The 55,754-nt window shown below is 69.2% G+C and carries 54 protein-coding genes and 1 pseudogene (2 of these 55 only partly in view); 26 read left to right on the forward strand and 29 right to left on the reverse strand.

What is annotated here, in order from left to right; all coding sequences use genetic code 11:
- The 8 genes from WT24_RS27910 to WT24_RS27945 form a co-directional block, all read right to left on the reverse strand.
- Positions 1–536 carry the beginning of an efflux RND transporter permease subunit gene (locus tag WT24_RS27910; protein WP_060036445.1) on the reverse strand. It extends 2,677 nt beyond the left edge of the window, so the window shows 536 of its 3,213 coding nt (coding positions 1–536); it begins with the start codon at positions 534–536; the stop codon falls past the left edge of the window.
- A gap of 128 nt (positions 537–664) precedes the next feature.
- Positions 665–2,134 (reverse strand): efflux RND transporter periplasmic adaptor subunit, encoded by a 1,470-nt coding sequence (locus tag WT24_RS27915; protein WP_060036446.1) that lies wholly within the window; start codon positions 2,132–2,134, stop codon positions 665–667.
- Between the two features lie 26 nt (positions 2,135–2,160).
- Positions 2,161–3,474, reverse strand: a complete 1,314-nt coding sequence (locus WT24_RS27920) for a TolC family protein (protein WP_059789305.1) — start codon at positions 3,472–3,474, stop codon at positions 2,161–2,163.
- A 244-nt stretch (positions 3,475–3,718) separates the two neighbouring features.
- Complete coding sequence (locus tag WT24_RS27925) at positions 3,719–4,909, reverse strand: phosphotransferase enzyme family protein (RefSeq protein ID WP_060036447.1); 1,191 nt, start codon at positions 4,907–4,909, stop codon at positions 3,719–3,721.
- Positions 4,910–4,945: 36 nt separating this feature from the next.
- A complete protein-coding gene (gene pnuC / locus WT24_RS27930) occupies positions 4,946–5,590 on the reverse strand; it encodes a nicotinamide riboside transporter PnuC (protein ID WP_059504185.1) in 645 nt (214 codons plus the stop codon).
- 59 nt (positions 5,591–5,649) lie between these two features.
- Positions 5,650–7,881, reverse strand: a complete 2,232-nt coding sequence (locus WT24_RS27935) for a TonB-dependent siderophore receptor (protein WP_060036448.1) — start codon at positions 7,879–7,881, stop codon at positions 5,650–5,652.
- Positions 7,882–8,639: 758 nt separating this feature from the next.
- Positions 8,640–10,682 carry a pyridoxamine 5'-phosphate oxidase family protein gene (locus WT24_RS27940; RefSeq protein ID WP_060036449.1) on the reverse strand — a complete coding sequence of 681 codons (2,043 nt, stop codon included), beginning with the start codon at positions 10,680–10,682 and terminating at the stop codon, positions 8,640–8,642.
- A 35-nt stretch (positions 10,683–10,717) separates the two neighbouring features.
- A complete protein-coding gene (locus WT24_RS27945; RefSeq protein ID WP_059789300.1) occupies positions 10,718–11,362 on the reverse strand; it encodes a glutathione S-transferase family protein in 645 nt (214 codons plus the stop codon).
- 126 nt (positions 11,363–11,488) lie between these two features.
- Between WT24_RS27945 and WT24_RS27950 the strand changes: the two genes are divergently transcribed.
- The gene (locus WT24_RS27950) at positions 11,489–12,442 is read left to right on the forward strand and encodes a LysR family transcriptional regulator (protein WP_060036450.1); all 954 of its coding nucleotides are present in this window, start codon (positions 11,489–11,491) and stop codon (positions 12,440–12,442) included.
- Positions 12,443–12,457: 15 nt separating this feature from the next.
- Here the strand turns inward: WT24_RS27950 and WT24_RS27955 are convergent, their stop codons facing one another.
- Together WT24_RS27955 and WT24_RS27960 are read right to left on the reverse strand one after the other, a co-directional pair.
- Positions 12,458–12,949 carry a hypothetical protein gene (locus tag WT24_RS27955; protein WP_257127357.1) on the reverse strand — a complete coding sequence of 164 codons (492 nt, stop codon included), beginning with the start codon at positions 12,947–12,949 and terminating at the stop codon, positions 12,458–12,460.
- 40 nt (positions 12,950–12,989) lie between these two features.
- Positions 12,990–13,646 carry a TetR/AcrR family transcriptional regulator gene (locus WT24_RS27960; RefSeq protein ID WP_060036451.1) on the reverse strand — a complete coding sequence of 219 codons (657 nt, stop codon included), beginning with the start codon at positions 13,644–13,646 and terminating at the stop codon, positions 12,990–12,992.
- 88 nt (positions 13,647–13,734) lie between these two features.
- Between WT24_RS27960 and WT24_RS27965 the strand changes: the two genes are divergently transcribed.
- From WT24_RS27965 to WT24_RS27975, 3 genes are read left to right on the forward strand one after another with little or no spacing between them, the layout of a single operon-like run.
- Positions 13,735–14,661: an SDR family oxidoreductase gene (locus WT24_RS27965; RefSeq protein WP_060036452.1), complete on the forward strand. Its 927-nt coding sequence runs from the start codon at positions 13,735–13,737 to the stop codon at positions 14,659–14,661.
- Positions 14,658–16,241 (forward strand): NAD(P)/FAD-dependent oxidoreductase, encoded by a 1,584-nt coding sequence (locus WT24_RS27970; RefSeq protein WP_060036453.1) that lies wholly within the window; start codon positions 14,658–14,660, stop codon positions 16,239–16,241. The genes WT24_RS27965 and WT24_RS27970 overlap by 4 nt, the downstream gene beginning before the upstream one ends.
- 7 nt (positions 16,242–16,248) lie before the next feature.
- Positions 16,249–17,232, forward strand: a complete 984-nt coding sequence (locus WT24_RS27975; protein WP_060036454.1) for an alpha/beta fold hydrolase — start codon at positions 16,249–16,251, stop codon at positions 17,230–17,232.
- Positions 17,233–17,288: 56 nt separating this feature from the next.
- Here WT24_RS27975 and WT24_RS27980 read toward each other — a convergent pair whose 3' ends face one another.
- Positions 17,289–17,687, reverse strand: coding sequence for a carboxymuconolactone decarboxylase family protein (locus WT24_RS27980; RefSeq protein ID WP_027782376.1), 399 nt, complete (start codon positions 17,685–17,687; stop codon positions 17,289–17,291).
- 362 nt (positions 17,688–18,049) lie between these two features.
- Here WT24_RS27980 and WT24_RS35500 point away from each other — a divergent pair, with 362 nt between their 5' ends.
- The 5 genes from WT24_RS35500 (at position 18,050) to WT24_RS28000 (ending at position 23,621) form a co-directional block, all read left to right on the forward strand.
- Positions 18,050–20,413 (forward strand): collagen-like triple helix repeat-containing protein, encoded by a 2,364-nt coding sequence (locus WT24_RS35500; protein ID WP_257127572.1) that lies wholly within the window; start codon positions 18,050–18,052, stop codon positions 20,411–20,413.
- Between the two features lie 127 nt (positions 20,414–20,540).
- A complete protein-coding gene (locus WT24_RS27990; RefSeq protein ID WP_059789294.1) occupies positions 20,541–21,824 on the forward strand; it encodes an isoprenylcysteine carboxylmethyltransferase family protein in 1,284 nt (427 codons plus the stop codon).
- A gap of 250 nt (positions 21,825–22,074) precedes the next feature.
- Positions 22,075–22,296, forward strand: coding sequence for a hypothetical protein (locus WT24_RS34715; protein ID WP_156441875.1), 222 nt, complete (start codon positions 22,075–22,077; stop codon positions 22,294–22,296).
- Positions 22,297–22,401: 105 nt separating this feature from the next.
- Positions 22,402–22,992 (forward strand): hypothetical protein, encoded by a 591-nt coding sequence (locus WT24_RS27995; RefSeq protein ID WP_059504211.1) that lies wholly within the window; start codon positions 22,402–22,404, stop codon positions 22,990–22,992.
- Positions 22,993–23,048: 56 nt separating this feature from the next.
- Positions 23,049–23,621, forward strand: coding sequence for an NADPH-dependent FMN reductase (locus tag WT24_RS28000; protein WP_060036456.1), 573 nt, complete (start codon positions 23,049–23,051; stop codon positions 23,619–23,621).
- Positions 23,622–23,654: 33 nt separating this feature from the next.
- Here WT24_RS28000 and WT24_RS28005 read toward each other — a convergent pair whose 3' ends face one another.
- From WT24_RS28005 to WT24_RS28025, 5 genes are all read right to left on the reverse strand, one after another.
- Entirely contained in the window at positions 23,655–24,281 is a 627-nt protein-coding gene (locus tag WT24_RS28005; RefSeq protein WP_060036457.1) for a DUF2894 domain-containing protein, read from the reverse strand.
- Positions 24,278–24,922 (reverse strand): OmpA family protein, encoded by a 645-nt coding sequence (locus tag WT24_RS28010; RefSeq protein WP_034205413.1) that lies wholly within the window; start codon positions 24,920–24,922, stop codon positions 24,278–24,280. The genes WT24_RS28005 and WT24_RS28010 overlap by 4 nt, the downstream gene beginning before the upstream one ends.
- Positions 24,923–24,925: 3 nt before the next feature.
- Positions 24,926–27,733 carry a DUF802 domain-containing protein gene (locus tag WT24_RS28015; RefSeq protein WP_060036458.1) on the reverse strand — a complete coding sequence of 936 codons (2,808 nt, stop codon included), beginning with the start codon at positions 27,731–27,733 and terminating at the stop codon, positions 24,926–24,928.
- A 10-nt stretch (positions 27,734–27,743) separates the two neighbouring features.
- Positions 27,744–28,538 (reverse strand): DUF3348 domain-containing protein, encoded by a 795-nt coding sequence (locus tag WT24_RS28020; RefSeq protein ID WP_059789288.1) that lies wholly within the window; start codon positions 28,536–28,538, stop codon positions 27,744–27,746.
- Positions 28,539–28,848: 310 nt separating this feature from the next.
- A complete protein-coding gene (locus WT24_RS28025; RefSeq protein WP_060036459.1) occupies positions 28,849–29,487 on the reverse strand; it encodes a LysE family translocator in 639 nt (212 codons plus the stop codon).
- A gap of 148 nt (positions 29,488–29,635) precedes the next feature.
- Here WT24_RS28025 and WT24_RS34720 point away from each other — a divergent pair, with 148 nt between their 5' ends.
- The 5 genes from WT24_RS34720 to WT24_RS28045 all read left to right on the forward strand — a co-directional run bounded on the left by WT24_RS34720 (position 29,636) and on the right by WT24_RS28045 (position 34,065).
- Positions 29,636–29,794 carry a hypothetical protein gene (locus WT24_RS34720; RefSeq protein WP_257127573.1) on the forward strand — a complete coding sequence of 53 codons (159 nt, stop codon included), beginning with the start codon at positions 29,636–29,638 and terminating at the stop codon, positions 29,792–29,794.
- A 46-nt stretch (positions 29,795–29,840) separates the two neighbouring features.
- Positions 29,841–30,419 (forward strand): hypothetical protein, encoded by a 579-nt coding sequence (locus tag WT24_RS28030; protein ID WP_060036460.1) that lies wholly within the window; start codon positions 29,841–29,843, stop codon positions 30,417–30,419.
- A 171-nt stretch (positions 30,420–30,590) separates the two neighbouring features.
- Positions 30,591–31,970, forward strand: a complete 1,380-nt coding sequence (locus tag WT24_RS28035; protein WP_060036461.1) for an FAD-containing oxidoreductase — start codon at positions 30,591–30,593, stop codon at positions 31,968–31,970.
- Positions 31,971–32,049: 79 nt separating this feature from the next.
- Positions 32,050–32,952, forward strand: a complete 903-nt coding sequence (locus tag WT24_RS28040; RefSeq protein WP_059789284.1) for a LysR family transcriptional regulator — start codon at positions 32,050–32,052, stop codon at positions 32,950–32,952.
- A 123-nt stretch (positions 32,953–33,075) separates the two neighbouring features.
- Positions 33,076–34,065: a zinc-dependent alcohol dehydrogenase family protein gene (locus WT24_RS28045; protein ID WP_060036462.1), complete on the forward strand. Its 990-nt coding sequence runs from the start codon at positions 33,076–33,078 to the stop codon at positions 34,063–34,065.
- A 33-nt stretch (positions 34,066–34,098) separates the two neighbouring features.
- On the opposite strand, the gene WT24_RS28050 is transcribed toward WT24_RS28045, so the two are convergent.
- Positions 34,099–34,992, reverse strand: a complete 894-nt coding sequence (locus WT24_RS28050) for an SDR family oxidoreductase (RefSeq protein WP_060036651.1) — start codon at positions 34,990–34,992, stop codon at positions 34,099–34,101.
- A gap of 95 nt (positions 34,993–35,087) precedes the next feature.
- On the opposite strand from WT24_RS28050, the gene WT24_RS28055 reads away from it, so the two are divergent.
- Positions 35,088–35,948: a helix-turn-helix transcriptional regulator gene (locus WT24_RS28055; protein ID WP_060036463.1), complete on the forward strand. Its 861-nt coding sequence runs from the start codon at positions 35,088–35,090 to the stop codon at positions 35,946–35,948.
- A 167-nt stretch (positions 35,949–36,115) separates the two neighbouring features.
- Here the strand turns inward: WT24_RS28055 and WT24_RS28060 are convergent, their stop codons facing one another.
- On the reverse strand, positions 36,116–36,499 hold the full coding sequence (locus WT24_RS28060; RefSeq protein ID WP_059504231.1) for a hypothetical protein: 384 nt from the start codon (positions 36,497–36,499) through the stop codon (positions 36,116–36,118).
- 309 nt (positions 36,500–36,808) lie between these two features.
- On the opposite strand from WT24_RS28060, the gene WT24_RS28065 reads away from it, so the two are divergent.
- From WT24_RS28065 to WT24_RS28075, 3 genes are all read left to right on the forward strand, one after another.
- Positions 36,809–37,552 carry an SDR family oxidoreductase gene (locus WT24_RS28065; RefSeq protein ID WP_060036464.1) on the forward strand — a complete coding sequence of 248 codons (744 nt, stop codon included), beginning with the start codon at positions 36,809–36,811 and terminating at the stop codon, positions 37,550–37,552.
- A 69-nt stretch (positions 37,553–37,621) separates the two neighbouring features.
- Positions 37,622–38,143 (forward strand): GNAT family N-acetyltransferase, encoded by a 522-nt coding sequence (locus WT24_RS28070; protein WP_059504235.1) that lies wholly within the window; start codon positions 37,622–37,624, stop codon positions 38,141–38,143.
- Between the two features lie 160 nt (positions 38,144–38,303).
- Positions 38,304–39,251 (forward strand): GlxA family transcriptional regulator, encoded by a 948-nt coding sequence (locus WT24_RS28075; protein WP_060036465.1) that lies wholly within the window; start codon positions 38,304–38,306, stop codon positions 39,249–39,251.
- A gap of 101 nt (positions 39,252–39,352) precedes the next feature.
- Here WT24_RS28075 and WT24_RS28080 read toward each other — a convergent pair whose 3' ends face one another.
- The 5 genes from WT24_RS28080 to WT24_RS28100 form a co-directional block, all read right to left on the reverse strand.
- Entirely contained in the window at positions 39,353–39,826 is a 474-nt protein-coding gene (locus tag WT24_RS28080) for an SgcJ/EcaC family oxidoreductase (RefSeq protein ID WP_060036466.1), read from the reverse strand.
- Between the two features lie 66 nt (positions 39,827–39,892).
- On the reverse strand, positions 39,893–40,747 hold the full coding sequence (locus WT24_RS28085) for a DJ-1/PfpI family protein (protein ID WP_060036467.1): 855 nt from the start codon (positions 40,745–40,747) through the stop codon (positions 39,893–39,895).
- A 152-nt stretch (positions 40,748–40,899) separates the two neighbouring features.
- Positions 40,900–41,646: an SDR family oxidoreductase gene (locus WT24_RS28090; RefSeq protein ID WP_060036468.1), complete on the reverse strand. Its 747-nt coding sequence runs from the start codon at positions 41,644–41,646 to the stop codon at positions 40,900–40,902.
- Between the two features lie 236 nt (positions 41,647–41,882).
- Complete coding sequence (locus tag WT24_RS28095; RefSeq protein WP_059794701.1) at positions 41,883–43,133, reverse strand: YbfB/YjiJ family MFS transporter; 1,251 nt, start codon at positions 43,131–43,133, stop codon at positions 41,883–41,885.
- A gap of 122 nt (positions 43,134–43,255) precedes the next feature.
- Entirely contained in the window at positions 43,256–43,801 is a 546-nt protein-coding gene (locus tag WT24_RS28100) for an alpha/beta hydrolase (RefSeq protein WP_060036469.1), read from the reverse strand.
- A 115-nt stretch (positions 43,802–43,916) separates the two neighbouring features.
- Here WT24_RS28100 and WT24_RS28105 point away from each other — a divergent pair, with 115 nt between their 5' ends.
- The 3 genes from WT24_RS28105 (at position 43,917) to WT24_RS28115 (ending at position 45,905) form a co-directional block, all read left to right on the forward strand.
- Positions 43,917–44,372, forward strand: a complete 456-nt coding sequence (locus WT24_RS28105; protein WP_059504248.1) for an Lrp/AsnC family transcriptional regulator — start codon at positions 43,917–43,919, stop codon at positions 44,370–44,372.
- A 398-nt stretch (positions 44,373–44,770) separates the two neighbouring features.
- Complete coding sequence (locus tag WT24_RS35505; protein WP_006479692.1) at positions 44,771–44,893, forward strand: hypothetical protein; 123 nt, start codon at positions 44,771–44,773, stop codon at positions 44,891–44,893.
- Between the two features lie 58 nt (positions 44,894–44,951).
- Complete coding sequence (locus WT24_RS28115; protein ID WP_060036470.1) at positions 44,952–45,905, forward strand: hypothetical protein; 954 nt, start codon at positions 44,952–44,954, stop codon at positions 45,903–45,905.
- Positions 45,906–45,921: 16 nt separating this feature from the next.
- Here WT24_RS28115 and WT24_RS28120 read toward each other — a convergent pair whose 3' ends face one another.
- Positions 45,922–46,431 (reverse strand): GNAT family N-acetyltransferase, encoded by a 510-nt coding sequence (locus WT24_RS28120; protein WP_060036471.1) that lies wholly within the window; start codon positions 46,429–46,431, stop codon positions 45,922–45,924.
- 396 nt (positions 46,432–46,827) lie between these two features.
- Here WT24_RS28120 and WT24_RS28125 point away from each other — a divergent pair, with 396 nt between their 5' ends.
- Both WT24_RS28125 and WT24_RS28130 read left to right on the forward strand, forming a co-directional pair.
- Positions 46,828–47,160: a type II toxin-antitoxin system RelE/ParE family toxin gene (locus WT24_RS28125; RefSeq protein WP_060036472.1), complete on the forward strand. Its 333-nt coding sequence runs from the start codon at positions 46,828–46,830 to the stop codon at positions 47,158–47,160.
- The gene (locus WT24_RS28130) at positions 47,157–47,486 is read left to right on the forward strand and encodes a DNA-binding protein (protein WP_034205450.1); all 330 of its coding nucleotides are present in this window, start codon (positions 47,157–47,159) and stop codon (positions 47,484–47,486) included. Before WT24_RS28125 ends, WT24_RS28130 begins: the two co-directional genes overlap by 4 nt.
- A 25-nt stretch (positions 47,487–47,511) precedes the next feature.
- On the opposite strand, the gene WT24_RS28135 is transcribed toward WT24_RS28130, so the two are convergent.
- Both WT24_RS28135 and WT24_RS28140 read right to left on the reverse strand, forming a co-directional pair.
- Positions 47,512–49,530 (reverse strand): VTT domain-containing protein, encoded by a 2,019-nt coding sequence (locus WT24_RS28135; protein ID WP_060036474.1) that lies wholly within the window; start codon positions 49,528–49,530, stop codon positions 47,512–47,514.
- Positions 49,531–49,638: 108 nt separating this feature from the next.
- Positions 49,639–50,091: a hypothetical protein gene (locus tag WT24_RS28140; RefSeq protein WP_059794718.1), complete on the reverse strand. Its 453-nt coding sequence runs from the start codon at positions 50,089–50,091 to the stop codon at positions 49,639–49,641.
- A gap of 335 nt (positions 50,092–50,426) precedes the next feature.
- Between WT24_RS28140 and WT24_RS33795 the strand changes: the two are divergent.
- Positions 50,427–50,825: pseudogene (locus WT24_RS33795) on the forward strand (histidine kinase); the annotation flags it as partial.
- Here WT24_RS33795 and WT24_RS28150 read toward each other — a convergent pair.
- Positions 50,722–52,032 (reverse strand): MFS transporter, encoded by a 1,311-nt coding sequence (locus WT24_RS28150; protein WP_059504257.1) that lies wholly within the window; start codon positions 52,030–52,032, stop codon positions 50,722–50,724. The pseudogene WT24_RS33795 and the gene WT24_RS28150 overlap by 104 nt on opposite strands.
- A 123-nt stretch (positions 52,033–52,155) precedes the next feature.
- Positions 52,156–53,172, reverse strand: coding sequence for an ABC transporter substrate-binding protein (locus WT24_RS28155; protein ID WP_060036654.1), 1,017 nt, complete (start codon positions 53,170–53,172; stop codon positions 52,156–52,158).
- Positions 53,173–53,409: 237 nt separating this feature from the next.
- Here WT24_RS28155 and WT24_RS28160 point away from each other — a divergent pair, with 237 nt between their 5' ends.
- Positions 53,410–54,075 (forward strand): response regulator transcription factor, encoded by a 666-nt coding sequence (locus tag WT24_RS28160; RefSeq protein ID WP_027782307.1) that lies wholly within the window; start codon positions 53,410–53,412, stop codon positions 54,073–54,075.
- A complete protein-coding gene (locus WT24_RS28165; RefSeq protein WP_060036476.1) occupies positions 54,062–55,513 on the forward strand; it encodes a sensor histidine kinase in 1,452 nt (483 codons plus the stop codon). Before WT24_RS28160 ends, WT24_RS28165 begins: the two co-directional genes overlap by 14 nt.
- An 18-nt stretch (positions 55,514–55,531) precedes the next feature.
- On the opposite strand, the gene WT24_RS28170 is transcribed toward WT24_RS28165, so the two are convergent.
- Positions 55,532–55,754, reverse strand: partial view of an Lrp/AsnC family transcriptional regulator gene (locus WT24_RS28170; protein ID WP_257127574.1) — the 3' portion only. 266 nt of this gene lie beyond the right edge of the window; only the last 223 of its 489 coding nucleotides appear in the window; its start codon lies beyond the right edge, outside the window — the gene reads right to left on this strand; it ends in the stop codon at positions 55,532–55,534.

Raw genomic sequence — 55,754 nt, forward strand, 5'->3', positions numbered from 1 at the left:
CGCACGTTGCGCAACTGCGGCCGCACGACCCAGTCCTGCAGCTCGCGCAGGTCGGCCGCCGTATAGCGCGTGCCGTCGGGCTTGCGCGCGTTGGCGTCGGCCTCGACGGTCCACAGGTAGATCTCGCCGAGGCCCGTCGACGTCGGCCCCATCGCGGGCGCGATGCCGGCCGGCAGCTTGTCCTTCGCTTCCTGAATGCGCTCGTTGACGAGCTGCCGCGCGAAGTAGATGTCGGTGCCGTCCTTGAAGATCACGGTGACCTGCGACAGCCCGTAGCGCGAGATCGAGCGCGTCTGCTCCAGCCCCGGCAGCCCGGCCATCGCGGTCTCGACCGGATAGGTGATGCGCTGCTCGGCCTCGAGCGGCGAGTAGCCGGGCGCGGACGTGTTGATCTGCACCTGCACGTTGGTGATGTCGGGCACCGCGTCGATCGGCAGGCGCTGGTAGCTGAACACGCCCAGCGCGGCCACGGCCGCGATCGCCAGCATCACGAGCCAGCGGTGCGCAATCGCAAAGCGGATCAGACGCTCAAACATGTCGGGATTCCTTGAAGCGGAGCACGGTGGCCCGCACCGGACGGGCCGAGCGGCCGGTCGACCGGCCGCTCGGAAAGCAAGCCGCATGAAGAGCCGCCAGCCTCGCCACGGCGCATGCGTATTGCCGCTCATTCATGTTCCGCGCTCCCCTTGCCGAGTTCCGCCTTCAACACGAAGCTGTTCGACGCCGCGTATTCCTGGCCGGGCTGGAGCCCCTTCAGCACTTCCGTCGCGCGTTCGTCGCGCCGCCCCGTCTCGACGGCCTGCGCGACGAAGCCTTTCGGCGAGCGCACGAACACCGACGGCGCACCGTCGACGTCCTGCAGCGCGTCGCTCGCGACCGCGAGCGGCACGCCCTGCGCACCCGCATCGACCGACACGTTCACGAACATCCCCGGGCGCCACACGCGGTCCGGGTTCGGCAGCACGACGCGCGCCGGCGCGGTGCGCGTCTGCTCGCCGAGCAGCGACCCCACGTACGCGATCGGGCCGCTCGAACGCGATTCGAACGCGGTCGCGATCACCGTCGCGTCGCGGCCGACGCGTACGTCGTCGAGCCGCTGCGCGGGCACCGCCATCTCGGCCCACACGGTGGACAGGTCGGAAATCACGAACATGCTCGCGTCGGCGGCGATCGCCTCGCCGGGCGTCGCATGTTTCTCGACGATCGTGCCTGCGAACGGCGCGCGCAGTTCGTAACGGTTCAGCGCGCCCGCGCCGACTGGCGCGTTCAGCGCGGCGAGCTTCTGCCGCGCGTTCTGCACGGCGATCTCGGCCTCGCGCAACTGCACCTGGGCCTGCTGGTAATCCTGCTCGGCCGAAATCCGTTCCTGCCACAGCGTGCGTTCGCGCTCGTAGGTCGCGCGCGCCCCCGCCAGACGGCGCTCGGCCGTCAGCAACTCGCTGCGGCGGTCGGCCAGATCGGTGCTCGCGATCACCGCGAGCACCTGCCCCTTCGCGACGTTCTGCCCGAGCGACACCGACACCTGCTCGACGATGCCGGCCACGCGCGGCACCACGTGCGCGGTGCGATCCTCGTTGAACTTGATCTCGCCCGGCAACTGGAACGGCGTCGCGATCTGCGCGGGGCCGGCCTTCGCAAGCGCGATCCTCGACGTCGCGAGTTGCGCGTCGCTCAGCGCGATCGCACCGTCGGCGCGCGCGAACGGGAACGATGCCGCATCGTTGCCAGCCTTCACGTCGATCGTCGCATCGAACACGTGCGGCTTCGCGATCGACTGCGCCGACACGAACTTCCGGCCGGCCACGTCGAACCGCAACGGCTCGCGCGTACGGTCGTACCGCACCAGCGTGCCGGACACGGTCACGCCGTCGATCGCAGGCTTGCCGTCGACGAATGGATAGACGACGAGCCGCGCGTCGCCGGGCTTTTCCGTCATCACGATCTCGACGGACAGCTTGCCGCGCTCGAGCACGACACCGCCGCGCGCGCCGGCGCCCTCGGCCGGCTGCGCGGCTTCGGCGGCCGTCGGCGCCGATGCGCTGCTGCCGCCCCGCGCGACGGCGAGTGCGCCGATCACGATCCCTGCGCCACCGAGCACGGCGGCCGCGATAACGAAGATTCTGCTGCGTGACATGATGATCCTTCCGGTGAGAGCGGCGCTTAGCGCGCGACGGCCGCAAGCGGCGTGCCGACGAGCCGGCCGATATCGGCGCGAGCCGCATGGGCGCCGGCGAGCGCACGGACGTATTGCGACTGCCCCAGGAACAGCGTGCGCTGCGCGTCGAGCACGTCGAGGAAGCTGAACTTCCCGAGCTCGTAGCCGCGCGACATCGCGTCGAGCGCAAGACGCGCGGCCGGCAGGATGTCGGATTTCAGCCGCTGCGCTTCCTGCTCGGCGGCCTCGAAATTCGCGTACGCCTGCGCGAGCTCCAGCCGCAGGCGCGTGCGTTCGCGATCGAGATCGGCGTTCGCGCGCTCGGCCTTGTGCGTCGCCTCAAGCAGCGCACCCCGGTTCGTGTTGAACAGCGGAATCGGAATCGATATGCCGACCACGGCCTGGTTGTCGGGCACGCCGCCCGTGGTCACGCGCTTCACGCCCGCGCTAACCGTCACGTCCGGAACGCGGCGCGCGCGTTCGAGCGACACGGCCGCATTCGCGCGCAGCAGCTCGGCGCGCGCGACCCGCGCGAGCGGTGCGTCGTCGAGCTGCGCGGTCAACGCGGACAGCGGCTCGACCGGCGGCACGTTTTCCAAGTCGCCGCGCACCGCGAGCCGGTCGCTGCGCGCTTCGCCCATCACGGCGTTCAGCTTCTCGCGCGCAACCTCGACACGGCCGCGTGCGGTCACCACTTCGATCTGCACGCCGGCCGCCGCGACCTGCGCCTTGGTCGCCTCGACCGGCGACACCTTGCCGGCCTGCGCGCGGCGCGCCGCGAGATCCGCGGAGCGCGCGGCGATCGCGGCCGATTCCTCGGTCACCTGTAGCTGGCGCTGTGCGGCGAGCAGCCCGTAGAACGCGGCGATCACGTCGGCGCGCACCGCGGCGCCCTGCTCGTCGAGCGAGGCGCTCGCCGCCTCGCGGCCGTACGACGCGACGTCGAGCCGCGCGCGGCGCTTGCCGCCCAGTTCGATGGCCTGGCCGATCATCGCGGTGGACGTGCGTTCGGCGCGGCTGAAGCCTTCCTGCAGGAACGACACTTCGGGATTCGGGCGCGCGCCGGCCTGCATCAACGCGCCGGCCGATGCATCGACGTCCGCGCGCGCGCCGCGCAGCGCCGGATTGTTCCGCGCCGCGACCGCGAGCGCATCGGACAGCGTCAATGACGGCGCAGGAAGCGCGCCGGATGGCGGTGCGCCGATCGGCGTCGCGCTGCCGGCTGCGGTCGTGGCCGGCCCCGGCGTCGGCGACGGCTGTGCATGAGCCGTCGCGGCCATCGCGAAGACGATGGCCGCGGCGAGGTTGAGCTTGAGCATGTTCGGTTCTGCGGTAACGGTTCGCGACCGATGCTACGGACCGGCCGCAGTGCGAACATGAGGCGAAGATGATATTTCCGTCATGTCGGGTGCAGCGGCACGCAGGCGTGCGACCGCCCCGCAGGAACGGCATGCCGCGTCGAAGATCGGGAGGACGGGTTGAACGTACCGCGCGACGCGCGCACGGAAGATTGCAGGTTGTCGAGGAATCGGTACGCGTGCGCGGCAGGCCCGCGCACTCGGATCAGGCGAGCCCTTGCTTCGCGCGCCGCCGCTGCACGAGCCAGTCGAGCAGTTGCTGCCCGTCGCGTTCGCCGAACCAGCGCGCGTGCCCGATCAGGTAGCCGTCGTACGCGATGTCGACGATCGCCGGCGCATCGATGATGCAGCCGAAATACGCGACTTCCGACAGCGCGAACTCCGTATGCACGATCGGCAGCAGCGCGACCAGCGCCGCATACGCGTCGTCGCTCAACGGTTCGAGCGATTCGTAGCCGTCGAGCAGCGCGTCGATCTGGTCGTATTCGACGCGCCGCGCATCGGCCGGCGCCATCCAGTCGACCGTATTGCGCTCGATCGCGAGCGCGAGGTCCATGACCGCGCAGGTGCGGTCAGACAAGCCGAAATCGAGCACGGTCCGGACCTGCGCGCCGGGCCCCGCCTCGGTCCACAGCAGGTTCGACGCGTGCCAGTCGCCGTGCGTCCACAGCGGCGGCAACGCCGGCAGCAGCGGCACGAGGCGCGCGTGATACGGGCCGATCGCGTCGACCACGTCGCCACGCCAGTCGCGCGAGCCGAGCGCACGCACGAGCAGCGGCTGCGCGTCGACCCAGCGCTCGAGCGCGCCCGCCAGATCGGCGCACGACAGCACGCGAAAGCTCGACAGCAGCGTGCGCACGGGCCGCGCGGGCGCATCGTAGCCGGCCGACGCGCGATGCAGCTCGGCCAGCGCGCGGCCGGCCGCATACGCATGCGATGGATGCGTGAACGGCTGCCACGACATCACGCCGCGATACGGATCGACGCCGGGTGCGAGCACGTGCACCTCGTACGTCCATTCGCCGGACGCGAACGCGGTCGCACCGTTGCGATCGGCCAGCACGTCCACCACCGGCATCCCGCGCGCGCGCAGATGCGCGATGAAGCGATGCTCTTCCTCGAGCCCGGCGACATCGCGCAGGCTCGCGTGATGACGCTTGACGAACAACCCGCGCCCGTCGGCCATCCGCACCAGCACGGCTGCCGCGAACTGCCGCGGGCTGTGCCACGTCAGCCTCACCGGTTCGCCCGCGCCGTCGATCCGCGCGAGCACGGCCGCCACTTCGTCGTGCGTGATCAGCGGCCAGTCGCGTTCGGCCTGCTCGCCGTCCACGCCGAATTGCGGCGGCGCGACGTCGCGCGACAGGGGGCCGTCCGGCTCGAGGGGGAATGACATGAACGGCGTTGCTCCGTAGTTGAATCCGTGCGCGAATCAGCGCGCGCCGCCGCCCGATGCGAGCGGGCCGCCGGCGGCTGCACGCAATGCGGCGGCCGTCCGGCTCCAGTCGCGCCAGCCGACGACGGCCAGCCCGATGAACAGCGCATAGAGTCCGGCCGTCAGATACAGTTCCTTGAACACGAACATCCCGACGTACACGACGTTCACGACGATCCACAGTCCCCACGACGCGATGTAGCGCCGTGCGGTCCAGTATTGCGCGACGAGGCTGAACGCGGTCAGCGACGCATCGACGAACGGCAGCGCCGCATCGGTCCAGCGCGCCATCATCCCGCCGAGCAGCGCGCTGCCGACGACGGCCGCGATCAGGTCGGGCAGCATCTGCCGGGGCCGCACGCCGGTCACGGGTGCGACATCGCCGGCCGGCGCCGCCTCGCCGTCTGCACCGCCGGCGGCCTCGCTCGCGCGCTGCGCGAGCCAGCGCTGCCAGCCGTACACCTGCAGCACCGCGAACGCGCCCTGCAGCAGCATGTCGGAATACAGCTTCGCGTCGAAGAAGATCCAGCCGTACAGCGCGACCGATGCGAGGCCGACCGGCCAGCACAGCATGCGCCGTTTCGCGGTCAGCCAGATCGCGAGCGCGCTGACGATCACGCCGGCGATTTCGAGTGGGGACATCGTCTGTGCTCTCCTGGTGGGCTGCCGGGGCCGCGCGTCACGCGGCCGATTCCGGTCGGTCAGAAATCATAGGTCAACGACACGCGCGCGGTGCGCGGTGCACCCGGGAACAGGTACGCATCGCCCTGCTGCTCGCCTGCGTCGCGCCAGTAGAACTTGTTGAACAGATTGTCCACCGATACGCGCAACACCGTGCGATGGCCGCCGATCTTCGTCGTATAACGCGCGCCGAGATTGAACACGAACCACGACGGCACGCGCGCGGTGCCTTCCTCGTTCGCGTTGCGCGCCGCGCTGTATTCCACCCCGCCGAGCACGTTCAGGCCCGCGATGCCCGGCACCGCGTAGTCCGCATACAGCGACGCGCGCAGCGCGGGCACGTTGATGATCTGGTGTCCTTCGTAGGCCGGCGACCCCGAATCGACCGCGCGGGCGCGAATCGCCGCGACGCTGGCCGTCAGCCCCAGCCGCTCGGTCACGCGCCCGGCTGCGCCGAGCTCGATTCCCTGGTGCCGCTGCGTGCCGCGCTGCACGAACGTGTAGGTCGTGCCCGATGCGTCGGGATCGGCGAACTGGAACGGCTTGCTGATCGAGAACACGGCAGCCGTGAGGCTCAGCCGGTCGAGCCAGTCGTATTTCGCGCCGACCTCGAACTGGTGCGATTCGACGGGCGGCAGGAATGCATACGCGTTGGTCGCGCGCACGGGCGCCTGATCGCCGAGCGACAGCGCCTTGCTGTACGACGCATACAGCGACAGCACGTCCACCGGCTTGTAGACGAGCGCGACCTGCGGCAGGAACACCGAGCGGTCGGTATGTGTCGTATCGCCGTCGAGGCTGCTCCAGCTGCGCTGGCGCAGCAGCACTTCCTTGCCGCCCGCGAGCACCTGCCAGTGTTCGCCGATGCCGATGCGGTCGAGCCCGAACACGCCGTACTGCCACGCATCGAGGCGCGGATACGACGGCCCGGGCGAATTCGGCGACGGCGAGAAGGTCAGGTCCGGCCCGTAGACGTTCTCGCTGCCCACGTAGTCGTACACGGCGTCGGCCATGTGCACGACGCGGCGCTGCACGCTCACGCCGAGCGTCAGCTCGTGCCGCAGCGGCCCCGTCGCGAACCTGCCCGTCGTAACCGCGCGCAGATCGTCGTTGCGCCGGTATTCGCCGGGGCTGCGGAAGTCGTATACGTCGTAGTCGCCGTTCGCGCCGAAGAAGAACGGCGACGTCGCGCCGGCCGCGCAGCTTGCCGCGTAATAGCAGCCGTACGCGAACGCGCTGTTGTCGTCGATCATCGTGCGGCTACGGCCGGCGGCGACGTAGGCCTTCCAGTCGTCGTTGAACCGGTAGTCGAAGCGTGCGTTCAGGTTAAGCGCATCGGTCGTCACCGGTTTCGCCCACGGCTGCGTGCCGAGCGCCTTCGACGTCGTCTTGACCGACGGCACGACGGTGCCGCCGAGCAACTGGTAGCCTGGCGCGGAGCGCTGGATCCACTGCTGGAATTCGGCGTTGAGCTGCAGGCTCGCGCGCGGGCCGATGTCCCAGTCGGCGGCGATCGAGCCGAACGTGCGCCGCCCGTTCGTGCCGTCGATATAGGAGTGCATGTTCTCCTTCGCCGCATTGATCCGGAACCCGAACTGATGGTCGGGGCCGAAGCGGCGGCCGAGATCGACGGCCGCCGACGTCGAGCCGCGGCTGTCGACGCCGCCCGTCACGCTCGCGACGTTCGCGGAGCGCTTGGTCACGAAGTTGATCACGCCGCCCGGCGCGACGACGCCGCCATCGATGCCCGCGAGCCCTTTCAGGATCTCGACGCGCTCCTTGTTCTCGAGCGGCACGTTCTGCTCGCCGGACACCGTCAGCCCGTCGATCCGGATCGCGCTCGCGAGATCGACCGGAAAGCCGCGGATCGCGAAGCCTTCGAAATAACCCACCGGCGCATAGTCGTTGACGACCGACGCATCGTTGCGCACGACGTCGCTCAAGCGCTTCGCCTGCTGATCGTCGATCAGCGCGCGCGTGACGACGCTCACCGACGCCGGCGTGTCGCGCAGCGGCGCGTCGTCGAACCCCGCGACCGACGCTTCGCGCGCCCGCAGCGAGGGGCCGCGCTCGCCGCTCACCGTGATCGCGGGCAGCGTCGCGCTGCCGGTCGCGTCGGCGCCCGGCGCGGGCGGATCGCCCGGTGCCGCGGCAGCCTGCACCGCGAAAAGCGTGACGCCGAGACCGACACCGAGCCCGACCTTCGTGCGCCGCCGCCGTTCGGGCGCCGCTGTTGTTCTATTCACCGTCATTGTTCTGGATGGAAAACTCGCCACTCGACCCTGTCGAAACCCGTTGGAAGCTGCGAAGCGTGCACCCGCCGCCGCGCCCGTCGCCGGACGCGTGCGTCGACGCGGTATTCATCGGACGAACCGGACCATGCGGCGCGCAAGCGGGCCGGCCGGTCGGAACAGCGCAGGATGGGGCATCGGATTCGGATGACGCGCCGGAAACGATGCAGCGGCCGACGGGTCCGTCGGGTGCCTGCCGGCCGGCCGGCTGCCTCGCGCGATCGTGTCATGCGGGGGACGCTTCGAACGCCCCGGTGCGAGCGGCGGGCACTCGCGCCGGCCGTTCGTCGGAACGGCGGCCTGCCCGGCGCGCGACATCGCGGCGTGGCGCGCATTTTACCCCGGGCGGGGCACAGGGCCGAGGAATCGGGCGGAACGGGAAACGGAGAAGGCGGCAACCGGAATCGCGGTTCGGGCGGCACGACGGCGGCGAAGATGCGGGCGCGATTCGCGTCGCGCGTGCCGGCCCCGACGCCGCGTCGTCGTGCGCCGGGCGGAACGTGCCTGGAACCGGCGCGGGAATGGGCGCCTGCTACCGGTTCGTCAGCCGTTCGCTTTAGCCCCCCTGCATCGTCACCTCCATGCCGAGCAGTTTCACGACGGGCTCGTTCATCAAATCGGTCGACGCTATCGTCGACCCGGACGGCATCCGAAAAAAAGCAGCAGTCGCGCGCACTTTTCGCGCGGCAGGCCGTCCGCGGTCACATGTCGCAAGCGCGTCAGCAATCGAGCACGAGCGGCTCCGTGGCCCCTTGCGCGGGCCGCGCGACGCACGGCAGCGCGCAGCCGGGTGCGACCGGCGCATCGGGCGTCTGCGCGTAGTCGACCGCGCCCGACAGCACGCGCGTCGCGCACGTGCCGCACGAACCGGCGCGGCATTCGGACGGCACGGCCACGCGCTGCCCTTCCGCGAATTCGAGCAGCGTGCCGTCGGCAGGCGTCCACGCGGCTTCGCGCCCCGTGCGCCGGAACACCACCGGCACGCTTGCCGCCATGGGCGCGGCGGCCGTGCGGGTCGCACTGCGCGAGACGCTCGACGGCCCGAACGCCTCGAAACGGATGCGCTCGTCCGGCACGTTCAGTGCGCGCAGGCCGTCGTACAGGTCGCGCATGAATGCCGACGGCCCGCACAGGTAGAAGTCGTAGTCGTCGAACGACAGGATCCGCTTCAGTTGCCCGACGTCGATGCGGCCTGCCCGCGCGGCCGCCCCTTCGTGAGGACGACTGTCGAACCAGTGAAGCGACACGCGCGCATCGGCGGCCGCGATGCGCGCCAGTTCCGCGGCAAACGGCCGGTCGGCCGCTTCGCGTGCGCCGTGCACGAACACGACGCGGCGCGACGGCGCGTCGTCAGCCAGCGCCCGGCGCAGCATCGCGACCATCGGCGTGATGCCGATGCCGGCCGACACGAGCACGGCCGGGCGCGGGCTCGCGAGATCGAACGCGAAGCGGCCGCGCGGCATCTGCGCGTCGAGCGTCATGCCTGCCCGCGCATGATCGTGCAGCCATGCCGATACGCGCCCCTCGCGCTTCACGGTGATCCGGTAATGCGTGCCGCCCGGTGCATCGGACAGCGTGTAGCTGCGCATCGACGGCGCGTCGCTGCCCGGCAGCGCGACGCGTAGCGTCAGGTGTTGACCGGCTTCGTACGCAGGCAATGCGCCGCCATCCGCCGGCTCGAAATGGAACGACCGAATCGCGCGCGCCTCGTCGACGATCTTCGCGATGCGCAGCGGCCGCCATGCGGGCGCCGAGGCCGGCGCGGCCGGTGCCGCCGCGCCGCCCGACGACGACGCCATCGCCGCGAACTGCGGCGCGCGCTCGACCGCCGACCACCGGAACGGCAGTACCGCCCGCATGCGTCGCACTTCCCGCACATGGAAGCGCACGACGCGTTGCGCACCGTCGAACGACGCGACGACCGGCCCGTCCCACACGATCTCCGCGTGCGCGGCGACATACAGCACGTCGCCGCCGTCGAAATCGACGAACAGCAGCCCCGCGCGCGGATCGTGCTGCAGGTTGCCGAGCGTGTTGAAGAACCGGTTGCCGCTGAAATCGGGCGTCGTCAGCGTGCGTGCATCGTCGACGCGCACGAAGCCCGGCATCCCGCCGCGATGCGACACGTCCGCGCCGCGCGCCGCGCCCGCGTCGGGAGACGTGTTCGCGCTCGCGACGAAGAACGTGTCGGCCTGCGCGAGCAGCGCGCGGTCCGCATCGCTCAGCGCGTCCGACACGTCGGGCGCGACGGATGCGTCGACGCCCCTCGCAATGAAAGTCGGCTTGCGGCCCTGGATGTACTTCGCGCAATTGCCGAAGCTCTGCTCGACCGCGATCGTCAGCACATCGCCGTCCGCCGCGCGCACGACGCCGTTCACGCGATTGCGCCGCCGCGTATCGAATTCGATCCCGAGCCCGCCGAGCGGCGCGCCCGCCCGCCACGCGCCGGCCAGCGGGTCGCCCGGCAGCGCGCGCGCCGCGATGCGCAGCGTGCGGGCGTCCGGCGACGTGACGAAACCCGGTGCGCCGACCCGCAGCGTCGCCCATGGCTGGCCCTGCGCATCGACGCCGCCGAGCACGAAGAACGGCAGTTGCGCGAAAAAGGTCCGGTGCTGGTCCGGCATGAATCGCCGGATGCCGCGCCGGCCGGCCGCGCCCGCCGCGTCCGTCACGCCCGCGCGCTGCTGCACGGCAAGCTCGCCCGCGTGAAACGGCGTGACCTCGAGTTCCCAGCCCGGTACGACGGCGCTCGGCGTATTCATTGCGTTCTCCTGAACAGGCACGGTGGCCGCGAGCGTCAAGCGGCGAGCAGGCCCGCGCGCGTCGTCGGCATCGCGACGAAGCCCGGCAACGCCTCGATACGCGCCAGCCACGCGCGCACGTGCGGATACGGTTCGAGCGACACGCCGCCTTCCGGTGCGTGCGCGATGTACGTGTACGCGGCGATGTCCGCGATCGTCGGCTGCGCGCCGGCCGCGAACGGCTTGCCGGCCAGCTCGCGATCGATCACGTCGAGCACCTTCGCGGCCGTACGCTTGGCCGCTTCCGGGTCGAGCTGCGCGCCGAACACGGTCACGAGCCGCGCGGCGGCCGGGCCCGACGCGATCGGGCCGGCCGCGTACGACAGCCAGCGCTGCACGACGGCCGCGCCGACCGGATCGTCGGGCAGCCAGTGCGCGTCGCCGTAGCGCTTCGCGAGATACACGAGGATCGCGTTCGAATCGGCGATCACGGTGCCGCCGTCGTCGATCACCGGCACCTGCCCGAGTGGATTGAGCGCGAGAAACGCCGGTTCGCGCTGCGCGCCGGCCGCGAGATCGACGTCGATGGTCGTGGACGGCAGCCCGAGCAGCGACAGGAACAACCGGACACGGTGCGCGTGCCCGGACAACAGGAACGAATAAACGCGGATCGGCGAAGCAGGCTTGCTGGCGGCAGACATGGAAACACTCCGGAATCTCGCGCCGCCGGGGATCGGCGACGAACGGCCCCAGCGTAGCGCTCGCGGTTCGTCGCCAGAAGACGGATAATTGCTGAAACATTATCCGCTTCCATAGGACAATCGACGATGGCCGATTTGCGCGACGTGAACCTGAACCGGCTGGCGATCTTCGTCGCGGTGGTCGAGGCCGGCTCGCTGACGGCCGCGGCCGAGCGGCTCGGCCTCGCGAAGACGGTCGTCAGCACGCACATGCAGCGCCTCGAATCCGAGGTCGGCGCGAACCTGCTGGTGCGCACGACGCGGCGGCTGAGCGTGACCGATGCCGGGCGCGTGTTCTACGACGCGTGCCGCGACATCGTGCGCGCCGCCGAAGCCGCGCTCGACGCGGTGTCGTCCGACGCCGGGCCGCTGCGCGGCACGCTGCGCGTGAGCGTGCCGATCGACTATGGCGCGCTGGTCGTCGCGCCGGCCGTCGTCGCGCTGCGCGACCGGCATCCGGCGCTCGCCGTCGAACTCGTCGCGAACGACCGCGTCGTCGATCTCGTCGCGGACAACCTCGACGTCGCGATCCGCATCGGCCGCCTCGCCGATTCGAACCATCGCGCGGTACAGCTCGGCACCTACGAGAAATGGCTGGTCGCGAGCCCGGCGTTCGTTGCCCGCCACGGGCTGCCGCGCGATCCGGATGCGCTCGCCGCGCTGCCGTTCGTGATGTTGTCGTCGCTGCCGCGCCCGCATACGCTCGACCTCGACGACGCGCGCGGCGGCCACGCATCGGTGCGCTGCGTCGCGCCGGTGGTGTCGAACACCGCGACCGCGTGCCGCGCGATCGTGCTCGCGGGCGGCGGCTTCGGGCTGCTGACGGATTTCTCGACCGCGGACGACGTCGCGGCCGGCCGGCTCGTGCGGCTGCTGCCGGGTTGGCGCACGGCGCCGGCCGGGATTCATGCGGTGTATCCGTCCACGCGGCTGCCGTCGCCGAAGGTGCGGGCGTTCATCGATGCGATGAAGGTGCGGCTCGGGCAAACGCCGGTCGCGCCGCCCGCGCGTGCGCCGCGACCGAAGCGCGCGGAGGACTGAGCGGTTAGCCGTCCGTCACATGAATTTCAGGTAGCACTGTTTCTTGGCGACCTCCTCGCGCTTGAATCCTTTATCGCTCATGCACGAAGCAAACTCGTCCGGAAACGGATTCAGATTGAAGATCCTGTCCTGGATGCTGGCGGGGATACCCTGGTCCAGTTGGGCTTGCGCTTCCGCGCAGGTCGCCTTCGCGAAGGAGAGCGTGACGGGTTCCCCGCTGATGCGATTGCGGATTTTTTCATACGCCCCGTCCTTGCAGGCCGCCACTGTGTCCTTCAGGTGCTGTGTATAGAGGGCATCGCGGCAGACGTCGCCTGCCCGGTCCGCATCCCTGAACAGCGCCGCGACCGTTTGCGATTTCCACTCGGTTTCGTAGCGCGTGGTTTCGCTCAACGGCCAGCAGCCGCAGCCCGTCAGCATCAGGACGGAAACAACCGCTCCCGCCGACGTCGCGCGGCGCCACCATCGGTTCCGTACTTGCATGAGTTCCTTGTTATTGATCGACAACCATCCCGTATCGCGGGCGACCGGCCCCAGTCCCGCGCACCTATCCCGCCGCCCCCAACGTCCCCAGCAACACCTTCCTGCAACTCGCGATCATCTGCGCCTCCGGATCGCGATAGCCGGTGAGCAGCCATGCGGCGCCGACGTTCGTCATCGCGCCCACCAGCGCGAGCCCGATCAGCCGTTGCTCGGTGCGCTCCGCCGGCGTCACGGCTTCGCGCGGCACGCCGATCGCCATGATCAGCTTGCCGAAGTCGAGCAGCATGCGCTGATACGTCATGTCGGTATCCGCACTCACGCCCATCACCTCGAGCAGCAGCACGCGCGCCGCGCACGGGTCGCGCAGAAACGCGAAGAATGCGGCGAGCCCCGCGTCGACGCGCTCGCGCAGATCGCCGCCGCGCGCGGCGACCGCCTGCGCGACCGCGTCGTGCAGTTGCTGCGCGTGATGCAGATAGGTGCAGCGCAACAGATCCTCGGTGCTGTCGAATGCCGCATAGAAATAGCGATCGTTCAGCTTCGCTTCCTGGCAGATCGACCGCACGGTCGCCTTGCGAAACCCCACCGTGCCGAACACGCGCGTCGCCGCGCGGATCAACGCATCGCGCCGCTCGGCGGCCCGTACCTCGGGCGCCACGCCGCCATACGACCGGCCTCTTTTTTCCGTTTCGAGTGCTTTCTCCATTCCGCTATTTGACATCAGGACACCCGAAAACTAAAGTGGTGACGATCAACACCACAATAGACGCGCCGCCGATGCAGCGCAAGCGGAACGGGAGGAACGACGGATGAAGGGGTTTTCCGGCAAGGTCGCCGCGATCACGGGCGCCGGTTCGGGCATGGGCCGCAGCCTCGCGATCGAGCTCGCGCGGCGCGGCTGCAAGGTCGCGCTCGCCGACGTCGACGAAGCCGGGCTCGCCGGCACGGCGGCCGCGTGCGCGTGGCACGGCGTGCGCGTGAGCACGCGCCGGGTCGACGTCGCCGACCGCGACGCGGTGTTCGCGTGGGCCGATTTCGTTCGCGCCGAGCACGGCAAGGTCAATCTGATCTTCAACAACGCGGGCGTCTCGCTGGCCGCCAGCGCCGAAACCGCCCGCCTCGCCGATCTCGAATGGATCGTCGGCATCAATTTCTGGGGTGTCGTGCACGGCACGCAGGCGTTCCTGCCGCATCTGCGCGCATCGGGCGACGGGCACGTCGTCAACACCTCGAGCCTGTTCGGGCTCGTCGCGATGCCGACGCAAAGCGCGTACAACGCGACCAAGTTCGCGGTGCGCGGCTTCACCGAGGCGCTGCGGATGGAACTCGAACTCGACGGCGCGCCGGTGAGTGCGACCTGCGTGCATCCGGGCGGCGTCGCGACGAGCATCGTCGACGCGGGCCGCGTCGATGCCAGCATCCGCGCACTGACGGGGCAGGACGAAGCGACCCATCGCCGCCAGGCCAATCGCTTGATCAACGCGACGACGGCCGACGAGGCCGCGCGGCAGATCCTCGCGGGCGTCGAGCGCAATGCGCGCCGCGTGCTGGTCGGCGCCGACGCGCGCCGGCTCGACAGGATCGCGCGGCTGCTCGGCGCCGGTTATCAGTGGCTGATGCTGCGCCACGTGCGTCGCGCCCGCGCACGCAATCTTCGCCCGAAGGAAGCCTCCGCGGGAGAACGCGCCTACGCGCCGGCCGCGCGCCCCACCACACCGACGAAGGACCCCGCATGAGCTCGACGACGACCGACCGGCGCGCCGCGCCGCCTGCTCCCGACGCCCGCCGCGACCGGCGTGACGGCAACGACCTCGACGTGCTGATCGTCGGCGCCGGGCTGTCAGGCATCGGCGCCGCGTATCACCTGAAGCAGCGCTGCCCGCATGCGAGCGTGGCGATCGTCGAGGCGCGCGACGCGATCGGCGGCACCTGGGACCTGTTCCGCTATCCGGGCGTTCGTTCGGATTCCGACATGTTCACGCTCGGCTACAGCTTCCGCCCGTGGCACAGCGACAAGGCGATCTCCGACGGGCAGACGATCCTTGACTACATCCGCGACACCGCGCGCACCTACGGCATCGACGAGACGATCCGCTACGGCCAGAAGGTCGTCGCGGCCGACTGGGATTCGAATCGCGCGCGCTGGACGGTGCGCATCGAGCGCACGCGGGACGGCGCAACGGACACGCTCGTCCATACCTGCCGCTTCCTGTTCATGTGCAGCGGCTACTACGACTACGACGCCGGCTACCTGCCCGACTGGGCAGGCATGGACACGTTCGAGGGCACGCTCGTGCATCCGCAGCACTGGCCGAAGGATCTGTCGTACGCGAACCGGCGCGTGGTCGTGATCGGCAGCGGCGCGACGGCCGTCACGCTCGTGCCGTCGATGGCGGCCGATGCGCGGCACGTGACGATGCTGCAGCGCTCGCCGACCTACATCGTGTCGCTGCCCGCGCGCGACAAAATCGCGAACGCGCTGCGCCGCGTGCTGCCGTCGCGGCTCGCGCACCGGCTCGTGCGCGTGAAGAACGTCCTGCTGACGATGTACCTGTACAACGTGTCGCGCCGCAAGCCCGACCGGACGAAACGGTTCATCATCCGCGCGGCGAGCAAGCAGCTCGGCCCCGACTTCGACGTCGCGAAGCACCTGACGCCGCGCTACATGCCGTGGGATCAGCGCGTGTGCCTCGTGCCGAACGGCGACCTGTTCAAGGCGATTCGCGCGGGCCGAGCATCGATCGTCACCGACGAGATCGAGCGCTTCACGCCGACCGGCCTCGAGCTGAAGAGCGGCCAGCAGCTCGACGCGGACGTGATCGTCACCGCGACCGGGCTGAAGGTGAAGATGCTCGGCGGTGCGCGGATCACGGTCGACGGCCGCACGGTCGATTTGTCGGAGACGGTGTCGTACAAGGGGATGATGTACAGCGACGTGCCGAACCTCGCGTCGTCGTTCGGCTACACGAATGCGTCGTGGACGCTGAAGGCCGAGCTGATCGCGCGCTACGTGTGCCGGCTGCTCAATCACATGCGCGCGAACGGGTACGACACGTGCGTGCCGCGGCTCGGCGCAGGCGATCTCGGCGACGTGCCGGCCGTCAACCTGAGCTCGGGTTACATCCAGCGTGCGGCCGGCATCCTGCCGAAGCAGGGGCACCGCAAGCCGTGGAAATTCCACCAGAACTACGTGCTCGATCTCGCGTCGCTGAAGTTCAGCCCGCTCGCCGATTCCGCGATGCATTTCGAACGCCGCGCCCAAACCGGCCAGGCAGCCGCCGCACCGGCTGCCGAACCCGCACTCGAAACCCGCTGAGGCCGACATGACCCCTACGCTCCATCTGATCCAGAACGTGCTGCTCGGCGTCGTCGCGGTGCTTGCCGCGCTCGCGCTGTTTACCGGTTACGTGGCCCGTCGCGTGACGCGCGCGTTTCCGCCCGAAGGCCGCTTCGTCGACATCGACGGCGACCGCGTCCACTACGTCGAATACGGCAACGGCCCGCCGATCGTGTTCGTCCACGGGCTGGCGGGGCAATGGCGCAATTTCGCGTACCTGCCGCTCACGCGGCTCGCGCAGCGGCATCGCGTGATCCTGATCGACCGGCCGGGCGCCGGCCGCTCGCTGCGCGGCGCGGCCTCGCAGGCGAACGTGTTCGCGCAGGCTCGCACGGTCGCCGCGTTCATCGACGCGCTGAAGCTCGACAAGCCGGTGCTGGTCGGCCACTCGCTCGGCGGCGCGATCGCGCTCGCGGTCGGCCTCAATCATGCGGACCGCGTGAGCCGGCTCGCGCTGATCGCGCCGCTGTCGCACGAGCAGACCGAGCCGCCTGCGCCGTTCAAGCCGCTGATGCTGCCGTCGCCGCTCGTGCGCCGTTTCGTGTCGTGGACCTTCGCGATCCCGCTGACGATCCTGACGGGTCGCAACGCCGTGCGTCAGGTGTTCGCGCCGGAGGACGTGCCGCGCGACTTCCCGGTCAAGGGCGGCGGCCTGCTCGGGATGCGCCCGCACGTGTTCTACGCGACGGCGACGGACCTGCTGTCGGCGCCCGTCGACCTGCCCGCGATGGAGCGTCGCTATGCGGAGCTCGCGCTGCCGGTCGACGTGCTGTACGGCCGCGCCGATCCGATCCTGAACTGGCGCGCGCACGGCGAAGCGCTCGCGAGGAAATCGGCGCGCGTGCGGCTGAAGGTCGTGGAGGGCGGGCATATGCTGCCGGTCACGCTTCCCGACGCGACGGCCGACTGGCTGCTCGAAGTCGCCGCCGCGCCGGTCGATGCCGCCGCGCAGCCAGTACGCATCGCGTAGATCGCGGCAACGAAGCGGGCCGGCTTCCGTGCCGGGCAGCCGGCGCCGCGACGGAATCAGGCTTCGTCGTCGGGTATCGACAACCCGAGATCCGAGAGCACCTCGCGCGCGCTGCGGAACGCCTCGACCGCGGCCGGCGCGCCGGCGTACAGCGCGCTGTGCAGCAATACCTCGCGGATCTCGACGAGGCTCGCGCCGTTGTTGAGCGCACCGCGAATATGCCCCTTCAGCTCCGTGCCGCGGCCGAGCGCCGCCAGCATCGCGCACGTGCACAGGCTGCGCGTCTTCAGGTCGATCCCGCCCCGCTGCCACGTGCTGCCCCACGCATGTTCGTTCAGCCAGTCCTGCAGCGGACGCGAAAATCCGTCGAGGTCGCGCATCGCGCGCTCGACGAACGCCTCGCCCATCACGTCGATCCGCCGCGCCTTGCCGTATTCCCTGTCCTGTTCGCTCATGTCCGTGTCCTGGTTGGAGTCGGGGCCGCTGCGGCGTCGCCGGCAGCCGGGAGATGTCCTGCCATGTTCGTGCGCGCGGCGGGGTTTCGTCAAAGACGCGGCGCTCGGTTCGCGGCCGCTCGCGTCACGGACGGCCCGAACGCTACGTAACATCCGGCCGCGCGTTACGGCGCCTTACGGGAACATCGCAGCCGCGACGTTTGCGCACCGCGCGTGCCTGTCGCGCGAAACCGTCATTCCTCCGTTTAAATCGCATCGATATTCCCGATTCTCGCAACAAATCGCGACACCGTTTCGCGAAACCTGTCATGGCGCGGAATTTGCAGTGAAGACCTCGACACACTTCCAATGTCGAGGCCAACATGCACACTCTTTTCAAGAAGACGACGGTAACGATGGCCGTCTCGTCACTGCTCGCGCTGTACGGCTGCGGCTCGGTCGACGGACCGACGACCCCGCCGACGATCAAGCCGAGCACGTCCGGGACGAGCGGCACGTCGGGGACTTCCGGCACGTCGGGCGGCGGTTCGTCAGGGACGTCGGGTGGCGGTAGTTCGGGGTCGTCGGGGACTTCTGGTACGTCGGGGACTTCTGGTACTTCGGGCACTTCCGGTACCTCGGGTACTTCCGGTACCTCGGGCACTTCCGGTACCTCGGGTACCTCGGGTACTTCGGGCACTTCCGGTACTTCCGGTACTTCCGGTACTTCCGGTACTTCCGGTACTTCCGGTACTTCCGGTACTTCGGGTACTTCGGGTACGTCAGGCACTTCCGGCACCTCGGGCACCTCCGGTACGTCAGGCACGTCCGGTACCTCGGGTACGTCCGGTACGTCGGGTACGTCCGGTACGTCGGGCACTTCCGGTACCTCGGGCACCTCCGGTACGTCGGGCACTTCCGGTACGTCGGGCACTTCCGGTACCTCGGGCACTTCCGGTACCTCAGGCACTTCCGGTACCTCGGGCACTTCCGGTACCTCGGGTACGTCCGGTACCTCGGGCACTTCCGGTACCTCGGGTACGTCCGGTACCTCGGGCACGTCCGGTACCTCGGGTACGTCCGGTACCTCGGGCACGTCCGGTACCTCGGGCACCTCCGGTACCTCGGGCACCTCCGGTACCTCGGGCACTTCCGGTACCTCGGGTACGTCCGGTACCTCGGGTACGTCCGGTACCTCAGGCACGTCCGGTACCTCAGGCACGTCCGGTACCTCGGGCACTTCCGGTACCTCGGGCACCTCCGGTACGTCTGGCACCTCAGGTACTTCCGGTACCTCGGGTACGTCCGGTACGTCGGGTACGTCCGGTACGTCGGGCACCTCCGGCACGTCAGGCACCTCCGGTACGTCGGGCACCTCCGGCACCGGCGTCACCCCCCTCGGCAACGTCCTGCAGAAATCCGGCAATCTCGTGACGGCGCTCGGCACGACGGTCGTGAACGGCGGCGCTCAGATTGGCGGCGTGCAGATTCCCGGCACGAACCCGACGACGGCCACCAGCATCGGCAACGCGGTCGGCAGCCTCGGCAACGGCGTGCAATCGCTCGGCAACGGCGTCGCGGCCGGCCTCGGTTCGATCGGCGTGTCGGCGAACCCGCTCGGACCGACGCTGACGTCGACCACCGGCCTGCTGACCGGCGCCGGCGGTGCGGTCAACAACCTCGGCAATGCGGTGACGAGCCTCGGCACCGGCCCGCTGTCGCCGCTCGCACCGGCGACGACCCTGGTCGGCAGTCTCGTCAACACGGTCGGCACCGCGGTCAATTCGACGGCATCGGCGCTGAACACGGCGCTGAACAGCTCGCCGGTCCAGCAGCTCGAAACGCAGCTCGGCAAGGTGATCAACCCGATCACGAATACGCTGACCGGCGGCGTCACGACGCCGGGCGTCACGCAGACGCTCGGTGGCGTCACGCTGCTCGGCACGCCGCTCAACGGCCTGCTGAGCACGCTCGGCAACGGCATCGCGCTCGCCGGCACGAAGGTCGGCGGCGCGACCGACAACCCGGTCGGCACGAGCCTCGGCGGCGCGCTGGGGCAACTCGGCAACACGGTGACGGCGACGGGCGGCCTCGTCAACGCCGGCAACGCGGGCAGTTCCAGCAGCGGCACGGGCGGCAGCAATCCGCTCGCCCCGATCACGGGCCTGCTCGGCACGTTGACGGGCGGCCTCGGCGGCGGCAGCTCGAGCGGTTCGGGCGGCACCAGCGGAACGAGCGGCACCAGCGGCGGCCCGCTCGCGCCGATCACCGGCCTGCTCGGGACAGTGACGGGCGCGCTCGGCGGCATCGGTTCGAGCGGCACCAGCGGCACGGGCGGAACGAGCGGGACCGGCGGCACCAGCGGCACCGGTGGCGCAGGCCTCGGCGGCCTGCTGGCGCCGGTCACCAATCTCGTCAACGCGCTGACGCCGCTCGGCGCGAGCCTCACCGGCACCGTCACGACGCCGGGCGGCAACCTGTCCGGCACGCTCGGCGGGGTGCTGACGAGCGGCCCGGTCGGCACGCTCACGGGTGCGCTGGGAACGCCGACCGGTTCGGCCGGCGCCACCGGCACGGTCGGCTCCGGCGGCGCAGCCGGCGCCGTGACGACGCCGGGCGGCAGCGGCTCCGTGGTGACCGGCCTGACCGGCAGCACGAGCGGCGGCGCCGCCGCCGGCACCGGCAACCTGCTGTCGCCGGTGACCAACCTGCTCGGCGGTCTGCTGGGCGGCGGCACCAAGAAGTAAGCGTCAACGCATCACGTATCAGAACGACAGGCCAATGGCCGGGCGCGCATCCATAAACAGCCCGGCCGACGGCCGGCGTCACCCGCCCAGCGGGGGCGCCGGCCCTCATCCCCACGAGGATCCGATCATGAACTCCACGCTCGACGGCGTCGTCGCTGCTCCGGACCACCCACCCCGCTCCGCCACGCCGTTGCGTGCCGGCCTCCTCGGCATCACGGCCGGACTCTTCGCGCTGTGGATCACGCGCGACCACCCGGCCCTCGACGCGGCCACCCGCGCGGTCATCGCGAGCCTCGCGATCATCGGCACGATCGCGCTGCACGAACTCTTCGTCTCGCGCGTCTACCTGCGTCCGAGCGCGGGGCTGTCGCGGCAGGCCGTCCGGCCGCTCGGCATCGCGCGCGTGGCGACGCGGCTCGGCGCGCTCGCGTCGGTCTACGCGGGCATCGGCGCGATCTACTGGCTGCTGCCCGAATACCACGGCGCGTTCTACCTGCCGTTCTGGTCGCTGCTGCGCTCGCTCGCGCCGTACGTGATCGTCGCCGCGCCGTTCTACTTCGCGTGGATGGACCGCCACCAGCGCGAGACCGACGACGCGTACCTGCTGTGGGGCCGCTTCCTGTTCCGCCGCGAGCAGCCCGCGAGCTGGAAGCCGGTGCGCGAGATGCTGGCCGGCTGGGGCGTGAAGGCGTTCTTCCTGCCGCTGATGACCGTCTACCTGTCGAAGGACGCCGATCACCTGAGCGCGTCGCTCGCGAACGCGATGCATGCGCCGATGACGATCGCGACCTTCGTGTTCATGTATGACCTGTCGTTCACGATGGACCTGATGTTCGGCACCGTCGGCTACCTGTGCACGTTCCGCATCCTCGACAGCCACGTGCGCACCGTCGAGCCGACGACGCTCGGCTGGGTGGCCGCGCTGATCTGCTATCAGCCGTTCTGGTCGCTGATCTCGAACAACTACATCCGCTACGAAGGCTCGGTGTTCTGGGACAACTGGCTGCTGTCGGCGCCGACGCTGCGCGTGATCTGGGGCGCGACGATCATCCTGCTGCTGCTGACTTACGCGCTGTGCACGATCTCGTTCGGGCTGCGGTTCTCGAACCTCACCAACCGCGGGATCATCACGTCGGGCCCGTACCGCTTCACGAAGCATCCGGCCTACATCACGAAGAACCTGTCGTACTGGATGGTATCGGTGCCGTTCGTCGAGCCGCTCGGCTGGCAGGTTGGGCTCATGCACTGTGCGGGGCTCGTCGCGGTCAACCTCATCTACTACACGCGTGCGAAGACGGAAGAGCGTCACCTGATGCGCGATCCCGACTATCGCGCGTATGCCGAATGGATCGCACGGCACGGGCTGTTCGCGCGGATCAGGCAGGCGTTCGGCGCGCGGCAGGCGGTGTGACGGGGCGACCGGGAGCGGCCTCCATGCCGCTCCCGTCCCTCGCATGGGCGTCGGCCTGCCTGTCGCGGGCTTCGCACCCGCAACGACACTTTTCCACGCATGCCCTCCAGCGCTTGACGATGCGCTTTCGCGTATAACTCCCGAACGTGTCGGCACGCCCCATGCGGCCAATTGTCGCGAAACGCCGCGATTCTCCGCTTTTCGTCGCCTTTCTCCGTCAGTCCGATTGCCCGACTCCGACGCGTCGCGTATGGTGCTGGCCGTCCGCGCACGATCCGTCGCCGGACACCCGACCGTCGTCCCGCACGACGGCCGTGCGGGCCGTGCCCGCCGCTCACCGTCTCCGCGACGCCACCTGGCGCCGCGCGTTCATGAGGAAAGAGGCGTGATCCACAAAGTCCTGATCCTGTTCGCACTCTGCATCGCGGGCCTCGCCGCGATCGCCGCCGGTTTCCAGCACATCCCCAGCTGATTCGCGGCCCCGGCTCGCTTCGCCGAGCCCGGGGGCCGCACCCGCTTCCGTTCCCTTTTGCGATGAACCTCTTTCCCGAACCGCCCGGGACGGGCGGCTTTTGCCATGCGTATCGACGTACAGCATTCCCAGCACGACATCGACGACGAACTCGACACCCTTTATGAACGCCTGCACCAGCCGGGCCATCGCCTGCACGGGCTGCCGGCCGTCGCACTCGGCCGCTCGGGCCTGATCGTCCGCCACCGCGAAGCGGACGGCGAATACTTCCTGTATGTCGAGGATCCGGCCGCGCGCCAGCTCGCCGGCTATACGGTGTTCAACCGCCTGCCCGAACTGCCGCGCCGCGCCGACCGCTACCTGCGCGCGCCGCATACGCGGCTGCGCGGCTCGGCGCAACGCAAGGGCCTTGCGACGACGCTGTATCGCTGGGGGCTCGATGCGGGCCTGTGCCTGATCAGCGGCGCGCGCCAGTCGGTCGGCGCCGCGCAGCTGTGGACGGCGCTCGCGCAGGATTACCGGCATGGCTTCGTCGATGTCGAAGGCCGCGCGCTGCGCTATCTCGGCGAAACCGTTGCCGACGACGTGCACGGTGCGCTGCATACGCGGCGGCTGTTGCTCGGGCGCGGGTGGGGAATCGGGGAATTCGCGCAGGCGGCCGGGATGAACGATGCGGTCCAACCGCCGATGCGATAATCCGTCGAACCCGCGCGACGCGCCGGCTCAACCCGCCAATCGAAAAACGCCCTTCGATGACCGCCGATCCCCGAACCGACGTCACCCGCCCGCTCGACATCGTCGCGCTGTGCGGCAGCCTGCGTGCGCAGTCGTACAACGCGGCACTCCTCGACGCAGCCGCGCTCGTCGCCCCGCCCGGCATGCGCATCGCACGCTTCGATCGTCTCGGCGAATTCCCGCTGTTCAATCCCGATGCCGAATACCCGACGCCCGCCGCGGTGCGCGATCTGATCGACCGCCTGAACGCGGCCGACGGCGTGCTGATCGCCAGCCCGGAATACGCGCACGGCGTAACCGGCGTGATGAAGAACGCGCTGGACTGGGTCGTGGGATGCGAGGCCGTCGTGTACAAGTCCGTGGCCGTATTGAACGCGTCGCCGCGCGCGACGCATGCGGATGCGGCGCTGCGCGAAACGCTGTCGGTGATGTCGGCGCGCATCGTCGAGCCCGCGTCGATCGCGCTGCCGATCCTCGGGAGCCGGCTCGACGCGGCGGGCATCGCCGCGCATCCGCCGTTCGCGTCGGCGCTCGTCGGCGCATTGCACGCGCTGCGCACGGCGATCGACGACACGAGCGCCGGCCGGTAGGCGATCCGCACGTCGAACGCGTGCGGCGTGGCGTTATCGCGCCTTCGCGCGCGTCGTCTTCTTCGCGGGCCGGGCCGCTTTCGCGCGCGGTGCTTCCTTCTCGGGCTGCGCGCCGCCGCCGACGAGATCCTCGAGCCATGCGAGCGCATCGACGTACGACAGGAACTGCTGCAGGTAGTCCGGCGACAGCTCGCGCATCGTCGCGAGCGAGCGGTGCACGAGGCTGTTCGAATTGAGCGGCCCCGCGTTGCGCGGCACCTGGTCGAGCGACTGGCGGTATTGCTGTTCCGTGCGGACTTTCGACCACGTCGCGCGGAAGTAGTCGACGAGTTCGGGATCGAGCCCGCGCCGGTCGGCCTGCGCATCGCGCGCGAGCCCTTCGACGAGCGCGGCAAGCGCGCCGCGCGCGGGCGCCTCCGCAGCGGCTTCCCCCGTCTCGCGCGGGATGTCGGCGTCGTCGCCGCGCGCGACGATCTCCGCGAACCCTTCGATCAGCGTCGCCAGCCGCGCGTCGACCAGCGCGCGTGCAGCGCCGTCGAGCACGGCCGCGCGCCGTTCGAGCGCGTCGATCCGGTGAAAGCGCACGGGATCGAGCCGGTCGGCGCCCTGCTCACGCCATGCGTCGAGCGTCGCGCGCACGTGCGTCGCGTCGCCCGTCACTTTGCCTTTCCTCCGTTCGACGCCGACTTGCGCGGCACCGGCGCGATTTCCACGCGGCGGTTCTTCGCGCGGCCTTCGTCGTCTGCATTGGAGCTGACCGGCTGTTCGGAACCGAACGCGGCCGCGAACACCGACGAGGCCGGCACGCCGGCATCGATCAGCGCGCGCGTGACCGTCAACGCGCGTTTGGCCGACAGTTCCCAGTTGTCCGCGAACAGGCGGTTGCCGGCGTGCACCTGCTGGTCGTCCGCGAAGCCGCTGACCATCAGGATCTCGTCGCGCGTCTTCAGGTACGTGGCCAGCGGGCTGGCCAGCGTCTTCAGCAGGTCGCGGCCCGCGGGCTGCAACTGGTCGGAGTTCAGCGCGAACAGCACGTTGCCGCTGATGCCGATGCGTCCGTTCACGAGCGTCACGCGGCCGGCTGCGAGCGGCCCGGCGAGGGCCTGTTCGAGCGACTTGCGCTGCTGCGCCTCGAGCTGGCGTGCACGCACCGCTTCCTCGAGCTTCGCCGTGAGCTGAAGCTGCATGCCGATCACGCCGACGAGGATCAGCACGAACGCGCCGAGCAGCACCGACATCAGGTCGGCGAACGCGGGCCACACCGGCGCCGATTGCGCGCCGCCGTCGATTTCGTCGTGCATGCGTTACGCTCCGACGGGCGCCCGCCGGCCGGCGAGCTGCTGCAAGTCTTCGACGATCTGCTTCTGCGACATCACGCTCAGGTCGATCACCTCGCGCGCCTGCGCGACGTAGTACTCGAGCTGTTCGTCGCTGCGCGCGAGCGATTTCTCGAGCGCGGCCTCGATGCGCTGCAGATGGGCCAGCAACTTGTCGTTCGATTCGCCGAACACCTGCACGGCCATCCCGAATGCGTCGCCGAGGCTCGCCACTTCGACGGCGCCGGCCGTGACCTGTGCGGCCACCGAATCGAGCTTGCGCGTCTCGGCGTCGACGGTGTCGTTGAAGCGCGCGCCGACGCGATCGAGCAGATCGGCCGACGTGCTGACGAGCGCGTCGATCGCGGCGCGTTGTTCGGTCGACGCGTGGTTGACCGCGCCGAGCAGCGTCTCCAGCGTCGCGAGCAGGCGGCTGCGTTCCTCGAGCGTCGCGGTGTCGCGCACCATGCTGTCGGACAGGCGCTGGCGCAGCTCGGCGACGACGTCGGCCGCGGCCTTCGGCGCCTCCGACGCGGCCTGCACGAGGCGCGAGATTTCGTTGATCGTGTCGCTCGCGTGAACCTGCGCCTGCGCAGTGATGTCGTTCGCGGTGCGGGCCAGCGTGTCGCAAATGTCCTGCTGGCGCGCCGCGGCCTGCGCGCTCGTCTGCGCCCATTCGTCGCGCAGCGCGGCCGCCATCGCCGCGAGCGAATCGCTCCAGGCAGCGAGGCGCTCTTCGTCGCGTGCGGCCAGTTGCGATTGCAGGCCGGTGTGCGATTCGCGAATCGTCGCCAGCAGATCGTTCGAGCGCTGCTCGAACGTCGACGCCTGTGCGACCAGGTCGCGCGTCGTTTGCGCGAGTGCATCGCAGATTTCCTGCTGACGGCCCGCGCTGTGCACGCCCGCACGCTGCCATTCTTCGCCGAGCTTCGCGGCCATCGCGGCCAGCGAATCGTTCCAGGCGGACAGACGCTCTTCATCGCGCGCAGCCAGTTGCGATTGCAGGCCGGTGTGCGAATCGCGAATCGTCGTCAGCAGATCGTTCGAGCGTTGTTCGAACGTCGAGGCCTGCACGGCCAGGTCGCGCGTCGTTTGCGCGAGTGCGTCGCAGATTTCCTGCTGACGGCCCGCGCTGTGCACGCCCGCACGCTGCCATTCGTCGCCGAGCTTCGCGGCCATCGCCGCGAGCGAATCGTTCCACGCCGACAGACGTTCCTCATCGCGCGCAGCCAGTTGCGATTGCAGACCGGTATGCGATTCGCGAATCGTCGTCAGCAGATCGTTCGAGCGTTGTTCGAACGTCGACGCCTGCGCGGCGAGGTCGCGCGTCGTTTGCGCGAGCGCGTCGCAGATTTCCTGCTGACGGCCCGCGCTGTGCACGCCCGCACGCTGCCATTCGTCGCCCAGCTTCGCGGCCATCGCGGCGAGCGAATCATTCCATGCCGACAGACGTGCTTCGTCGCGCGCCGCCAGTTGCGTCTGCAAACCCGCGTGCGACTCGCGCATCGCGGCGAGCGTCGCGGCCGAATGGCGTTCGAACGTCGCGGCGGCTTCGCCCAGCGCGCGCGCATGCTGGCCGGCCAGCGTCTCGCCGGCCTGCTCCTGGCGCGACAGCGCCTCGCGCCATGCGTCCGACAGGCGGCCTTCGGTCGATTCGAGGCGCGTCGCGACGCCGTCGAGCAGATCCGACGAACGCTGCGCGAACGTGTCGGCGAACTGACCGAGCGTCGTCTCCAACCGCTGCGCGACGGCATCGCTCGCGCGGCGCTGTTCGTCGATCGCGCGGTTCCATACGGCCGTCACGTTGCCGGCGGTCTTCTCGAAGCCGTCCGTCAGCCCGTCGAGCTGACGCTGCACCGCGCCCGTCACGGTGTCGCGCAGCGCGGCCATCTCCTGCGCGAGCCCCGTCATCGTCGCAGCGACGACCGGCTGCAGCGCCGCACCGGCCACGCGCGCACTTTCGGCGGCGCTTTCCTTCAGCGCGTCGCCGACGTTCGACGCAAGGCCCGCGTACGCGCGCTCGGTCCGCTCGAAAAACGCCCGCTGACTTTCGAGCTGGCGATCGTGCAGCGCGACGCTGCGCGCCTCGAGCGTCGTCATCATCGTCTGCAGCCGGTCGACCAGTGCCGGCATCACATCGGCCTGGCGCTGCAGCAGCCGGAACGATTCGTCGCGCTGATGCGCGGACGAATGCACGCGCAACGTCGTCGCGATCTTCGCGTCGAGCTGCTGCGCCGCCTCGATCCGCTCGCGGCGCACGAGCGCGGACAACAGCCCGAGCATCGCAGACGTGGCCACACCGGCGATCGACGTGCCGAACGCGAACCCGAGCCCCTTCACCGGCGCGATCAGCGACGCGCGGATCGCATCGAGATCGGTCGCGCTCTCGAGCGCGGCGCCCGTGCCCTTCAGCGTGACGACCATCCCGAGCAGCGTGCCGAGCATGCCGAGCAGCACCAGCAGGCCGACGAGATAAGGCGTGAGCGCCGGGCCCGGCAGGGCGACGCGCGCGCCTTCGACCCGTGCGCGCACCGCGCCGCGCAGGCCCGGATGCAACGTATCGAGCCACGTGTCGAGCTTCGCGGGCGAGGCGGTCAGGCCGGCGACCGCGTGCGACAGCGTGGCGGTCGCCTGCCGGTAGCGCAGCAGCTCCCATGCGCCGGCGACGTAGCACGCGCCGATCAGCAGCGTGACGGCCGCCGCCAGCGGGTTCGACGCGACATAGCCGGCGCCGATCCAGCCCACTGCGAGCAGACCGGCGACGAAGACAACGAGATCAAGGCGAATTCTGGACATAGCGTGTTGATTAGCAGGTGCGAAGGGCCGCGAGCAGCCCGTCTACCGTTTGAAACCGGACTTCGAGTTCGGCTAGCAGGATGCTTTGCATCTCGTCGCGAAACGTATCGAGCCAGGCGCCGGGCACGATCGCCGCGACGGTCGCGGTGTCGGCCGCCGTGCCTTCTGCGGCAGGCGCGGATGCGTCGGGCGTATCAGAACCGGCGGCCGTCGCGGCCGCGGATTCGGCGTCGGCCAGCGCCTGCCGCTCCGCGTCGCGCAGCCGCGCGAAGCGCGTGCCGAGCAGCGCGGGCACGGCCGACAACAGGCTGCGCTCGCGCGCGCCGAGCACGCGCTCCATGATCGTGTCGAGCGTCGCGAGCCGCGCCATCCCCGACGAGCGCGCGGCGAGCGCGACCCGCAGGCGGCCGCGCAACTGGCCGATCGCCGTTTCCATGTCCTGCTGCAGGGTCAGATAACGCTGGCGGAAGTCCGCGAAATCGGCCGTGTCGGCGGCCGGCGGCGGCGGGTCGCCCGGCCGCCGCCGCGCACGCGGCCGGTGGCCGGCCGTGATCGCCTGCGCGAGGTCGTGGCGCACGCGCGCGCAGTCGCGCTCCGCGTCGTAGCCGCGCACGCCGGTCGCGACGCCCGGCGGGCTCGCGTTCAGCGCGGACGACAGCGTGATCGCGTCGGTCCAGCCGAGCCACTGGCTCAGCCGGTCGGACAACGTTTGCCGGGATTCCGCGACGTCGGCATCGGCCAGGCGCGCGAGCAGCCGGACGAGCGTCGGACCGCTCAACGCCGGGCGCGGAGATGCTTGCACCATGCTGCAAACCGTCAAAAAAGGCAGCAGTTTACACGTCGCCGGGCAATCGACCGCCAGAATCGGGAAAGCAGCGCGGTTCGGCGCGCCGTGCGCCCCGCGCCAACGCCCGTCGCGCAAGGCTCGGCGGGCAGCGGCAACGGGCGGGAGACAGGCTCGGCGGCGGCCGGTGGGCGGCCGCGCCATCGGGACGCCACGCGTTCGCGACACGCCGACGCGCGCTCGGGCGAGTGGCTCGGGCGGCCCGGGCGATTCCCGCCGCTAACCGGCGACGGCCATGGCCGGCCGCTGCCACGCGCTGAGGAAGCAGCGCTCAGATCCCCGCTTTCGGTGCATTCAGGATCAGCCGCAGCCCGAGCAGCGCGATCGCGCCGGCCGCGATGCGGTCGACCCATTTCTTCGCGCGCAGGTAGAGTTCACGCGGCCGACGCGTCGAGAAGCACAGCGCAACGAGCGTGTACCAGCCGAATTCGACCGCGAACACGAGCGGCGGCAGCGCGAGGTAACACCACAACGGCGGATGCTGCGGAAGCAGCGCCGCGAAGATGCTGCCGTACCAGATCGCCGTCTTCGGGTTGCTGAGCTGGGTCGTGAGGCCGGTCCAGAACGACTTGCGCGCGCTGCCGCCGGCCATCGCCCGCGGATCGTCCATCGCGATCGGCCGATCGGCGCCGCGCCAGATCTTCGACGCCATGTAGATCAGGTAAACGCCGCCCGCGACCTTGAGGCCCACATACAGCCATTCGACGGCCTGCAGCAGCGTATAGAGCCCGGCCAGCGCGACGCCGCCGAACACGATGCCGCCGATGCCCATGCCGAGCGCGGTGGCGAGCCCGTCGCGACGCGACAGCCCGATCGAATTGCGGGCCACCAGCACGAAGCTCGGGCCCGGAATCATTGCGCCGAGAAACAGTGCAGCCAGGATGGCGAGTACGGCAGCCGATGCGGTCATCGACGTCTCCTTGGTCAGCGACGCCGCTGCGCCGGCGCCTGCGTGTCGTTTCCGACGGTGGGCCGTCGATTCTGGCACGCTTCGCGCGTGGCCGGAAGCGGCTGTGCGCTGCTATGCTGGCCCTCTTTCCCGTCATTCCGCGCCGCCCATGATCGAGACCCGCGTCGCCCGCCATCCCGACGATGCCGCTGCCGTCGAAGCGATCTTTCGCGCGTACGTCGCGCGGCCGACGGTCGGCCTCCGATTCGACGACGACGCGCCCGGCAATCCGGCGCCCGGCGCCGCGTTTCCCGGGCGCGATTCGTAACGCCGCGCGACCGCCCCCTTTTCCCCTTTCAACCGGACCGCCCGCCATGCGCGCTCTTCGCCTTTCTGCCCTGCTGCTCCCGCTCCTCGCCGCACTTTCGCTCGGCGCCCGCGCCGGCGGCCTGCCGAAGTCGATCGCCGCGCAACTGCCGCCCGGCTACCAGCCGCTGCTCGCGCAAGCCGGCCCCGATCTCGACACCGGGCGGCACAGCTTTCTCGTCGTCGTGCATCGCGCGGTCGATACGCGCGAGCAGCCATCGCCGCGCCCGCTGCTGATCTACGAGGAAGAGGCCGACCACACCTACCGGCTCGCCACGCGCAACGACCAGGTCGTGCTGCGCGCGAACGAAGGCGGCCAGTGCGATCCGTTCGATCCTGAAGACGCGGCCGACAACGGCCTTTCGGTGAAGGGCCGCTATTTCACCGTGCAGAATGTCGTCGCGTGCGGGCAGCACTGGACCGACTACGTCACGTTCCGCTACGACCCGCGCACGCATGGCTGGCTGTTTTCGAGCCAGATCGTCACCGAATCGTTTCCGCTCGACGACAAGCCCGACCACGTCACCGTCACGCGCGCCGACGCGCACCGGCCGGTGCCGTTCGGGCAATGGAAACGCAAGGACTAGCCTCCCGGTACGCGCCCACGCCGCGGCGGCGCCGATTTTCAATCCGGCGCGTCGCTCGCGACACCCGGCCAACGGGTCTACCATAGGCGCTCGTCGCCCATGGGCGATCGCCGGCACGGCATGCGGCTTGCGCCTGCCCCTTTCCTCGTTGCCCCCGCACAGGAGGACGTCATGACGCAACACTTCGATGCGATCGTCATCGGCACCGGCCAGGCCGGGCCGCCGCTCGCCGCGCGGCTCGCCGGCGCCGGCATGAAAGTCGCGATCGTCGAGCGCGGCCGCTTCGGCGGCACCTGCGTGAACACCGGCTGCATCCCGACCAAGACGCTGATCGCGAGCGCGTACGCCGCGCAGCTCGCCCGGCGCGCCGGCGAATACGGCGTGTCGGTCGGCGGCCCCGTCACCGTCGACATGAAAGCGGTTAAGGCCCGCAAGGACCAGATCTCCGGCCGCTCGAACCACGGCGTCGAGCAATGGGTGCGCGGCCTCGACAACACGACCGTCTTTCAGGGTCATGCCCGATTCGAACGCGCGAACGCGGTGCGCGTGGGCGATGAAGTGCTCGAGGCCGGACGCATCTTCATCAACGTCGGCGGACGCGCGCAGGTGCCCGCGATGCCGGGCCTCGACTCGGTGCCGTACCTGACCAACTCGACGATGATGGACGTCGACTTCCTGCCCGACCATCTCGTGATCGTCGGCGGCAGCTACGTCGGGCTCGAATTCGGCCAGATGTACCGCCGCTTCGGCTCGAAGGTCACGATCGTCGAGAAGGGCTCGCGCCTGATCCAGCGCGAGGACGAAGACGTGTCGCAGGCCGTGCGCGAAATCCTCGAGAACGAAGGAATCGACGTGCAGCTCGACGCGAACTGCCTGAGCGCGCGCCGCGACGGCGACGGCATCGTGGTCGGCCTCGACTGCGCGGGCGGCGGCCGCGAGGTCGCGGGCTCGCACCTGCTGCTCGCGGTCGGGCGCGTGCCGAACACCGACGATCTGGGGCTCGACCGCGCAGGCATCGACACCGACGCGCGCGGCTACATCACCGTCGACGACCAGTTGCGCACCAACGTGCCCGGCATCTGGGCGCTCGGCGACTGCAACGGGCGCGGCGCGTTCACGCACACCGCGTACAACGACTACGAGATCGTCGCGGCCAACCTGCTCGACGACGACCCGCGCAGGGTGTCCGACCGCATCGCGGCCTACGCGATGTACATCGATCCGCCGCTCGGCCGCGCCGGCATGACGCTCGCGCAAGCGAAGCAGACGGGCCGCCGGCTGCTGGTCGGCACGCGCCCGATGACGCGCGTCGGCCGGGCGGTCGAGAAAGGCGAAAGCCAGGGCTTCATGAAGGTGATCGTCGACGCGGACAGCCACGCGATCCTCGGCGCGGCGATCCTCGGCGTGACCGGCGACGAAGTCGTGCACGGCATGCTCGACGTGATGACCGCCGGCGCGCCGTACACGACGATCAGCCGTGCGATGCATATCCACCCGACCGTGTCGGAGCTCGTGCCGACGCTGCTGCAGGATCTGCATCCGGTCGAATGACGCACGGCAGGCGGGCGGCCGCGCACCGCGCTGCGGCGGTATGCGAAGATGGCCGCTCGCCACGTCATCCGGAAATGCCATGGACCGCCTGCAAGCGATGCAGATCTACGTACAGATCGTCGAACGCGGCAACTTCACGCAGGCCGCCGACGCGCTGCAACTGCATCGGCCGGCCGTCACGAAAGCCGTGCAGCAGCTCGAACAGGAGCTCGGCGTCCGGCTGCTGAACCGCAGCACGCGCCGCGTCAGCGTGACGGCCGAGGGCGAGGCGTTCCATGCGCGCTGCGTGCAGCTGCTCGGCAGCATCGACGACGCGTTCGCGTCGTTCCCCAGGCAGCGCGCGGTGCCGAAGGGCCGGCTGCGGATCGACATCGCGCTCGCGCTCGCGAAGACGGTCGTGATCCCGGCGCTGCCCGACTTCCAGCAACGCTATCCGCAGATCGAACTCGTGCTCGGCACGAGCGACCAGCCGGCCGACCTAATCGGCGAAGGCATCGACTGCGCGGTGCGGGTCGGGACGCTGAAGGATTCGAGCATGGTGGCGCGCACCGTCGGCGCGGTGCAGATGGCCACGTGCGCGTCGCCGGCCTATATCGCACGCCATGGTTTGCCGCGCACGCTCGACGAGCTGCGTACGCATCGCGCGGTCAACTTCTTCACCGGCCGCAATCGCCGCGTGCTCGAGTGGACGTTCCGCCCGCACGGCGAAACCGTCGCGGTGAAACTCGCGAGCGGCGTGCTCACCGACAACTCGGAAGCGCTGCTGTCGTGCGGGCTCGCCGGCCTCGGCATCGTGCATGCGTTGCGGCCCGCGCTGCAGCCGAGCATCGATTCGGGTCGGTTGATCGAGCTGCTGCCCGGCGTGCCGGCCGTGCCGAAGCCGGTGTCGGTGCTGTACCCGAACCGCGCGCATCTGCCCGACAAGGTGCGCGCGTTCATCGACTGGCTGACCGAACTGTTCGCGCGACGCTATCCGGCATAACACGGGTTCGCGCCGATTGTTATTCGTCGAATAACAATCAATGATCGGGCCGCGCGTTTATCCGGCGCGTGCGCCCGCCTACGATGCTGCTTCATCGACACCCGTTCATCGAAGGAGCACTCCATGGCCCGCATCGTTCGTTTCCACCGCACCGGCGGCCCCGACGTACTGCAGATCGACACCGTCGACGTGCCCGCGCCGGGCCCCGACGACATCCAGCTACGCGTGAAGGCGATCGGCCTCAATCGCGCGGAAGTCATGTTCCGCCGAGGCGAATACACGTTCATGCCGCGTTTTCCGGCGTCGCTCGGCTACGAGGCGTCGGGCGTGGTCGCGGCGGTCGGCCGCAACGTGACGGCGTTCGCCGAAGGCGACGCGGTGAGCGTCGTGCCGGCCTTCTCGTTCGCCGACTACGGGATGTACGGCGAGGTGGTCAACGTGCCCGCGCATGCGGTGGTCAGGCATCCGGACAGCCTGTCGTTCGAGGAAGCGGCCGCGACGTGGATGATGTTCGTGACGGCCTACGGCGCGCTGATCGAACTCGGCGGGCTCCAGCGCGGCGATGCGGTGCTGATCGGCGCCGCGTCGAGCAGCGTCGGGCAGGCCGCGATCCAGATCGCGAACCAGATCGGCGCGGTGCCGATCGCGCTGACGCGCGGCGAATCGAAGCGTCGGGCGCTGCTCGATGCAGGCGCGAAGCACGTGATCGTCGTCAGCCCCGCCGACCTGCCGCAACAGGTGGCCGAAATCACCGGCGGCATCGGCGCGCGTCTCGTGTTCGACCCGGTCGGCGGCCCCGACGCGGCGAACCTGCTGCGTGCGCTGGCCACCGGCGGCACGTTCTTCCAGTACGGCGCGCTCGACACGCGCGACATCCCGGTGCCGGTGATGGACCTGCTCGCGCGCCACCTGACGCTGCGCGGCTACGAGCTGTTCGAGATCACCGGCAGCGCGCAACGGCTCGAACGCGCGAAGCGCTTCATCGTCGACGGGCTCGCGGCCGGCACGCTGAAGCCGCGAATCGATCGCACGTTCGCGTTCGACGACATCGTGGACGCGCACCGCTACATGGAAGCCGGCGCGCAGGTCGGCAAGATCGTCGTCACGGTCTGAGCCGCGCCCATGGCGAGCGGCGCGCGCCGCTCGTCAGCTTTCGAAATACCGCGGCCGGTCGATATCGGCCAGCAGCCGCGGCTGCGTCGGCGCCCAGCCGAGCGATGCCCGCGTGCGCTCGCTGGTTGCGGGCGCATCCATCCCCGCAAACATCGCGAACCAGCCGAAGTGCTCGCCGGCTTCCGCCGCCGACTTCGCGACGACCGGCACGTTCAGCCGGCGGCCGATCACCTCGGCGATCTCGCGGAACGGCACGCCCGTATCGTCGACCGCGTGATAGCGCGAACCGGCCGCGCCGCGTTCGATCGCGAGCCGGTACACGCGCGCCGCGTCGAGCCGGTGCACGGCCGGCCAGCGGTTCGCACCGTCGCCGATGAACGCCGATACGCCCTTCTCCCGCGCGAACGCGATCAGGCGCGGCACGAACGCGTGATCGCCGTCGCCATGCACGGACGGCGGCAGGCGGACGACCGACGCATGCACGCCGCGCGCTTCCAGCGCGACCGCGGTCGCTTCGGACGCACGCGGATAGCTCGCCGACACCGGCACGTGCGGATCGTCCTCCGTCGCCGCGCGGCCGGGCGCGACGAGCGCGAGGCCCGACGTGACGACCAGCGGCCGCGCCGAGCCGGCGAGCACCGCGCCGATCGTCTCGATCGCGCGGCGATCGAGTTCGCAGTTCTGCGCGAAACGCGAGAAGTCGTGATTGAATCCCGTGTGGATCACCGCATCGGCGGCCTCGGCGCCGCGCGTCAGGCTGTCGAGATCCTCCAGCGACCCGCGATGGACGTCGGCGCCGGCCGCGGCAACCGACGCCGCGGCCGCATCGGACCGCGCCAGCCCGAGCACCGAGTGCCCGGCCGCCACGAGTTCGGCCACGACGGCCGAGCCGACGAATCCCGATGCTCCCGTAACAAAGACACGCATGTTCAGCACCTCCGGATGAAATGGAGGCTTACTATGTGCCGATGGCCGCTCGCGGTGAAGCCGTGACGGTTTACCGGTAAACGAACTAACAGGATATGGCTGACGCCCCCGACAACCTGCTCGGCGCGTACCTGCGGGACCGCCGCGAGAAACTCGACCCGGCCGCGCTCGGGCTGCCGGCCACGCGCCGCCGCACGCCGGGCCTGCGGCGCGAGGAAGTCGCGCAGCGCGCGCATGTGAGCGCCGCGTGGTACACCTGGCTCGAACAGGGGCGCGGCGGCGCGCCGTCGGCCGACGTGCTCGACCGGCTCGCCCGCGCGCTGATGCTCAACGAGGCCGAGCGCGAGCACCTGTTCCTGCTCGGCGTCGGCCACCCGCCCGAAGTGCGCTATCACGCGCCGGCCAGCGTGACGCCGCGCCTGCAGCACGTGCTCGATTCGCTCGACGCGAGCCCGGCGATCATACGCACGGCGACCTGGGACGTCGCCGCGTGGAACGACGCAGCGGCCGCGACGCTGACCGACTACGCGACACTGCCGCCGGCCGCACGCAACATCCTGCGGCTGATCTTCGTCGACGCGCGCGTGCGCGCCGTGCAGCCGAACTGGGAGCGCATCGCGCGGTTCGCGGTCGGTGCGTTTCGTGCGGACGTCGCGCGCAGCGGCGCGACGCAGGCCGTGCAGGCGTTCGTCGACGAGATGCGCGCGACGAGCGCCGAATTCGACGCGATGTGGCGCGACCACGCAATCCATTCGCAGCACGAAGGCACGAAGGAGATCCGCCATCCGCAGGCCGGCCGGATCGCGTTCGAATATTCGGCGTTCACGGTCACCGGTCGCCCGGATCTGAGCCTCGTGATCTTCACGCCGGCGACGCAGGACGACCGCGCGCGGATCCGGGCGCTCGTCACGGCCCGCGAACGGGCACGCAGCACGGTGCAAGCGCCGGCCGTGTGACCGCGCACGGCTTTCCCGGAAGCTTGATTCCGCACGACACGGATCGACGGATCGCGAAGTAGTATGTGCCGTTCGATATCGACCACTGACGAACGCGCGCGGAAAACGCAAAGGGGCGTCGCGCGCGGATGCGCGACGCCCCTGATTCATTCACGGAAAAGTACCGACTATGCCGCGCGCTGCAGCAGATCCGTAGCGAAAGACTTCGCATGCGCGACGGCTTCCTGCGCGTCGCCGAATACGCCGAGCTGATCCCAGTGCTCTTCGGCCGCGTAGGTGCCTTTCACGGCGAGCGCCCGCTGGACGCTCAATTGCGCCGCGTACCGGCCATCGTCCAGCGGCCGGGCCTTCGCGACGACCTTGTGCGGCGGGCTGGCCCGCTCCGGCTGAACCAGCTCGACAGGGCCGCTGGCCGTGCCGATATTCATCAACTCGTTCCTGGCGTTGCAGTCGGGGCAGTAGAAGCACCAGCCCGCGTCCTCCTGATGGTGCCTGACCTGCCCGCGAGCCAGCACGGCACGACATTCGACGTTTTCGCAGATGAACGGCATCGCAGTCTCCGGAGTTGTTTGTCGGAAATCCTAGCATGTCCGCGGGCGGTCAACCATCGGCATCCGCATGATTGCCGCGCCGGGGTTTCGGCGGGTTACGGAGGCCCGGCCGCGGGAGCGTCGCCGCCTTCCGCTGCACTGCAAAATCGGCGCATTTCCCGGATCGGGAAGTAGCAGGCGCGACCGCGCGCCGGATCGTGCCCCACGCATTCTCGGAGAATCGTGCAAGAAATGCGGACTTGCGGAATAACGGTCACGCATGCTTCCGCGCGATGCTGTCGGTTCTTCATCTCCCACCGAGGAACGGACATGACCCGCCACGACATCGAACAGAAAGTAATCCTGATCACCGGCGCGAGCAGCGGCATCGGCGAAGCCACCGCCCGCTATCTGGGCGCGCGCGGTGCGCGCCTGATGCTCGGTGCGCGCCGCACCGAACGCCTTGCCGCGCTCGCCGACGACATTCGCGCCAATGGCGGCACCGCGGCCTGGCGCGCGCTCGACGTCACGCAGCGCGACGACAGCGTCGCCTTCGTCGACGCCGCGCTCGCCGAGTACGGGCAGATCGACGTCATCGTCAACAACGCGGGCGTCATGCCGCTGTCTCCGATGGCGTCGCTGAAGGTCGACGAGTGGGACCGCATGGTCGACGTGAACATCAAGGGTGTGCTGTACGGCATCGCGGCCGCCCTGCCGGTGATGAATCGGCAGGGCTTCGGCCAGATCGTCAACGTGTCGTCGATCGGCGGATTGCGGGTATCGCCGACGGCCGCCGTCTATTGCGCGACGAAATACGCGGTACGCGCGATCTCCGAAGGCTTGCGGCAGGAGAACGACAAGCTGCGCGTCACGTGCATCTGCCCGGGTGTCGTCACGTCCGAGCTGGCCGACACGATTACCGACCCGGTCGCCGCCGAAGCGATGACGCGATACCGCAGCATCGCGCTCGAACCCGACGCGATCGCGGCGGCCATCGCGTATGCGATCGCGCAGCCAGCCGATGTCGACGTGAACGAGATCGTCGTGCGTCCGACCGCGACGGTCGCGGGCTAGCGGACGACGCGTCTGCTCGAGGTCGCCCGGGATAAACTGTCGGCCCGACACCGAACCTGGAGATGCTCGATGTTGATCCGCGTTGCGACACTGGCCGATGCCGTCCCGCTCGCCGAATTGAAGCGCGATACGTTTCGCGAGACCTTTCTGCAGGACGGGTTCGGCATCGACTACCCGCCAGACGATCTGGCCGAGTACGAAGCCCGGACGTACTCGGTTGCGGCGATCGCCGAGCAGCTCGGCGACCCGCAGTGCCGGACGTGGGTCGCGGAAGGCGACGACGGCTCGCTGGTCGGATACGCGCATGCCGGGCCGTGCAAGCTTCCCCACCCGGACGTGGCGGACGGTGCGGGCGAGATCCATCAAATCTATCTGCGCCGCAGCACGCAGGGAACCGGCGCCGGACGGGCGTTGTTCGACGCCGCGCTCCAGTATCTCGCCGCGACGCGCCCCGGCCCGGTATGGCTGGGCGTGTGGTCGGGCAACGCGAAGGCCATCGCGTTCTACGAAAAGGCAGGCTTCAAGCGTGTCGGCACGTACGATTTCAAGGTCGGCGAATCGACCGATCTCGAGTTCATCTATCGTCGCTGACCGGCGCTTCCTGTCGGCATCGCGTGAACGCGGTGCAAACCGATACAGTCGATCGACGACGGCGTAAGCGACGCCCTGCCGTCGTTTCGAGCCAAATGGCACGATTCGAGGGTTCCCCGTAAAATCCGCCACTCCGGCGCCATCGACTCATTGCTTCGTCATGCATCGAATTGGATTCTTCGTTTGCCGCGGCTACGACGCGCTCGATCTCGGCGGGCCGCTGTCGGCCTTCAATCAGGTGGCCACGGCCGCCGGCTACACGCCCTACGATCTCCACGTCGTCTCGCCCTCCGGCGGCCCGATTCCCGGCAATACCGGCCTTTCGATCGACACGAAACCGATCGGCAGGCGCGCGTTCGACACCGTCGTGTTCGTCGGCGGCGATATCGCCCCGATGCAGACACCGGAAAATATCGCCGCCGCCAGCAAGCTGGCCGCCAACGCGTCGCGGGTGGCCAGCGTGTGCACGGGCGCATTTCTGCTGGCGGAAACCGGTTCGCTGGACGGCTTGAGAGCGGCGACGCACTGGCGCTACGCCGCGCAATTGCAGGCACGCTTCCCGCGCACGCGGGTGGACGGCGACAGTATCTACGTCGTCGATGGTCATGTCTGGACGTCGGCGGGCATCGCGTCCGGCATCGACCTCGCGCTCGGCATGATCGAACGGGATATGAGCACGGAGATCGCGCGCGAGGTCTCGCGGCTGCTGGTCGTTCCGTATCGGCGGCCCGGCGGGCAGTCGCAATTCTCCGCGATGTCGCGAATGGAGCCGGAATCGGATCGCATCCGCATCGCGCTGAATTTCGCCCGGGAACATCTGGCCGAAGCGTTGCCGGTCGAACGGCTCGCCGATGCCGCCAGCTTGAGTGTGCGACAGTTCGGGCGTGCGTTTCGCCGGGAAACCGGCGAAACGCCGGCGAGGGCCGTCGAGCGTTTGCGCGTCGAAGCAGCGAGGCTGCGCCTTCAGGGCGGCAGCGAACCGATCGAACAGATTGCGCTGGCGGTGGGATTCACCGATCCGGAACGGATGCGCCGAGCGTTCGTCAAGCTGCTTGGACACCCGCCGCAAGCGGTTCGTCGCGAGAGCAGGTCGAACGCAGCGCGCTGATCGGTCGCCTGCCGATCGGCGCGCTGCATGGCCCACTTCCCGCTAACCGGCTATGGGCGCGCGAGCACGTAGCGCGCCAATTCGCCGGCCGTCAGCGATAGTCAATCCTTGACCGGCGGGTAAGCGTTCCACATGTCGCGATGCAGCTTCCACGTGCCGCCCTGCTTCAGGAAGACGAGCGTCTGCTTGGCGCGGATCTTGAGCTTTCCCTCACCGTCTCGAACCTCCACGTCCGATACCTCCGTCACGACCCGGTCGTCACCGTAGAACTCGTCGTTGCTGAACGATACGGTGCCGGGTTTCGATCCGGCATACCCGTTGGTGAAGTACTCGGCGATCGCGCGGCGGCCCGTGACTTTGTCGCCTCCCGGCGGCAAGAGCGTACCGTCGTCGGTATAGAGGCGGCTTATCGCGTCGTAGTCCCCTCGCGCAAAGGCATCCGCCCAGCGCGTGTTCTCGGCCTTGATGGCCGCTTCGGGCGGGCGTTGCGCGCCACCGGCGATAGCCGGCGCCGTGAATGCAAAGAAGGACATGCACGCTGCAAACGCAGCAGTACGAAAATGAATCTGTCGCATCGAGTGAGTTCCGAATCGGGTTTGAATTGAAGAGGCGATGATCCGCACGCGTGGCCCGCAAGCGCGTCAACGAACGCCGGGAACGCGTGCGAGTCCCTTCGATGCGCCGGGCAGCTTCTTGTCGACCATCGCGACGAGTTCGGGCCGCGCATCTTTCGGATGACCGGAGTGGAACGGCGGATCGGGATCGTATTCGACGACGAGTTGCGTGTATTCGGCCGCCTGCCGGCCGCGCAGCTTCGCCGCCACGCGCAGCGCGAAATCGATGCCCGCCGTCACGCCGCCGCCGCTCATGAAGCGGCCGTCGTCGTCCTCGACGAAGCGATCGGGAACGGGAATCGCGCCATACTCGGACAGCTTGTTGAGGAAGGCCCAGTGGCAGGCGCTGCGCTTGCCGTCGAGCACGCCCGTCGCGGCGAGCACGAGCGAGCCGTTGCACACCGACGTCACGTGTCTAGCGCTTTCCGCCAGGCGCCGGATCTGCGCCTGATACGCCGGCCGCATCGGCGCCGACAAATTGGACCCGCCGGGCACGAGAATCATGTCGGTCTTGTCGATGTCGGCCAGCCGTTCGGTCTTGCCGTACACGACGCCGAATTCGAGCGTCACGTCGCCGCCATCGAGGCTCGCATAGCGCACGTTCGTATTCGGCAGCCGATGGAAGATCTCGCTGGGGCCCGCGAAGTCGAGCAGCGTGCCGCCGTCATAATTGACGATCAGGATATCGAACGGCTCGTTCGGCGCGAGCAGCCCTGCGCTGCCCGTCTGCGCCAGCGCAGGCGTGGCGTGCCCGAGCAACGCGCCGCCGCCCAGCGCGGCGCCGAGGGTGGCGGCGCTGCCGAACTTCAGGACATCGCGGCGCGAACGGCCTGCCCGCGTGAGTTGCCTGGCAGAGGCATGGTTATCGCTACTGTCGGTCAAGATGATTGCTCCTTGCACTTCGGCCCATCGGCGAGCGCAACCTCGCCGGGCCGGATGAAATAACCGCCACGGCGAACGGCGCGGCGAACGTGAAATCGGGATGGGGATGAGCCGGGATGGCGTGCCGGGCCCGGGAAGCGCGAAGCGCAAACTCAAAGCTGCGACGCGCCGCCATCGACGACCAGCTCCGTGCCGACGACGTACGACGATTCGTCGCTGGCGAGATAGAGCGCCGCGTATGCGATATCGTCGGCCTTGCCCATGCGGCCCGCCGGATTCGCTTCCGCGAATTCGGTCTTGCGGTCGCGCACCCATTCGTCAGGCTTGCCCCACTTCGAGAGCAGCGGCGTATCGATCGGGCCGGGCGCGATTGCGTTGAAACGGATTTTCCGGTCGAGAAATTCGTACGACCAACTGCGAGCCAACGATCGCACGGCGGCCTTCGCCGCCGCGGTCAGCGAGATGCCGTGCTTGCCGGTCTGCGCGACGAACGAGGTATTGAGGATCACCGACGAACCTTCGCGCAGGTACGGCAGCGCTGCTCGAAGCGTGTACACCACGCCCTTGACGTTGACGTCCATGATGTCGTCATAGAGCGTGTCGTCGATGTCGTCGACTGCGGACGGGAAGGCCCAGCCGGCATTGGCGAACACGGCATCGAGACCGCCGAACGTCTCGTTGGCCTCGGCAGCAATCGCGCGCATGTCGTCGAGCGACCGCACGTCGCCCTTGAGCACGACCGCATGCTTGCCGAGCTCCGCCTTCACGCGTTCGAATACGGTCTCGTCGCGCCCCGTCACCGCGACGCGCGCACCTTCCGCAATGAACAGCTTCGCGGTGGCGAGACCGATGCCGCTGGTGCCACCGGTGATCAACACCGACTTGTTCTCGAGCCTCATCTTCCGTTCCTTTTCATGTCCGCGATCGATCGGGCCGAATACGCGACGCGCGATGGCGTTTGCAGGCTGGTTCCGGCTTGATCGTCCACGTGAAGTATGGAACGGGAGGTCAATGGCGCAAAGGTCGTATAACCCTCAAAAAACGCCATTCGGTGCGAACGGGCGCGACACACCGGACGACATCGTTCGCGGTACGTCGATGGCGGCACGCGGCACGGCATGCGCGTTCGAGCGGACTACGCGGACGCCCGCAGCGCGCGCTGCCCTGCCGCGAATGCAGCGCCCGCGAATAGCGTCAGCGCGGAATACACGAGCCCGCGTGCGAGCCCCGCACTGTCCGACACCCAACCGATCGCGACCGGCCCCGCGATCTGCCCGAACGCGAAGACCGTCGTGAATGCGCTGATGCCCTTCGCCCAGCCGTCGGGCGGCAGGTTGTGCCGCACGAAGGCCGTCGTGGAGGCAACCGCCGACAGGAACGTCGCGCCGAACAGCAAGCCCGACGCGAACGCGGCCGCCGGATGCACGAACAGCGCGGGCATCAGCGTCGCGACGCCGAGCAGCGCGTTGAGCACGGCGAGTGCCTGGCCGCCGCGCATCCGGTCGAGCAGCCCCGACCACAGCCGCGCCGACACGACGGTCGCGACGCCGAGCATCACGTAGAAGGCGGCAACGACCGTGCCGCTCATCCCCGCACCACGCAGCAGCGCGACGATGAACGTCATGTAGCCGATATAGCCGACGCCGAACAGGCCGTAGCCGGCCAGCGCGAGTGCGAAGCGGGCGGGGCTCGCGGTCGCTGCCGGTTTCGCGCCGTCGCCCTGCCTGCCCGGCGCCGCATGTCCGTGCTCGATGCGGCGCGCGGCCGACACGGCCACCGCCGAGAACAGCACGCACGCGACCGCGAGTGCGAACCACGCCGGCTGCCAGCCGTGTACACGGTGCGCGAGCGTCGCCGGCACGAGCAGCGACGACGCGACGATGCCCCATCCGGTGCCGCCGTAATAGAGGCCGAGCAGCAGCCCTGCGTCGCGCGGCGCTGCGGATGCGAGCCGCGCGGCCAGCACGCCGCCGCTGATGAAGATCGACGCGCTGCCGATACCCGTCGCCAGCCGCTGCGCGAGCAGCGCGTGCATGTCCGACGTGAGCCCGCCCGCGGCCATCAGCACGGCGGTCAACACACAGCCGGCCGCGAGCAGCGTGCCCGCGCGCCAGCGGCGCGACAGCAGCGGAAAGGCAAGCGCACCGATCAGGTAGCCGGCCGCGTTCGCCGTGTTCAGCGCGCCGGCCTGCGCGAACGTCCAGCCGAGATCGGCCTTCATCGGCGGCAGCAGCAGCGCATACGAAAAGCGCGCGAGGCCGAGCGCGATCGCGCTGCCGAGCGACAGACGGATTGCGAGCCGCCACGCGGCCATGCGGCCGGGATCGGTTGCGCCGGCGTCCGGCCGCGAGCGGCCGGCACGCTCCGGTTGCGGCACTGCGCGCATCGGGAGTGTCTCCATCGTTGTTCGATTCCGGGGCTTTCGCCGCCGTCGGTCGATCATACTTGAGCCGCCGTGAAACCGGCATGCGCTGCCGGCAAAAACCCGCCAGCCGACGCTGGCACGCACTACCGCCCGAGTCCGGCCACGAATGCCTCGAACAGCGCGCGCCCTTCGGGCCACCCGCCCAACCCCGAGGCCGCGTTCAGATGGCCGCGTGCGCCAAGCAGAAGCGGCGTCGCGCCCCGTTCCGCGACCCATTCCAGCGCGCGCCCCGACGGATCGTACGGATCGTCCGTGCTCGCGATCGCCAGCACCGGCATGCGCCCGAACCGACCGCTCGGCAGGTTCGCGAACGCGGCGGCGGCAACCGGAAAGCGCGGCCCTGCCGGATCGGGCACGGCCACGAGAAACGCGCCGCGCACCGGGCGCGCCGAAACCGCATGCCAATACGCGAACAACAAGCAGCCCAGCGAATGACCAATCACGAGCGGGGGCGCCGCCGCGCTCGCCACGGCCGCGTCCAGCGCCGCTGTCCAGTCGGTCAGGTCGGGCGCATCCCACGAAGCCGGCGCGATACGCGCGGCGCCGGGAAACATCGTCTCCCAATGACTCTGCCAATGATCCGGTCCCGAATTCCCGATACCCGGCACGATCACGATCGCCTGATCCATCACGCCCTCCGTCAACGAAAAGCCAGAGTGTGACCACGCGCCGGCCGGCACGGAATGGCAAGTCATCGGTTATTGAGACAAAATGCCGATGAATCAACGGTACCGGAGGACCGTCATGCCGGATGAAGTACTGGATCGCCTGGATCTGGCGATCCTCGAAGCACTGCAGGAGAACGCGCGAACGCCGTTATCGGAGGTGGGCAGGCGCATCGGGCTGTCGCAGCCCGCGACCTCGGAGCGCGTCAAGCGGCTGGAAGAACGCGGCATCATCGCCGGCTACGGCGCACGGATCGATCCGGCGGCGCTGGGGTTGGGCATGATGGCCATCATCCGGCTCAAAACGACTCACGAGCACATCAAACCGGCGCTGCGCACGTTCGCCGAGATGCCGCATGTCATCGAAGTCCACCGCATGACCGGCGACGACTGCTTTCTGCTGAAGGTGCTGGTGCCGACACCGGGCCAGCTCGAAACCCTCATCGACGCGATTGCCCGCTTCGGCGCGGTCACGACTTCGCTGGTGCTGCGCTCCGAACCGACCAAAGCGATCGGAAAGGCGTTGCTGGGATGACGTGCGGATCGGCTGCGTGACACATGAATCGGCGGACCGGTTCGAGCGCCAGGCGATCGCGCACGCGGTCTTCGCGAATGACATAAAGCGCAGCAATCCGGGCAATTGAATTCAAATTAAAAATAACCGAATTGATTTCGTCGATCCGGATTTCTTCAAATAAAAAATGATGCGCGATCTGTCGCTCGTTTTATCCGGTTTTTCCAATATTTGAACCGCAAATGACTCATGTTTAGCACGTCACGGCTAAAAACATTGCAACGCATTGCATTCGAAAAATCATCAGACTAATATCGACGCCACTCGTCCGGCATTCACGAAATCCCGAACGAGGAGCGGCAATATTTTTTGCCGCGCTTTCATGTTGAATCACTCATGTTCACCACAGGAGAATTGACATGCAGGAAACTCAGCAGATCGAATTGCTTGACTGGATGCAGGAAGACACGCACCCCGAGGCCGTCGACATGATGGTCGAGGACGCCGTGGTGCCGTTCGGCACCGCGCTCTGGCCGGTCTGAGCGGGCCACCCGTTCTCGCGGAAGGGCCGCGGCCCTTCCGCCGCTTCCGGAGATACGCATGCTGAACCTGCACCGCGCGCTCGGCTTTCACCCGGCGCTGCGCGACAAGCTGGCACGCGGCGAATCGGGAAAACTGCTGGTCGGCTACGACACCCGCAATCGCGACGTCGCGTTGCGCGCCTTTTCCGCCCTGCCCGACTCACTCGCCGCGATCACCCTCTGCCTCGAAAGCACCCCGCCCGCCGACATCGCCGCCGCGCTCGTCGACGCCGACCTGTTCGTGCTGCTGTACGACTCGTCGTGCCTGCCGACGCCGTCGCCGAGCGGGCCGCCGTTCCTCGCCGCGATCCGCCCTGCGATCGTCGAGCACTGGAACAAGTCGGTTTTGTTCAAGGATTACGGCCCGCATCTCGACGAGGCGTTCGCCGAATCGCTCGACGACATCGCCGCACGCAACGGCCGGCTGATCGAGGCCGCCGCGCGCGCGTCGCAGATCCGCTTCGTCGACGAAGCCGGCAACGCACTGAAGGGCTCGCTCGCGCCCGACCAGAAATGGACGAGCGTGGACGGCATGGGCAACCTCGACGTCGTGCCCGGCGAGATCGCGACGCACGTGACCGACCTCAACGGCTCGGTCGTGTTCAGCGGCACGTTTCTCGGCACCGTGCCGTTCGCGATCAAGTACAAGGTGGCCGAGCGGCTCGCCACGCTGCATGTCGAACACAGCATGATCGTCGATTTCGACACCGACGATGCGGGCTTCCGGCGCGATTTCTCGACCTATCTCGATCGGCACGCGAATCACCGGCGGATCGAGGAATTCGGCATCGGCACGAACCTCGGCATACGCGGCCTGTACGGCCGCAACGCGGGGTTCGAGGAACGCCACCCGGGGCTGCATCTGGGGCTTGGCGGCGGCGAAAACGGCAGCCACCATCTCGACCTGATCTTCGCGCGCGGCACGCTCGCGTTCGACGAACGGATCGTGTTCGACGGCGCGTTCGCCGTCTGACGCAGCGGCGGATTGCTCAGGCTTCGGCGGCCACCGCGTCGCCGAGCCACTTGAACATCACGAAGCAGTCGACGAAGCCGAGCCGCGCGTGACGATATGCGCGCGGCAGCCGGCCGACGATCTCGAATCCCAGCTTCTGCCACAGCGCGACCGCGACCTCGTTCGTCGCAACCACCGAATTGAACTGCATCGCGAGAAAACCACGCTCGCGCGCCACCTGCTGCGAGTGCTCGCACATCAGGCGCGCGACGCCGCGTCCGCGCGCGGCCTCGCTCACCATGTAGCCGCAGTTGCTCACGTGCTTGCCGGGGCCGGCCGCGTTCGCCTTCAGGTAATACGAGCCGAGCACCACGCCGTCCTCCTCGGCGATCCACGTGCAGAGCGACGCGTCGAGCCACAATGCGCGTGCCGCTTCCGGTGTCGGGTCGGGATCGAATGCGTAGGTTTCCTGAGCAGCGACGATGGCGCGGTAGGTCGGCCAGAAACGCGCGAAATCGTCGTCGGTCATCGGGCGGATCGTGATCATGCGGGGGCTCTCTTGAAGGTGATGTCGACAGGCAAGTCAGGCAAACGAGCGATCGTACCGCGATTCATCGCGGGTCGCGTGCTCTCAGCGCCGCGCCGCACCGCGATACGCGCCCGGCGGCACGCCGTGTCAGCGCGTGGACGCCTGCGAAAAGCTGGACGGATCGCCGAAGCCGAGCCGCTCGGCCGCGGCGCGCGCCCCTTCATCGCACCATCGATACCGGCCGTTTGGCCGAATCGTCACGCGCCACACCGGATGAAAAAATGATCGTCGGCCGGGAAGCGAGCGCCATGCCCTGACATCCCGAGCCATGGAGACGCCGCATGCGCGTCGGCCACCCAGCCATTGCGATGCGACGTCTCGCTCCATTTACTTATTTGTAGTTTATAAGTTACAATGCCTTCCAGGTTCGAACTGCTTCGCTATCAGCGCGACGACGGTCGCGAGCCTTTCACCGAATGGCTGAACGCCGTGCGTGACAAGCTCGCGCAGGCACGAATCCGCGAACGCCTGCGCCGTGTGCAGGCCGGCAATTTCGGCGGCTGCGAGCCGGTCGGCGAAGCCGTGATCGAACTGCGCGTCCATGTCGGCGCCGGCTACCGCGGGTATTTCGGTCGGCACGGCAGCGCCTTGGTGTTGCTGCTGTCCGGCGGCGACAAGGCCTGTCAGTCCGACGACATCAGGCGCGCCAAGGAACACTGGTCGAACTGGAAACGGAGGCAAACATGAACAAGCTCAAAGGCGCGGTATCGCACCACGACGCGGAAGTCGCCGAACTCGGCGCCGATCGCGAGCTCGCGGTCGCCTATCTGCGCGTCGCGATGGAATCGCTCGACGATCCGGAGAACCGCGCGGCCGGGCTGCTCGCGCTGCGCACGGTCGCGGAAGCGTACGGCGGGCTCGGCGCCGTCGCGGCCGAGGCCGGCATCAGCCGCGAATCGCTGTATCGCACGCTGTCCCCGAGCGGCAACCCGACGCTGAAAACCCTGCTCGCGGTGCTCAAGACCGTCGGCCTGCGCCTGTCCGTCGTTCCCGCGCAGCCGTCGCACGCTTGAGGGCCGCACGTCACGCCCTGCCCATTCACGGCTTCACCATCCAGACCAGCAATATCTCGTCCGGCACGGCCGTCGTCCCCGCCGGCGGATGCTCGATCCTCGGCTCGACCGCCAACGCGTGCGCAATCGCCGCCGCATCGTCGATCGTCGTCGTGTGCACGAGCGTCATCAGCCGCGCCGGCCGGCGCAGCGTTTCGCGATACAGCGCGCCGTACCACAGCGGCCGCATGCCGAGCGCATCCTGCAACACGTACGGATAACGCCACAACCGCAGCACGAAGCGGCTTTCCGGGTGGGCCGGATCGACGCGGACGAACACGCGCCGCGTGCTTTCGCCATGGGTATAGCGCGGCAGTACGGGCAGCGTGTCGACGGGCGCCTGCGGCGCCAGCCAGCGCAGTGCGGTGGCCGGCGACCACGGCGTCGCGCGCTGCCAGCCGGCCTGCGCGAGATGACGGACGAGCGTGTCCGACGTCGCGCTCCATTGCAGCGGCAGATATTCCTCGCGGTCGCCGCCGATCTCGGTGCGCCGCGTCGGCACGCGCTGCCACCCGCCGTGCAGCCACTGGTCGACGGTCATCGCGACCACATCGCCGACATGCGGACGCGCCGCGCGATCGCGCTGCCATTGCGCGGGCACCGTCCATACGCCGGCCGTCGCGAGCACGACGACGACTGCGACGAGCGCACCTCGCGGCTGCACGTGCTCGCGCACGCGCCAGTACGCATGGGCGCCGGCGAGCAACGCGAACCACGCGAGCCCGAGGCTCCAGCCACCCAGCAGGCCCGACAGCCAGGTATCGCCGACATACAGCCGCGCGAAGCCGCCGAGCACGATCCACAGCACGACCGCCGTCACGACCGGAATGCGCCACAGCGCGGGCCGGTCGCGCGCGATCAGCCAGCCGAGGCCGCTGCTCGCGAGGATCGCGAAGGCGGCGTCGGCATCGGGCAGCGGCACGTGCAGCGCACCGGGCGGCAGGCTCGCGGGCGTCGCGCCGGGCACGCCCGCGCCGAACACCGGCACGAGCACGACGGCGACGCCGACCGTCGCGAGCCACCACGCGGCCGTCAGCCAGCAGCGATGGATCATCAGCCAGACGAGCAACGCGGCCGCGACGATCAGCCCCGTGTCGTGCCCATGCAGGATGGCGAGCGCACTCATCGCGGCGTCCGCGGGCGGCGTGCGCAGGTTCTGCAGGAACGCATACAGCGCGATGTCCGCATGCATCAGCGGATCGTTCGCGACGACGTCCTGCACGATCCCCGCGAACAACCACACGCAGCCGATGAACAACAGCGCGAGCACGGGCACCGCGCCCGGCAATCCGCGCAGGTACGCGATGCCGTCGTGCAGCCGCGCGCCGAACCGCGGCCAGCGGCGCGCGCATGCATGCACGGCGTCGGCGAGCGCGCGGCACAACAACGGCCATCCGCGCCGCAGCGCGACGCGCACGCCGATCCACACGAGCGCGACCAGCGCGGCCACGACCAGCAGGATCGCGGCGACCCGCACGCTGATCGCCGCGGCGAGCGCGGCCGACGCGCCGAACAGGATGCCGGGTGCGATGTGGACAGGCGCCCACACGAGCGCAGAGATCACGTTGACCGGATAGAACGACCGGCGCGGCAGCGTCGCGCAGCCGACGACGACCGGCACGACCGCACGCACCGGCGCGAGAAAGCGCGCGAGCACGATGCTCTTCGTCCCGTGACGCAGCACGAACTCCTCGCCGCGCGCGTAGGCGCTCGCGTAGCCGAAGCGCGCCCACGCGTTGCGGATCATCCCGCGGTAACGTCGCCCGAGTTCGTAGCTGATCCCGTCGCCGATCACCGCGCCGACGGCCGCGACGCCGATCGTCGCCCATGCGTCGAGCGCGCCCGCGCCGATCAACGCACCGGCCGCGAACATCACGGCGCCGGCCGGCACGATCGTGCCGATCAGCGCGATCGCCTCGGCACAGGCAGCCACGAACACGATCGCCAGCACGAGCAGCGGATGCGCGCCGATCGCGCCGATCCACGCGTGGATCGTGTCGCTCATCGCACACTCCCGGACGGGGCGGCCCGGTGCGCGAACGGCGGGCCGGCAGGGGGATTGGAGACGTTCATCGCGACATGCGCACGCTCGCGCCGGTGGCGGGGTCAGGGATCAATCGAACTCGTGTTGCCGCGCGTCGGCCTCGAGCGGTGCGTCGTGGTAGCCGACCGTCGCGATCTCGTGCAGATAGCGCGCAAGAAACGCGCCGATCGAGCCGGCGGCCTCGTATTGATGCACGTGCCGGAATTCGTGCGTCAGCAGGCGGCGCGTGTCGTGCCCGCGCAGCACGTACACCGCGTGACCGAGCGTGAGGCCGATCGTCCCGGGCGACAGCAGCCCCGTGTCGCGGGCGATCGCAGCGAGCGTCGGCGTGTCGGGAAACGGCATGCGATCGACCGCCACCACGCGGATCCGGTCCGGTTGCACGACGCCCACCGTGCGCGCGTCGTCAGCTTGGGCCGGCGTCAGCGGCGCACCCAGCGCGAGCCCGCGCGCCGCCTCCGCTTCGGCCCATGCGACGGCGGCGGGCAGTGCGGACGGCAGGATATCGGCAAGGTCGATCATTGCAGGGGCTCCTCGGTTCGCGCGGGTGGCATCGGGCACCAGTTTAGTCCCGAATCGGAACGGGTCGCGGGACGGCTCCCGTGATGCCGCGCCGGCCGCGATCTGGTACAGCGATCACCACGGAATACCCTGTTCGGATACGCGTCGCACCGTACCCTTTCCCGGGGATTTCGCGAACGCGTACCGTTTTCGGGTTCGGAGGCACATATTGGTCAGAAGAACGGCCGCGGCGACAACCGGACGGCAACGCGCGTCATCCCGAAGAGGGTCGCTGGAAGATGATCAAGGTAATTCTGGCTGACGATCACGTGGTCATGCGGGACGGACTGCGTCACATCCAGAAAAGCGCGCAGTTGAACGATGCGAACGAACGGCTCGAACAGCGCGCTGCCGCGTGCACTGCGCAACTGAGCGCGTCGAACCGCGACCTGCGGCGCGAAGTCGAGGAGCGCGTGCGCGCGGAACGGGCGCTGCAGGCGTCGCGCGACGAGCTGCGCGGGATCGCCGCGATCAGCGCCAGCGCGCGCGAAGCCGAGCAGCGCCGCATCGCGCGCGAACTGCACGACGAACTGGCGCAGACGCTCGCGACGCTGAAGAACGATCTCGAATGGCTGATCGACCCGGCCCCCATCAAGCCTGCGCCGCCACCATCCCGCGCTCCGACCGCGTCCACGCGACCAGCGCGCCGATGCCGAGCAGTGCGAGGCACACGATCGGCACGATCATCGGCCCGAACGCGGTGCCCGTCATCTTGCCCGCGAACGGCATCAGGTTCTGGCTGAAGAAGCCGCCGAGGTTGCCGATCGAGTTGATCGCCGCGACGCTCGCAGCCGCCCGCGCACCGGTGAAATAGCGCGGCGGCATCGACCAGAAGCACGGGTACAACAGCGGAATGCACGCGCCGCCGAGCACGAGCGCGATGAAGCGCAGCGGCGTCGACGGCAGCACGAGGCTCAACAGGAAGCCGAGCGCGCCCAGCGCCGCGACGATCGCGATCGTACGCAGGATGCTCTTCGCGCGACGCAGCTTCGCCGGCAGCCACAGCAGCAGCAACACCGCGAGCGCCCACGGCAGCATGCTCAGGAACCCGTTCGTCGTGCTCGACACGCCGAACGATTTCACGAGCGTCGGCAGCCAGTACGTGACGCCGTACAGCGACGTCGACATCAGCATGTAGGTCGCCGCGAACAGCATCACGCGCGGATCGAGCAGCGCCTTCCACGGCTGACCGTGCTCGGCCTGTGCCGGCTTCTCGCGCTCCAGCGCGGCCGCGACGATCTGCTTCTCGCGCTCGTCGAGGAACGGCGCTTCGCGGAACGACGCGGGCAGCACGCGAAACACGACGATCGCGACGATCACCGCCGGAATGCCCGTCGCGACGAACACCCACTGCCAGCCCGCCAGCCCCCACACGCCGTTCAGGCTCAGCAGCGCGCCGCCGACCAGCGAGCCGAGCATGTTCGCGAGCGCGCTGCCGAGCGTGAAGATGCCGAGCACCTTCGCGCGGTAGCTCTGCGGGAACCACAGCGTCAGGTAATAGATCACGCCCGGATAGAAGCCGGCCTCGGCGATGCCGAGCAGGAAGCGCAGCGAGCAGAACACGGGCATCGACGTCGTGAAGCCCATCAGCACCGTGATGAGCCCCCACGTCAGCATGATCCGCGCGAGCCACACGCGTGCGCCGTAGCGATGCAGCGCGAGCGTGCTCGGTACCTCGAACAGCAGGTAGCCGATGAAGAACAGCGACGACGCGAGCCCGAACGCGGCTTCCGTCATGCCGAGGCTGTGCACCATCTGCAGTTTCGCGAACCCGACGTTCTGCCGGTCGATGAACGCGATCAGGAACATCACGACGAGGATAGGCATCAGGCGCCGCGCCATCTTCGACATGATGCGCCGTTCTTCGGCGGACGCGGGGTCCAGGGTATCGGTAGCGTTCACTTCAGGCTCCTTGCGTGAATCGGTTGCGTATCGGTTGTATATCGGTTGAAACGGCGTCGCGCGCGACGAACGCGCCGGCGTCGGGTGGTTCGATGCATGGCATCGGATCGCGGCAAACGCGGCTCAACCCGACCGGTAGTCGTCGAGCATCGGCGCGAACATCTCGTGCCACGCGCGCGGCTTCGCCTTGATCGTACCGGCCAGGTACAGGAATTCGACGTAGTCCATCAGCTGGTTCGGCAGCACCGAGAAACGCGTATCGGGCGCGGCGAGCATTCGCATCACGTCGTCGTGCGACACGCCGACGCCCGACGACGCCGCGTAGAGCGCGGCCGCCGCGCGCGGGTCCTGCGCGATCAGGCGGTTCGCTTCGTCGAGCGCGCCGAGAAACGCGACGGCCAGCGCAGGCTGCGCATCGACGAGCCGCTTCGGCGCGAACACGACGTCGAGCGTCAGCGGGCCGAGCACGTCGACCGAACTCACGACGCGATGAATGCCCGGCTGCCGCAATTCGAGCGTCGAGAACGGCGGCGACGTGAAATGCGCGGTCACGCCGTTCTCGCGGCGGATCAGCGCCTGCATCGCCTGCGGATGCGGCAGGTTCACGGTGATCGAATCGAGCTGCGCGAAATGCCTGGCGCCAAGCTGCCGGCTCGCGACCATCTGCAGCACGACCGCCGACAGCGACGTGCGGATGCCCGGCACCGCGATCCGGTCCGACGGCGTGAAGTCGCGAAGCGACACGAGGCCCGGCCGGTTCGCGTTCAGCGACAGCGACGTAGTCGACAGCCCGCTGATGCCAATCACCTCGACGTTCGGAATGCCGCGCGCCCGCGCCCACAGTTCGATGAACCCCGGCGCGCCGGCGCCCGCGAAATCGAGCGTGCCGGCCATCATCGCGTCGTTGACGGAATTGCCGCCGTCGAGCAGCACCCATTCGACCGCGACGTCGCGCACGCCGTGGCGCGCCGCATGCCGCTCGAACAGCCGCTGCTTTTCCATCACGAGCAGCGGCAGGTACAGCACGCCATAGCCTTTCGAGATCCGCACCGTGCGCGGCTTCGCGCACACCAGCGCCGGCGCGGCGAGCACGCCGAGCCCGGCGGCGATCAGTGCGCGGCGGCGCGGCGACGCCGTCATGCGCGCGCCGCCGTGCGGCGGGCGGCCAGCGGCCACGCGCAGGCCGGCGTGGCGCCGCGGCGCGCGTTCGTCGTGCCCGTGACATGCTGCATGTTGCCGTCTCCTTGAATATTTCTGGTATTAATGCCGTCCTTGCATCCTGCTTCCGGCTCGACACAGGTTATCGACCGAGTCTGAGAAAATGCTGACATCCCGGCTCCGGGAAAACCCCTAATCCACCTACCTGCAAACGGCACCATGCGCATTCTCGTCGTGGAGGACGATGCCGAAATCGGCGCGGCGATCCGCAGCCGCCTGGCCCGGCTCGGCCACGCCGTCGATCTCGAAACCGACGGCGCGACCGCGAACGGGCTGCTACGCGTCGAGCGCTTCGATCTCGTCGTGCTCGATGCGAACCTGCCCGGCATGGATGGCTTCACCGTGCTGCGCAACCTGCGCGCGTCGGGCAGCACGACGCCCGTGCTGCTCGTCACCGCCCGCTCGGCGATCGACGACCGCGTGAGCGGCCTCGGCCTCGGCGCCGACGACTACCTCGTGAAGCCGTTCGACTATCGCGAACTCGACGCGCGCGTGCAAGCGCTCCTGCGCCGCAACAGCGGTCACGCAAACGACGTGCTGACGCTCGGCGGCCTCGTGATCGACCGCAGCAGTCGCCTCGCGGAACTCGACGGCCAGCCGCTGTCGCTGTCGCGCCAGGAATTCGCGCTGCTCGAAATCCTCGCGAGCCGACCGCAACGCATCTTCTCGAAGGAAGAACTGCTGAATCAGTTGTTCAGCTTCGGCAACGAACCGACCGCGAACGCGGTCGAGCAATACGTGACGCGCGTGCGCCGGAAGCTGCAGGGCAGCTCCGTCGAGATCCGCACCGCGCGCGGGATGGGGTATCAGATTGCCGCGCATTGACTGGTTCCCGAAGACGCTGTTCGGGCGCACGCTGCTGTTCATCGCGCTCGTCGTCGCGACCGGCGCGCTCGCGCTCGCGGCGATCGCGCGCTACTACGCGGGCGTCGCGGCCGAACGCGCGTACGACCAGTTGCTGGCGGGCGCGTCGATCCAGGTCGCGGAAAACCTCTATGTACAAGGCGGCGTGCTCGCGCTGAATCCGCCGGTCGCCGCGCTGTCGACGCTGTCGCGCTACGACCTCGTCTACTACAAGGTCGTCGATTCGCGCGGCGTGGTCGTGGCCGGCTACAACGATCTCGCGAGCGCCGCGACGCTCGCCGCCGCGAAGCAGGGCCCCGCGTTCGCGAATGCCGTCTACCAGGGGCACCCGATCCGCACCGCGACGATCGCCCGCTACATGCCCGAGGAAAGCACGCCGGGCTGGGCGCTCGTGACGGTTGCGCAGACAACCAACGCGCGCCAGCAGTTGACGAACGACATGAGCATCAAGGTGTGGACGCTGATCCTGCTGATGAGCGTGCTCGCGATCGGCGCGAGCGGCCTCGCGATCCGGCGCGGCCTGCGCCCGCTCGCGCGGATCGGCACGATCATCGCCGCGCGCGACCCGGCCGACCTGCGGCCCGTGGCCGTCGATACGCCGAGCGAGATCGACGCGATCATCGGGTCGATCAACGGGCTGATGCGACGGCTCGCGGAGCGGATCAACGCGATGCAGCGCTTCATCGCCGACGCCGCCCACCAGATGCGCACGCCGCTCGCGCGGCTCGACGCGCAGATCGAACTGCTCGACGGCGAAACCGATCCCGCGCGCCGTGCGGCGCGCCTCGATGCGCTGCGCGCGACTTGTTCGGACGTCGGCCGGCTCACCGGTCAGTTGCTCAATCATGCGATGGTGATTCATCGCACCGAGGCCGTGCCGCTGCAACCCGTCGAACTCGTCGCGCTCGCGAAAGAGGTGCTGGGCCGTACGATTCCGCTCGCCGGCGAGCGCGACGTGGCCGTTGCGTTCGCGAGCGATGCGCCGCATGCATGGATCGACGGCGATGCGATCAGTCTTCAGGAAGCGCTGTCGAACGTGCTGCACAACGCGCTGCTGCACGGCCATGCGGACGACATCGTCGTGTCGGTCGCGACCATCGGCAACGCGGATCGGGCGGTGACGCTGACCGTCACCGACAACGGGCGCGGGATGCCGCGCGAGCACTGGGACGCGGCCCTGCAACCGTTCGTGCGGATCGCGCCGGACGGCAGCGAGCGTCGCACGGGGTCGGGACTCGGGCTCGCGATCGTGCAGGAAGTGATGAAGGCGCACGGCGGGCGCGTGGGGTTCGCGTTTCCCGATACGGGCGGGTTCGCGGTGGTGTTGACGTTTCCGTGCGCGACAGGAACCGCCGCAGAAACGCGCCATGGACCGTCAGCACCTGAGCGCGCGGCGTGACGCAGCCCCCTGCCCGCGTCACGCCTTGTGCGTCGACAACAAAATGCTCGTCTCGGTATTCGCGATCCCGTCGATCAACCGGATCGCGCCGAGTACGCGATCGAAGTGCTCGAGCGAATCGGCATGCAGTTCGGCGACGAGATCCCAGCGGCCGTTGGTGCTGTGGATCGACGCGACGTTCGGATGCCCGCGCAGCACCTTCACCACTTCCGCGCCGCGATTGCCCTGCACCGCGATCGAC

This window comes from Burkholderia sp. MSMB1078WGS (assembly GCF_001528895.1).
GTDB lineage: Bacteria > Pseudomonadota > Gammaproteobacteria > Burkholderiales > Burkholderiaceae > Burkholderia.

What these genes read in the sequence shown, in the direction of transcription:
- WT24_RS27915 (WP_060036446.1), bottom strand. Translation starts at nt 2,134, where the DNA reads ATGTCACGCAGCAGAATCTTCGTTATCGCGGCCGCCGTGCTCGGTGGC.
- WT24_RS27920 (WP_059789305.1), bottom strand. Translation starts at nt 3,474, where the DNA reads ATGCTCAAGCTCAACCTCGCCGCGGCCATCGTCTTCGCGATGGCCGCG.
- WT24_RS27925 (WP_060036447.1), bottom strand. Translation starts at nt 4,909, where the DNA reads ATGTCATTCCCCCTCGAGCCGGACGGCCCCCTGTCGCGCGACGTCGCG.
- pnuC (WP_059504185.1), bottom strand. Translation starts at nt 5,590, where the DNA reads ATGTCCCCACTCGAAATCGCCGGCGTGATCGTCAGCGCGCTCGCGATC.
- WT24_RS27935 (WP_060036448.1), bottom strand. Translation starts at nt 7,881, where the DNA reads ATGACGGTGAATAGAACAACAGCGGCGCCCGAACGGCGGCGGCGCACG.
- WT24_RS27940 (WP_060036449.1), bottom strand. Translation starts at nt 10,682, where the DNA reads ATGAATACGCCGAGCGCCGTCGTACCGGGCTGGGAACTCGAGGTCACG.
- WT24_RS27945 (WP_059789300.1), bottom strand. Translation starts at nt 11,362, where the DNA reads ATGTCTGCCGCCAGCAAGCCTGCTTCGCCGATCCGCGTTTATTCGTTC.
- WT24_RS27950 (WP_060036450.1), top strand. Translation starts at nt 11,489, where the DNA reads ATGGCCGATTTGCGCGACGTGAACCTGAACCGGCTGGCGATCTTCGTC.
- WT24_RS27960 (WP_060036451.1), bottom strand. Translation starts at nt 13,646, where the DNA reads ATGTCAAATAGCGGAATGGAGAAAGCACTCGAAACGGAAAAAAGAGGC.
- WT24_RS27965 (WP_060036452.1), top strand. Translation starts at nt 13,735, where the DNA reads ATGAAGGGGTTTTCCGGCAAGGTCGCCGCGATCACGGGCGCCGGTTCG.
- WT24_RS27970 (WP_060036453.1), top strand. Translation starts at nt 14,658, where the DNA reads ATGAGCTCGACGACGACCGACCGGCGCGCCGCGCCGCCTGCTCCCGAC.
- WT24_RS27975 (WP_060036454.1), top strand. Translation starts at nt 16,249, where the DNA reads ATGACCCCTACGCTCCATCTGATCCAGAACGTGCTGCTCGGCGTCGTC.
- WT24_RS27980 (WP_027782376.1), bottom strand. Translation starts at nt 17,687, where the DNA reads ATGAGCGAACAGGACAGGGAATACGGCAAGGCGCGGCGGATCGACGTG.
- WT24_RS35500 (WP_257127572.1), top strand. Translation starts at nt 18,050, where the DNA reads ATGCACACTCTTTTCAAGAAGACGACGGTAACGATGGCCGTCTCGTCA.
- WT24_RS27990 (WP_059789294.1), top strand. Translation starts at nt 20,541, where the DNA reads ATGAACTCCACGCTCGACGGCGTCGTCGCTGCTCCGGACCACCCACCC.
- WT24_RS34715 (WP_156441875.1), top strand. Translation starts at nt 22,075, where the DNA reads ATGGTGCTGGCCGTCCGCGCACGATCCGTCGCCGGACACCCGACCGTC.
- WT24_RS27995 (WP_059504211.1), top strand. Translation starts at nt 22,402, where the DNA reads ATGCGTATCGACGTACAGCATTCCCAGCACGACATCGACGACGAACTC.
- WT24_RS28000 (WP_060036456.1), top strand. Translation starts at nt 23,049, where the DNA reads ATGACCGCCGATCCCCGAACCGACGTCACCCGCCCGCTCGACATCGTC.
- WT24_RS28010 (WP_034205413.1), bottom strand. Translation starts at nt 24,922, where the DNA reads ATGCACGACGAAATCGACGGCGGCGCGCAATCGGCGCCGGTGTGGCCC.
- WT24_RS28015 (WP_060036458.1), bottom strand. Translation starts at nt 27,733, where the DNA reads ATGTCCAGAATTCGCCTTGATCTCGTTGTCTTCGTCGCCGGTCTGCTC.
- WT24_RS28020 (WP_059789288.1), bottom strand. Translation starts at nt 28,538, where the DNA reads ATGGTGCAAGCATCTCCGCGCCCGGCGTTGAGCGGTCCGACGCTCGTC.
- WT24_RS28025 (WP_060036459.1), bottom strand. Translation starts at nt 29,487, where the DNA reads ATGACCGCATCGGCTGCCGTACTCGCCATCCTGGCTGCACTGTTTCTC.
- WT24_RS34720 (WP_257127573.1), top strand. Translation starts at nt 29,636, where the DNA reads ATGATCGAGACCCGCGTCGCCCGCCATCCCGACGATGCCGCTGCCGTC.
- WT24_RS28030 (WP_060036460.1), top strand. Translation starts at nt 29,841, where the DNA reads ATGCGCGCTCTTCGCCTTTCTGCCCTGCTGCTCCCGCTCCTCGCCGCA.
- WT24_RS28035 (WP_060036461.1), top strand. Translation starts at nt 30,591, where the DNA reads ATGACGCAACACTTCGATGCGATCGTCATCGGCACCGGCCAGGCCGGG.
- WT24_RS28040 (WP_059789284.1), top strand. Translation starts at nt 32,050, where the DNA reads ATGGACCGCCTGCAAGCGATGCAGATCTACGTACAGATCGTCGAACGC.
- WT24_RS28045 (WP_060036462.1), top strand. Translation starts at nt 33,076, where the DNA reads ATGGCCCGCATCGTTCGTTTCCACCGCACCGGCGGCCCCGACGTACTG.
- WT24_RS28050 (WP_060036651.1), bottom strand. Translation starts at nt 34,992, where the DNA reads ATGCGTGTCTTTGTTACGGGAGCATCGGGATTCGTCGGCTCGGCCGTC.
- WT24_RS28055 (WP_060036463.1), top strand. Translation starts at nt 35,088, where the DNA reads ATGGCTGACGCCCCCGACAACCTGCTCGGCGCGTACCTGCGGGACCGC.
- WT24_RS28060 (WP_059504231.1), bottom strand. Translation starts at nt 36,499, where the DNA reads ATGCCGTTCATCTGCGAAAACGTCGAATGTCGTGCCGTGCTGGCTCGC.
- WT24_RS28065 (WP_060036464.1), top strand. Translation starts at nt 36,809, where the DNA reads ATGACCCGCCACGACATCGAACAGAAAGTAATCCTGATCACCGGCGCG.
- WT24_RS28070 (WP_059504235.1), top strand. Translation starts at nt 37,622, where the DNA reads ATGTTGATCCGCGTTGCGACACTGGCCGATGCCGTCCCGCTCGCCGAA.
- WT24_RS28075 (WP_060036465.1), top strand. Translation starts at nt 38,304, where the DNA reads ATGCATCGAATTGGATTCTTCGTTTGCCGCGGCTACGACGCGCTCGAT.
- WT24_RS28080 (WP_060036466.1), bottom strand. Translation starts at nt 39,826, where the DNA reads ATGCGACAGATTCATTTTCGTACTGCTGCGTTTGCAGCGTGCATGTCC.
- WT24_RS28090 (WP_060036468.1), bottom strand. Translation starts at nt 41,646, where the DNA reads ATGAGGCTCGAGAACAAGTCGGTGTTGATCACCGGTGGCACCAGCGGC.
- WT24_RS28095 (WP_059794701.1), bottom strand. Translation starts at nt 43,133, where the DNA reads ATGCGCGCAGTGCCGCAACCGGAGCGTGCCGGCCGCTCGCGGCCGGAC.
- WT24_RS28100 (WP_060036469.1), bottom strand. Translation starts at nt 43,801, where the DNA reads ATGGATCAGGCGATCGTGATCGTGCCGGGTATCGGGAATTCGGGACCG.
- WT24_RS28105 (WP_059504248.1), top strand. Translation starts at nt 43,917, where the DNA reads ATGCCGGATGAAGTACTGGATCGCCTGGATCTGGCGATCCTCGAAGCA.
- WT24_RS35505 (WP_006479692.1), top strand. Translation starts at nt 44,771, where the DNA reads ATGCAGGAAACTCAGCAGATCGAATTGCTTGACTGGATGCAGGAAGAC.
- WT24_RS28115 (WP_060036470.1), top strand. Translation starts at nt 44,952, where the DNA reads ATGCTGAACCTGCACCGCGCGCTCGGCTTTCACCCGGCGCTGCGCGAC.
- WT24_RS28120 (WP_060036471.1), bottom strand. Translation starts at nt 46,431, where the DNA reads ATGATCACGATCCGCCCGATGACCGACGACGATTTCGCGCGTTTCTGG.
- WT24_RS28125 (WP_060036472.1), top strand. Translation starts at nt 46,828, where the DNA reads ATGCCTTCCAGGTTCGAACTGCTTCGCTATCAGCGCGACGACGGTCGC.
- WT24_RS28130 (WP_034205450.1), top strand. Translation starts at nt 47,157, where the DNA reads ATGAACAAGCTCAAAGGCGCGGTATCGCACCACGACGCGGAAGTCGCC.
- WT24_RS28135 (WP_060036474.1), bottom strand. Translation starts at nt 49,530, where the DNA reads ATGAGCGACACGATCCACGCGTGGATCGGCGCGATCGGCGCGCATCCG.
- WT24_RS28140 (WP_059794718.1), bottom strand. Translation starts at nt 50,091, where the DNA reads ATGATCGACCTTGCCGATATCCTGCCGTCCGCACTGCCCGCCGCCGTC.
- WT24_RS28155 (WP_060036654.1), bottom strand. Translation starts at nt 53,172, where the DNA reads ATGACGGCGTCGCCGCGCCGCCGCGCACTGATCGCCGCCGGGCTCGGC.
- WT24_RS28160 (WP_027782307.1), top strand. Translation starts at nt 53,410, where the DNA reads ATGCGCATTCTCGTCGTGGAGGACGATGCCGAAATCGGCGCGGCGATC.